The organism is Flavobacterium glucosi (assembly GCF_048286535.1).
Lineage (GTDB): Bacteria > Bacteroidota > Bacteroidia > Flavobacteriales > Flavobacteriaceae > Flavobacterium.
The window spans coordinates 1-57,671 of sequence record NZ_JBLVPK010000003.1; the positions used below are offsets into that span (position 1 = coordinate 1).

Sequence of the window (57,671 nt, forward strand, 5' to 3'; positions counted from 1 at the left end):
ACGCTTTTCCCCGGGGCAACCCGGGGAAGAAACTTTCTAATACTTTTTATTTCCTGAAATAAATTCAGGATAAATTCTTTATCTCAGTATGTTAAGATATTACTATAATTATGAATTTAAAATTATCAATTGTTAGTTATAGATAATTGCCCAAAGCAATTATAACCTCTTAAGGTGGTTATTGCGGCGGGGCTCACCTCTTCCCATCCCGAACAGAGTAGTTAAGCCCGCCTGCGCAGATGGTACTGCAGTTATGTGGGAGAGTATGTCGTCGCCTTTCTTTGAAAAGCCTATCTGAAAAGATAGGCTTTTTTATTCATACTTTTTATTTATAAGAAAAGTATATTGGTACCTTAGCTCAGATGGTAGAGCAATGGACTGAAAATCCATGTGTCCCTGGTTCGATCCCTGGAGGTACCACAAATATTGCTCGGATGGTGAAATTGGTAGACACGCTGGACTTAAAATCCAGTGGACAGCAATGTTCGTGCGGGTTCAAGTCCCGCTCTGAGTACAAGAAACTTCAGTTGGCTAACGCTAGCGGAAGTTTTTTTTATAATTAAAATTCGTATATTTATTTTTGTACTCTAAATCATTTTATAACAGTAATATTTTGTAATCATTAACTTACTTGTTTTCGCTTTTGAACAAGCAAAGGTTATTCTAAGAATACAAATTTTAATATTTGACTACCATATTTTAGTAAACCTTAAATACACATTGAAAATGTATTTCTTCTTATAAATTTATCTATTTAAGGAGATTTTACTAAAGACATTAAAATTTTTATACTGTATATTTTTACAGAAATGACATTGTTTATAATGATTTAAGTATATATTGTTTCATTCTTACTTTAATTGCGTCTGAATTTCTTGTTTAAGAAGATAGTTTTTTGACAGTTCTTACCATTTATCTGAAATTTTTAATTTTTTTACAATTTCTTTTAAAATCAAATTCCTTACCTTTTTTTATCTTAAAATTAAATTTTTTGAAATGTTTTTCCTTTATATTTAGCATTTTTGATATCACTTTTCTTTAGTCGAAATAAATTATTTTTCACTGCAGTTATTTAGATTTTAATATCGATGCACCTCACAAAAATGCCGTTACTAGAAATAATACAGTTTAATACATTTTGGAAGTAATGTCGCATTTTAGAGCTTTAAGAAGCTGTTTGATATATTATCAAACTTTAACGTTTGTTCTAATTAATAGATTGTTGTAATTGGTGAAAAAAAAGTACTTTAGAGAATTAATTTATGCTACTATTTATTCAAATCAATAATTTAATCTATGAAAAGAAGATCTTTTATAACTACTGCAACTTTAGCTTCTGCAGGGCTTACCACACTTTTAATTACAGGCTGTACGTCCGGCACCAAAAAGGATGATGATTCTATATCAGTTGAAGATTCTAATGAAGTCTTTGAACTGGATGAAGAAACCATCGGTGGTCTAAGAGAGAAATTAGCTTCTGGAAAATATACTTCAGAACAATTAGTACAACTGTATTTGAAACGCATTAATGCTATTGATAAAAACGGACCTCAATTAAATTCAGTTATCGAAATCAATCCTGATGCAGTAGCTATTGCTGTTGTTATGGATAAAGAAATGAAAGCAGGTAAGAGTAGAGGGCCTTTACATGGAATTCCCGTTTTAATAAAAGACAACATAGATACTGCCGATAAAATGCAAACTACTGCAGGATCTTTGGCAATGGTAGGTAATATTGCTTCAAAAGATGCTTTTGTAGTCAAAAAACTGCGTGAGGCTGGGGCAATAATCATTGGTAAAACGAATTTGAGTGAATGGGCAAATTTTCGTTCAACTCAATCATGTTCCGGATGGAGTAGCAGAGGCGGGCAGACTAAAAATCCATATATTTTAGATCACAATCCATGTGGCTCCAGTGCTGGTTCAGGAACTGCTGTGTCAGCCAATCTTTGTGTAGTTGCTGTGGGAACAGAAACTGATGGTTCTATTGTTTGTCCGGCTTCCGTAAACGGGATAGTAGGAATTAAACCAACTGTAGGCTTGGTTAGTCGATCTGGAATTATTCCAATTTCAAAAACACAAGATACAGCAGGTCCAATGGCGAGAACCGTAACTGATGCAGCAATACTATTAGGAGTAATGGCAGCTGTTGATCAAGATGATGCTGTAACGCTTGAAAGTAAAGGAAAAGCTCAAAAGGATTATACGACTTTTTTAGATGTAAATGCATTGAAAGGAAAACGTATTGGTGTTGAGAAAAAACCGCAAGGGAACAATAAATACATTAATACACTTTTGGACGATGCAGTCGACCTTCTAAAAAAACAAGGTGCTGTCATTATCGAAATTGACTATTTGGATAAAATTAATGCTTTGGGTCAAGCCGAATTTGAAGTTTTACAATATGAATTTAAAGACGGATTGAACAATTATTTGGCTACAGCCAATGCAAAAGTAAAAAATTTAAAAGAGGTAATTGATTTTAATCGTAGTAACGAAGATAAAGCAATGCCTTATTTTAGACAAGAAACACTGGAGAGTTCTAACCTTAAAAAAGGATTAGATGATAAAAAATATACAGAGGCATTAACCGTAAGTTTTGAAGGAAGTAAAGGTATTTTAGATCGTGTTTTTAAAGAAAATAAATTAGATGCCATTTGCGGAATTACCATGGGACCGGCATGTAGTATTGATGTAATTTATGGTGATCGCTGGGGAGGTTATTCTTTGACTTCTCCTGCTGCGGCAAGTGGCTATCCACATATTACGGTTCCTAACGGGATGGTTTATGATCTACCTGTTGGTTTGTCTTTTTTCGGAATTCCGTACACTGAAGGAGAATTAATAGGATTGGGTTATGCTTATGAACAAGCATCTAAAAAGCGCCTAAAACCCGGACTTAAACCTTCATTTTTATAATAAATTACATTTTTAAAAATAAAAGGGTAAAGAGTGAATCACTCTTTACCCTTTTATTTTTTTATAATACTCACAAATCGAGTTAATCGGACATTCCGAACATTTGGGTGTCGGACGGCAAATTTCTCTCCCCAGAAATGAAATCGCCATTCCAATTTCGCCCCAGATTTCTCTTGGTAGCACTTGCATCAATTGTTTTTCGGCTTTAATTCCATCTTTGGTTTCTGTTATTAGTCCAATTCTGGGCGCAACTCGAATTACGTGTAAATCAGCTATAATTCCTTCCGCAGAAACTTTTGCTTCACGCATGATTACATTTGCAGATTTTCGTCCGATGCCTTTTAGAGCAACTAAATCCTCCATGGTGATGGGAATTTTTTCGTCATTTTTGATGGTTTGAGCAATTTCCAGTAGCCATTTGGCTTTGTTTCCAAAATTCCTGACACTAGAGATATAAGGAATTAATGCATCCAGATTTGATACGGCTAAACTTTCCATATTAGGATACCTTTCAAATAAAACAGGAGCAATTTTATTGATGTGGGCATCAGAATCTTGTGCAGATAAAACAACCATCACCAATAATTGATATAAATTATGATAGTCCAAAGGATGTTTCTTTCCTTTATATTTTGTAAGAATTGGGTCTAATTTTTTAACCCAATCCGTTGCGTTTCCAAATAAATCCATAGCATTATTCTTTAAAATCAACTGATAGGGAGTTCACGCAATACCGTTGCCCTGTTTTGGTTGGTCCGTCATCAAATACATGTCCTAAATGACTGCCACAATTGGCGCAAAGGATTTCGGTTCGTTTCATACCAAGTGTCACATCTGAAATGTATTCCACTTTTCCGGGAATAGATTCATCAAATGACGGCCAACCACAATGTGCATCAAACTTAGAATTGCTTTCAAATAAAGCTTCTCCACAGGCACCACAGCAGTATGCTCCCTTTTCATAATGCAGGTTATAGGTTCCAGTGTGCGGATATTCAGTCCCTTTTTGTCTAAGGATTCTGTAGCGTTCCGCTCCTAATTGTTCTTTCCATTCTTGTTCGGTTTTTTCTATAGGATATTTCATGATTTAAATTTTTATTAATTAAAGTGTTGTATTTCAATTATTTATTTTGAATAAATTGAACTGTTTTTTCAATGACTTTAGGATTGCCTAGAATTTTTCTATGTCCTAATCCATCAGTTAATAATAACGTTCCATTTTTTAAGTATTTATGAATGTGAATCCCTGCCTTTACAGGAACTTCAGGATCATTGTTATCATGTATTACTAAGACTGGAATAGTAGTTTCTTTTGCGGCTAGAAAAGTAGAATAACTATTCATTTTTTCGCCATATTTTTTTTCGAAATGCAAACGCAAAAGAGTACTTATTGTTGGTCTCAATTCTAATTTACCTATAAAGTCATCCATAATATCTTCCACAATGTCGCCACTGCCTATGATTACGGCATGATTTACTTTTAATCCTTTTTTTATAGCATTCAAAACGGACATTCCACCTAATGAATGACCAATAGCCGCTTCAAATGGTCCAAATTGCTTATCTATTTCTAAAATTGCAGCGATAAAGTCGACCATAATAGTAGTTTTTCCGGGTGATTTTCCATGAGCTGGCGCATCAAAACTAATAGTCGAATATCCAGCTTTAAGCAATTCATCGGCGATTTTGAATAGTTGTGTTCCACGTCCTGACCAACCGTGAACTAATAAAATTTTCTTATTACTTCTTCCATAATGATACAAAACTACCTCTTTATCAATTGCAGGTACTGAGATTAATTTTTGAATACTATTTCGATCCATTTCTAATTCTCTTTTAGGAATTTTATGTTTTATGGGTGTTGTAAAGAGTTTAGCGGCAAATAATGTAATTAGTTTTGGCGAAATAAACGAGATTAATTTACTAGTTAATACTATAATCTTAGGAATTTTCAATGATTGGGTATGATTAGAAGTTTTTTTTGTCATTTCAATAAATTTTCGTGCGAGTTATAATGTTAATTTTTTTTTACTAAATTTAGAAAACAATAAAAGTAATATTTTTTATAAAATTTTTATTGGTATTAACATAAAAGACGGAAATTAAATAATTCGAACAGTATTAGAATTAACTAAAAACATCAAAATTTCATTAATGGAAATATTTCATATCAGTGCAGAATGTTACCCAGTAGCCAAAGTAGGAGGTTTAGCTGATGTTGTGGGAGCATTGCCAAAATATCAAAATAATGCAGGACATCAAGTAAGGGTTGTGATCCCTTGTTATGACACAAAATTCAAAAAAGAAAATGATTTTGAATGTGTCCATTGGGGGAATGTGAAGTTGGGAAATTTTAATTTTCCATTTAGTGTTCTCAAAGAAAAAACGGATAAGTTAGGATTTGAATTGTATTTGGTTGAAATACAGGAATTATTTGACAGAAAAGAGGTGTATGGATATAAAGACGATATTGAACGTTTTTTATCTTTTCAAATTGCTACTTTGGATTGGATTATGGGTAGAAATGAAGTTCCTGATGTAATTAATTGTCATGATCATCATACGGGTCTGATTCCATTTATGTTGCTATATTGTCACAAATACCAAAAATTACGAAATATTCCTTCCATGATCACCATTCACAATGGTTTGTACCAAGGACAGTTTGGTTTTGATAAATTGTATTACTTACCAGAATTTGATTTGGCTCATCTGAAAGTTTTAGAATGGGATAATTGCATCAATTCATTGGCAGTAGCCATAAAATGCGCTTGGGCTGTAACTACTGTTTCCCCTAATTATTTGAATGAAATTAATTATTCAGCTAATGGATTAGAATCCTTGTTTAATCTGGTACGATATAAGTCCAGAGGAATTTTGAACGGAATTGATATCGAAGTCTGGGATCCAGCTAAAGATGCGATGTTAGAAAAAAACTATTCGATTAAAAATTTCGAAAAAGGAAAGCAAGAAAACAAAGAAAAATTATGCAATCTGTTTAATTTAGATCCAACAAAACCACTTTTTAGTTTTATTGGAAGGTTATTAGAAGAAAAAGGAGGCGATTTATTGCCACATGCCGCAGCGCTCGCTTTATCTGAAAATCATCAACAAATTAATATTTTAATCTTGGGTTCAGGAAATACAGCTATTGAGAATCAATTGAACGGCTTATTATCGGATTATAAAGGGAATTATAATACATTTATTGGATACAATGAGGAATTAGCGCACTTGATTTATGCAGGTTCTGATTTTTTATTAATGCCTTCAAGAGTAGAACCGTGTGGCTTAAACCAAATGTATTCCCTACGATATGGAACAATTCCTATAGTGCGACGAACAGGCGGACTGAGAGATACCGTTATTGATTTTGGGGATGATGGAAATGGAATTTGTCATGATCAGGCAACTGTAGGCGATGTTTGTTATTCGATTCAAAGGGCAGTAAATTTATATGACGATAAAAAACATTTAAATAAAATTATAAAAAAAGGAATGAGTACTGATCATTCTTGGGGAAGCGTTTGTCTGGAATATATAGAAATGTATAATTTAATAATTAACAAAAAATGAAAGCTAAAAAGAAAAACGTTATTGCAATTATTTTAGGTGGAGGACAAGGATCCAGATTATATCCATTGACAGAGACAAGATCTAAACCTGCTGTGCCAATAGGAGGTAAGTATAGATTGGTCGATATTCCGATTTCAAATTGTATGAATTCGGATATTTACAGAATGTTTGTTTTGACGCAGTTCAACTCGGCTTCTTTAAATGCACATATTAAAAACACCTATAACTTTAGTATTTTTAGCCATGCTTTTGTTGACATTCTTGCTGCAGAGCAAACTCCTGATAATCCAACTTGGTTTCAAGGTACGGCAGATGCTGTAAGACAATGTATGCCTCATTTCTTGAACCATGATTTTGATTATGCTTTGATACTTTCCGGAGATCAATTGTATCAGATGGATTTTGATGCAATGTTAGAAGAACATATTAAAAGAGAAGCCGATATCACAATTGCTACTTTACCAGTAAATGCAAAAGATGCTCCTGAATTTGGAATATTAAAAACAAACTCTGAAAGCTGTATTGAATCTTTCATTGAAAAACCAGCAAAAGAATTGTTGCCAGACTGGGAATCGGATGTGAGTGAACAAATGAAGATCGAAGGCAAGCATTATTTAGCCTCGATGGGAATCTATATCTTCAACAAAAAACTATTGGTAGACATCATGTCAAATAAAGAAACCAAAGATTTTGGTAAAGAAATTATCCCGCAAGCTGTAGGGCATAAAAAAATATTAAGCTATCAATACGAAGGATATTGGACTGATATTGGTAATATTGATTCCTTTTTTGAAGCTAATATAGGATTAACAGAAGACTTGCCTAAATTTAATTTATTCGATAACGACAACAAAATTTATACAAGACCTAGATTATTGCCTCCTTCTAAATTCCAAAAAACAATGGTTGATAAATCATTAATTTCTGAAGGTTGTATATTGAATGCTAAAGAAATCAATCATTCCGTGATTGGTATTAGATCCAGAATAGGTGAGGGAACTATAATTCAAAATTGTTATGTAATGGGAAATGATTTCTATCAGAATATTTGTGATATGAATGAGGATCTCAAAAACAACAAACAGTTAATAGGTATTGGCGAAAGATGTTTTATAAACAATGCCCTTGTGGACAAAAATTGCAGAATTGGTAATGATGTTTACATCAATGGAGGCAGTCATTTAGAAGATTTTTCTAATGAATTGTACGCTATCAAAGATGGAATTGTTGTCATTAAAAAAGGAGCAGTTATACCAGATAATTACATCATAAAGTAAATTTACAAACTGTTTTTTCTTAAACTAATATTCTATTCTTTTTCTAAAAATAGAATTATACAATTGTTATATGAGCAAAGTTATCTCGCATTCCCTTTTTACCGATTTTGATATCGATTTATTTAAATCAGGGAAACATTTCCGTCTGTACGAAAAACTAGGCGCACATCTTATAACGGTTGACGGAGTAGATGGTGTTTATTTTGCCGTTTGGGCTCCTACGGCACATTCGGTATCTGTGGTTGGGGATTTCAATTTTTGGACACAAGGAGAGCATCTGTTGGAAGTTCGTTGGGATTCCTCCGGTATTTGGGAAGGATTTATTCCAAATGTAAAAAAAGGGACAACCTATAAATATAAAATACAATCCAAGAATGATGGTATCATAACAGAGAAAGCTGATCCGTTTGCTTTTTACTGTGAGAAACCACCACACACGGCATCAGTAGTTTGGGATTTAGAGTATAAATGGAAAGATAAAAACTGGATGGAAACCCGTCAAAATCATAATGGTTTAGACAAACCTTATTCAGTATATGAAGTACATTTAGGTTCATGGAAACGCCATACAGAAGAAAATCGTTTTTTGACCTATATAGAATTTGCCGAAGATTTAGTAAATTATGTAAAAGAAACGGGTTTTACTCACGTAGAATTTATGCCAATTATGGAATATCCTTACGATCCTTCTTGGGGATATCAATTGGTTGGATATTTTGCACCAACTTCCCGTTTTGGAAATCCGCAAGAATTCATGCATTTGGTAGATAAATTACATGAAGCCGGAATTGGAGTAATTCTGGATTGGGTTCCGTCTCATTTTCCGGATGATGCACATGGTTTAGGATTTTTTGACGGGTCGAATCTTTTTGAACACCCTGACCGAAGAAAAGGCTATCATCCAGATTGGAAAAGTTTAGTTTTTAATTATGGTCGAAATGAAGTTCGTTCGTTCTTAATCAGTAATGCGTTATTCTGGTTGCATCATTATCATGCGGATGCTTTGCGTGTTGATGCTGTTGCCTCGATGTTGTATTTGGATTATTCCAGAAATGATGGGGAATGGGAACCCAATATTTACGGAGGAAGAGAAAATCTGGACACGATTAGTTTCCTTAAAGAATTCAATGAAGCCGTTTATCTAAATTATGAAGGAGTACAAACCATTGCGGAGGAAAGTACTTCGTTCCCTATGGTTTCCAGACCTACATCCGTTGGTGGTTTAGGTTTTGGGATGAAATGGATGATGGGCTGGATGCACGATACTTTAGAGTATTTTCAAAAGGATACCGTGTATAGAAAATACCATCAAAACGATTTGACTTTTTCGATGACCTATACTTTTTCAGAAAATTTTATGTTGCCGCTTTCGCATGACGAAGTGGTATATGGAAAGAAATCTATAGCGGGGAGAATGCCAGGAGATGAATGGCAGAAATTTGCGAATTTAAGATTACTCTATGGCTATATGTTTATGCATCCTGGAACTAAATTGTTGTTTATGGGAAGTGAATTTGGACAAAGTAGTGAATGGAATTTTGAAGGAAGTTTAGATTGGCATTTACTGCAATATCCGTTTCATGCGGGTGTCAAAAAATTGATTACTGATTTGAATAAATTGTACAAAACAGAACCTGCTTTGCATGAAAAACAATTTAGTCCGGAAGGTTTTGAATGGATTAACTACTCTGATCATCAAAATGCTGTGATGTCTTTCATTCGAAAAGGAAATGACGCAAAGGACAATGTAATAGTAGTTTGTAATTTCACACAAGTGGTGCGCTCTAATTATAGAATTGGTTTACCTAAAAAAGGTAAATTGACAGAAATTTTTAATAGTGATGCTTCAAATTATGGCGGAAGCGGAGTTTCTAACGCTAAAAAAATAGCCATTGAGGCCATGCCTTATGATGGAAGAGATTATTCTACAGCGTTGCTTTTGCCTCCTTTGAGCGTTACTGTTTTTAAAATTTCATAGGTATAAAATAGTTAAATTTTGAATTATGTATAACTAATGGTTTTCATTTATAATGGAAACCATTAGTACATATAGTTGATTGTTATATTAAAATATACTATATCGTTTTCGAGAATAAAACCCATATATATAACTGTTTACAAAGTAATTTTGTAAGTTTGAGTTCTAGAAAAAGATTAAAATTAATACCATATAAAATGATTACAAATACAGAATTAGAATATAAAGGTGATTTATATCCCACAAAAATAACTTCTTTTGAGCATGAAGTAGATTCAATATTTTTTCATACTGATAATAGTGTCATCTTAAAAGTAACCGTATTAAGAGATAGTTTAATCCGGTTTCGATTTACGACAAAAGGGTATTTCAGCAACGATTTTTCTTATGCAGTTGATAAAAATCATTCACATGGATATAATTTTCTTGAGGTTTCAGAAGAGCAGGATTATTACCAGATACAAACCAGTAAAGTAAAATGTAGAATTCAAAAAACAGATATGAGATTGTCTATTTTTGATTTAGAAGATAATATTATTTTAGAGGATGAATTGGGTTTTCATTGGGAAGAAAGCTATGAATACGGTGGGAATATCGTAAAAATGAGCAAGGCATCAAAAGATGGGGAATGTTTTTACGGACTTGGCGATAAAGCAACTCAACTAAATTTGAAAGGAAAGAGACTGGAGAATTTTGCGACAGATCAATATGCTTTTCAAAAAGATCAGGAACCTTTATACAAAGTAGTTCCGTTTTATATTGGGTTACAAAACAAGCAATCATACGGTATTTTCTTTGATAATACTTTCAGAACCTATTTTGATTTTTGCCACGAAAGAAGAAATGTAACCAGTTATTGGGCAGAGGGTGGAGAAATGAATTACTATTTTATTTACGGGCCAGAAATGCAGGATGTTGTTACCACCTACACACATTTGACTGGAAAACCTGAATTACCGCCACTTTGGGCACTTGGATACCATCAATGTAAATGGAGTTATTATCCGGAAAGTAATTTAAAAGAAGTTGCTGCCAAATTTAGAGAGTTAAAGATTCCGTGCGATGCGTTGTATTTGGATATTGATTATATGGAAGGTTTTCGATGTTTTACTTGGAACAAAGAATATTTTCCAGATCCAAAAAGAATGGTGGCTGAATTAGCAGAAGATGGTTTTAAAACTGTTGTAATTATTGATCCAGGAATTAAAATTGACAAAGAATACGCCATTTATAAAGAAGCCTTAGAAAAAGATTATTTCTGTAAAAGAGCTGACGGTCCATACATGAAAGGAAAAGTTTGGCCAGGAGAATGTAACTTTCCAGATTATACAAATCCCGCAGTAAGAGAATGGTGGGCTGGATTATTTAAAGAACTAATTTCAGATATTGGAGTAAAAGGAGTGTGGAACGATATGAATGAACCCGCAGTAATGGAGGTTCCTAATAAAACGTTTCCTATGGATGTACGTCACGATTATGATGGAAATCCCTGCAGTCATAGAAAAGCACACAATATTTATGGTACACAAATGGCAAGAGCTACCTATCACGGTGTGAAACGATTTGCGTATCCAAAAAGACCTTTTGTAATAACAAGATCAGCATACGCAGGAGCACAACGCTACACTTCTTCTTGGACAGGAGATAATGTGGCCACTTGGGAACATTTATGGATTGCAAATATTCAAGTGCAACGTATGTCAATTTCCGGTATGGGTTTCACTGGCTCTGATATTGGTGGATTTGCAGAACAACCTTCGGGAGAATTATATGCACGTTGGATTCAATTGGGTGTTTTTCATCCTTTTTGCAGAACACACTCTTCTGGAGATCACGGAGATCAGGAACCATGGGCTTTCGATGAAGAAGTGATAGATATCACCAGAAAATTCGTCAATTTGAGATATCAATTATTACCGTATTTATATACTATGTTTTGGCAATATATTGAGGAAGGAATTCCTATGTTGAAACCATTAGTGTATTACGATCAAGAAGATATTCAAACGCATTACAGAAATGACGAATTTGTTTTTGGAAATCAAATATTAGTTTGCCCAATTTTAGAACCAAATGCTTTAGGCCGAAGAATGTATATTCCTCGTGGTCAATGGTATAATTATTGGACCAACGAAGAAGTTAAAGGAGGAAAAGAAATTTGGGTTGACACCAAATTTGATCAAATTCCAATTTTTGTAAAAGCAGGAGCAATTATTCCTAAATATCCTGTTCAACAATATGTTGGTGAGTTAGAATTTGATGAATTAACATTAGATATTTACTACAAAGAAGGGAAAGAAAAATCAGTAGTTTATGAAGATGCTCAAGACGGGTATGATTATAAAAAAGGGAGATACAGCTTCTTATCGTTTCAAACAACCGGTAAAGAGAAAGAATTGATTATCCAGCTACATAAAGAAGGAAAATACGATACGAATTATTCTAAATATAAGATAAATCTTATAGGTTTACCGTTTAAAGTTAAAATGATCGAAATTGATAATGTGGAAGTATCATTTGATAAAAACACTTTAGAGAATGAAGGCTACTTGATTGTTGATAAGGAATTTACAGCATTTCATGTTACTGGAGAATAACAAAAAAAGTTGATACTTTTACATTTAATTATGTAAATTTAAGTGTTTATAATAATTGTATTTTTGTTTAACATTTAAAATCTAAAATTATGAAAAAGCATTTATTAGTAGGGATTTTTGCAGTAGGATTGGTCTATTCCTGCGCTACTAATCCACTAACAGGAAAAAAAAGTCTAAATTTTGTTTCTAATAGCGAGTTGTTTCCGACGTCTTTTCAACAATATGGTACTTTTTTAAAGGAGAATAAAGTGATTACCGGAACTGCAGATGCTAGAAAAGTGGAAGCAGTTGGCATGCGAATTAAAGCAGCAGCAGAAAAATATTTAACTTATTTAGGACAAACACAGTATTTGAATGATTATCGTTGGGAATACAAATTAATTGATAATAAAGAGGTGAATGCTTGGTGTATGCCTGGTGGAAAAATTGTTGTCTATTCCGGAATTTTGCCAATCACTAAAGATGATGCTGGTTTAGCAACTGTAATGGGACATGAAGTTTCACACGCATTAGCTAATCATGGTGCGCAAAGGATGAGTGCAGCTCAGTTGCAACAATTAGGAGCTGTAGGAGTTGCTGTTGCTACAGGAGGTAAAAGTGAAGAGAATCAACAAATCTGGCAACAAGCTTATGGTGTAACAACTCAGTATGGTGCTATGCTACCTTTTAGCAGAGGACATGAAACCGAAGCAGATAAAATAGGACTTACTTTAATGGCAATTGCTGGATATAATCCGGATGAATCTATTGTGTTCTGGCAAAGAATGGCGGCACAATCTTCAGGACAGGCGCCACCAGAATTTTTAAGTACACACCCCTCTGATGCTACAAGAATTGCAAATTTAAGAGCATTAATCCCAGAAGCAAAAGCCTTAGCGGCTAAAGTTGGAGTTATTTATAGATAGTGACTTATTATTATTATTATTATTATTATAAAATATTTAAACAGGCTGTCCTTAAAAGGGATAGCCTATTTTTTTTGAATATAAGTTATAATGATTGTGGTTCCCAACATTCATTAATGATTTGTTAATGTATAAATTATTTACTTTTTATATTGTTCTTAACAAAAAATAAATAAATTCGTATCATAAAAAAATAAACATGGCAGATTTACAAAAAGGGAGTGAAAAATTATTAAACGCTTGGGCTTTTTATGATTGGGCAAATTCAGTTTATACGCTTACCATTGCATCTGCAGTATTTCCAATTTTTTATGAAGCTTTATTTTCGGAGCGAGATCATTACATTGATGTTTTTGGTTTACATCTCAAAAATTCAGCTTTAATAAGCTTTGTTACCGCTTTTGCATTTTTATTGATAGCTTTTATTTCGCCTTTATTATCTGGTATTGCTGATTATGTGGGGAATAAAAAATCATTTATGAAATTCTTTTGTTATCTGGGAGCACTTTCATGTATGGGATTATATTGGTTCAATCTTGAAAATATATACCTTGGATTGGCATTTTATTTTCTAGGTTTGATAGGATATTGGGGTAGTTTGGTCTTTTATAATTCCTATTTACCGGACATAGCTTATGTGGAGCAACAGGATAAAATTAGCGCCAAGGGGTATTCATTTGGCTATATCGGAAGTGTTATTTTATTGATTATCAATTTAGCGATGATCATGAAACCAAAATTTTTTGGAATCACCGGAACAGATGGAGAAGCTGCCATGAAAGCTATGCGATATTCATTTGTTATGGTAGGAGTTTGGTGGATATTATTCAGTCAGTACACGTATTATTATTTACCAAAAGGTAATAAAAATGCTGATCGTAAAGTATCTCAACATGTTGTCTTTAATGGGTTTAAAGAGTTAAAAAAAGTTTGGATTTTATTGAACGAGAATATTGCATTAAAACGATATTTAGCAAGTTTTTTTGTTTCAAGTATGGCCGTACAAACGGTGATGTTAGTCGCCACTTATTTTGGAGCACAAGAAATTGCTTGGTCATCTAAAGCTGAAAGTACAACAGGTTTAATTATTTGTATTTTGATAATACAATTAGTTGCGGTTGTGGGTGCAGTTCTAACTTCAAGAGCCTCAGAAAAATTTGGAAACATACTAACTTTAATTGTGATTAACTCTATTTGGGTAGTATTTTGTGCACTTGCATTTTTTATTACTTTACCCATACATTTTTATGTTATGGCTGGTATAGCTGGGCTAGTAATGGGCGGAATTCAAGCTTTATCACGCTCAACGTATTCTAAATTATTGCCGGAGACTCAAGACACAGCTTCTTTTTTTAGTTTTTATGATGTTGCTGAAAAAATCGGAATTGTTATTGGAATGATGGTATATGGAGTTATTGATCAAATCACCGGAAGTCCAAGATTAGCAATTGTTTTTCTCGGCGTATTCTTTGTTGTGGCGGTTCTATTATTAAAAAGAGTACCAAAAAAAGGTGTTTTAAATTAATAAAACACCATACTTATTTTTTCTAAAAATTAAGCTCTCGATATAGCTCCTGATCCATTCACTTTCGTGTCTTTTTTCTTTGGATCTCCAATGTATTCAATATCTCCTGAACCAGAAATTCTGGCATGAAGGCTTTCGCTGCAGAAAACTTTACTGTCTCCAGAACCAGAAACGGTGACCTTTACGTTTTTAGCTTTCAATTTAGCGGCATCAATATCACCGGAACCATTTAAATCACTATTGAAATTCTCCGTTTTCCCGGTTAGAACCATATTTCCAGAACCACTTAAATTAACATCAAAGTCATTTGTTTCAACATCTAATTGCATATCACCCGAACCGATTAATTTAGCTGAAAATGATTTCGTTTTAATGCTATTTTTAGTCATTACATCACCTGAACCTGTCAAAGAAACTTGATTAATGCTTTCGAAAGGGACAATTATGATAATTTGACTTCCTTTGCTGGTACTGATGTATTTGTTCTTTTCAGTAGAAATTTTTAATACTTGATCAACAACTTCAACTTTAATATAAGGCAATAAATTTTCTTCACCTTTTATAGTAATGTTTCCTTCTTTTCCCGAAACTAATTCGACATCCAAAAAACCTGTTATTGCAATTCCATCATAAGAAGCTGTTGTTCTTTTTTCAGAAATTACTTTGCCATTTCCTTTTATTTTTTGATTGGATGACCATTGAGCATAACTCATTGTCGTTAGTAATAGGGAACAACTAACAAATAATTTGATTAAATTTATCATAAATAAAGCTTTAAGATTATTCTTTTTTTACTAGTATTACATTTCCGTAATCTGAAATTATAGAGACATTGTTGATTCCTTTTTTCTTATAAAAACCACTGTATTTTTTCAAGTTTTGTGAGTCTTCTTTAGAATTTATTTCTAATTCATTGTCATATTTAAAATGGGCATATTTTACAGTTACATTAAAATCAAAAGCATAATTAGCATCAAATCCAATGTTTAATCCGGTGTAACCCGCCGCAATAGTTACAGTATTGGCTTTTGCATTTATAGTTCCAATAGTTACATTACTGTATTTTGTGGACAGTTTTAAATTATTGGATAATTCACCCACTTTGAGTGTTAGATAATTTCCGGTTGCATCTAATGATTTTATAGTCTGAATTTTAATATTTCCGTATTTACTGATGTATTTAACGATATCGCTTTCTTGAATATCTACATCAGTATAATCAGAAGTTAAATCGAGTTTTGTGACTTCTCCAATTTTTAAATTCGAATACTTTGCCGTAATGACTGCATTTTTTAAAAACGAAATACTCGAGTTAGAGCAATATTCTACTTGAATATCACTAGAGTTTCCGGATAATCTGCCCAATGCTATTTTGCCGTATTTACATTTAATTTCTGCTTCAGAGAACAAGTCTGATGTAGTAATATTTCCGTATTTATTATAAAGTTTTACACTTCCATTTTTTGGGATTTTGAGCGTGTAATTAATCTCAAAACTATTGTTTTTGCCATTACCCTTATAACTGGAGTTTCCCAAAATGGTTTTTGCAGTAATCATCCCTTTCAGTGCAATTATATCAACATCAATATCATTGATGCGCTGATTGACCCAATTTTCGTTGTCACCACTCACTTTTATGACAATATCCAATTCGGTTTTATCTTGGTCCCAAGTCGTTACTGAAATATTCCCGTATGAGTTATCGATATAAAGACCCGCATCAGAATTGACGAAATAAGCTTTTTTAATTTTTTTTTGTTTGGTATGGATATAATCAGGATCATTGGAAAATCCTAAAAGTGGAATTAAAACGAATAATAAGAGTAGTTTAAATTGTTTTTTCATCAGAAATATTTTTTAATTTTTCATTAGTTTCAAGGTGTAATAGTACATTTTGCAGAAAAGAAATTCGTGTTTGAAGATTGCTGATCATTGCATAAATAATTTGCTTACTTTCTCCATTTGTTTCTAATTCCTTAATTATTTTTTCATAATCACTATCTAATGTTCTCATTTGCTTGAGTGCATCGGAAATTATTTTTTCATTTTCAGGTGATTTTTTTTCTTTTATTTTTTCTAATTCATTTTCAATTAAAACAGTAAAAATGGAATCTGTTTGTTTGGTTTCTCTTGATGCAAATCGCAACTCTTCTGTTTTTTTAGGAGTATCGTTAAATATTGAAAGCCCTAACATAACTGCGATAGAAGCGGCGATTCCAATAGAAATGAAACGTTTCCAATTCGATTTTTTGGATTTTAATTTTTTTACAAATCGTTTCTTGTGATTGCTTTCAATAGTTTCGATGTCCCATTGATTTTCAAATTTGTCAAATAATTTGTTCAGGTTTTTATTTTCCTTTTTCATATTTTCTCTAGTTTTTTTCTTAAACAATCTTTGGCTCTGCTCAGTGTAGTTCTGCAATTGGCATAACTGATATTTAGGATTTCGCTGATTTCTTCTTGGTCATACCCTTCGATAAAAAAAAGAGTCAAAACCATTCTGTAATTGTATTTCAGGGAGTTGATGACCTCTAGAATTTGTTTTACTTTTAACTCATTGAAATCTGTAATTTCAGATAAAGCGGATTCCTTTTCTTCAATTTTATAAAGTGTAGCATCAAAGTCTTCTTGTTTGAATTGATTGTTTTTTTTGTAGAAATCGATACTACAGTTCACCACAATTCTTTTTAACCAAGCGCCAAAAGCAACTTCTTGTTTATAGTCGTTTATTTTAGTGAATGCTTTTAAAAAACCTTCCTGCATTACATCTTCAGCAAAATGGGCATCTTTTACAATCCGAAAGGACACATTATACATCGCTTTAACATAGCGATTGTAAACCTCACACTGTGCTTTTTGATTTTTTTGCTGGCAAAGCAAGATTAATTCTTCGATATTATAGTTGGTTAGACTCAAACAGCTGATTTTAGTTTGTTATAAGGACTCTGTGTTTTTACGTTTGTTACACTTTTATAAAATTAAACTATATTTTTTCTTTTGATCTGTTCGAAATTATTTTTTTTGGCTATGGTTTTTGGGGTCTAAAATGTCTCTTTCTAAAGAGAAATAGGATAAATATATTATATTTTGGCACAGAGATTGACTCTTTTACCGTTAATGAGATAATGAGGATTAAAGATAGATTTTATATAAAAAGACTACTTTGAAACCTTATATTTGCTTAAACAATGAAATTTTTAATGACAAAAAGACTTAAATAATATATGTCAAATCATAAAATACTTACTATTGACAATCTGTCACTTCAAGAATTTGATTCAGAAGCAGATTTAATTCCCCTTTTGACTCCCGAGGACGAGGAGGAAATGAACAATGAGGCTTTACCGGAATTATTGGCTATTTTACCTCTGCGAAATATGGTTTTATTTCCTGGAGTTGTGATACCAATTACTGCAGGTCGTGATAAATCAATAAAATTGATAAATGACGCGAATGCTGCTGGTAAAATTATAGGAGTTGTTGCTCAAGTAAATGAGGAAGATGAAGATCCAACTAAAGATGATATTCATAAAATAGGTACTGTAGCCCGTATTTTGCGTGTACTAAAAATGCCTGATGGCAATATCACAGTAATTCTTCAAGGAAAAAAACGATTCGAAATTGATTCAGTTGTTTCTGAAACGCCATATATTACCGCAAAAATTAAGGAAGTTCCTGAAAAAAGACCTAAGAAAAACGATACTGAATTTGTGGCAATTCTAGATTCAATCAAAGAATTAGCGATTCAGATTATTAAAGAGAGTCCAAATATTCCTAGCGAAGCAACCTTTGCTATTAAAAATATTGAGAGCCAATCGTTTCTTGTTAATTTTGTTACTTCAAACATGAATCTATCTGTTAAAGAAAAACAAGATTTACTTGCTATTAATGGTTTGAAAGAAAGAGCTTTAGAGACGCTTCGGTATATGAATGTGGAGTTGCAAAAACTCGAATTGAAAAATGATATTCAATCTAAAGTTCGTTTTGATTTAGACCAACAACAACGCGAATATTTTCTTCATCAACAAATGAAAACCATTCAAGAAGAGTTGGGTGGAGTTTCTCAGGAAGAGGAAATGGACGAAATGTTGCAGAAGTCTTTGACTAAAAAATGGGATGAAAAAACAAAAAAACATTTCGATAAAGAATTATCTAAAATGCGACGCATGAATCCGCAAGCGCCAGATTTTGGAATTCAAAGAAACTATTTAGAGTTGTTTTTAGAATTGCCTTGGAGTGAATACTCTAAAGATAATTTCGATTTAAAGAGAGCACAAAAAATTCTTGACAGAGACCATTTTGGTCTTGAAGACGTTAAAAAAAGAATGATAGAACATTTAGCGGTTTTAAAACTGCGAAATGATATGAAATCCCCAATTATTTGTTTGACAGGACCTCCAGGAGTTGGAAAAACCTCCATTGGACGTTCTATTGCAGAAGCTTTGGGTAGAAAATATGTTAGAATTTCTCTTGGTGGTTTACGTGATGAAGCGGAAATCCGCGGACACAGAAAAACGTATATTGGTGCCATGCCCGGAAGAATTATTCAAAGTTTGAAAAAGGCCGGAACTTCAAATCCTGTTTTTGTTTTGGATGAAATCGATAAATTGTCAAATAGTAATCAAGGAGATCCTTCATCAGCATTACTGGAAGTTTTAGATCCGGAACAGAACAATTCTTTTTATGATAATTTCCTTGAAATGGGATATGATTTGTCTAAAGTGATGTTTATTGCGACGTCAAATAATATGGCTGCCATTCAACCTGCCTTGAAAGACAGAATGGAAATCATCAAAATGTCAGGTTACACGATTGAGGAAAAAGTAGAAATTGCGCGTCAGCATTTGTTTCCAAGACAATTGAAAGAACATGGTTTGACTACCAAAGATTTGACTATTGGAAAAAAACAATTAGAGAAAATCGTCGAAGGATATACCCGTGAATCGGGAGTTCGTGGTTTAGAGGCTAAGATTGCTCAAGTGATTCGTAATGCGGCTAAATCTGTTGCGATGGAAGAAGAATACAACAAAAAAGTAACAGACGCAGACATCATAAAAACATTGGGTGTCCCAAGATTAGAGAGAGACAAATACGAGAACAATGATGTTGCCGGTGTGGTAACTGGCTTGGCTTGGACCTCTGTTGGTGGTGACATTTTGTTTATAGAATCATTGCTTTCTCCAGGAAAAGGGACCATGACTATTACCGGAAATTTAGGCACGGTAATGAAAGAATCGGCCACTATTGCTTTAGAATATATCAAGGCAAATGCGGAATTTTTAGGATTGGATTCAGAGGTGCTTTCTAAATATAATATTCACTTGCACGTTCCGGAAGGTGCTACTCCAAAAGACGGTCCAAGTGCCGGAATTGCGATGTTGACGTCATTAGTTTCGTTGTTTACACAAAAACGAGTGAAGAAAAACTTGGCCATGACAGGAGAAATTACCTTGCGTGGAAAGGTTTTGCCGGTAGGTGGAATCAAAGAAAAAATTCTGGCAGCCAAGAGAGCGAATATCAAAGAAATTATTCTGTGTCACGAAAACAAAAGTGATATTGATGAAATAAAACCAGAATACTTGGAAGGACTTTCTTTTCATTATGTGAAGGAAATGAGCGAAGTATTGAAATATGCTTTGACGGATCAGAAAGTGAAAAATGCCAAGGATTTAAAATAAAAAATTAATTCCAAATTTTAAAATTCCAAATTCTAAAACCTGATTTTTAGTGGGTAGAATTTGGAATTTTTATTTGTAATTATAAGTTTCAAAGTTGCAATTTATTTTATTTATAATTTTATCTTCGCCTTTGCGTTTTACCATTCGTAAACTGCACTATAAAGCATGCTCAAAAAACTTTTATTATATTCGTTTCTTTTAGTTTTTGCTGTGTCTTACAGTCAAATAGGAGGTAAATATACGTATCAGTTTTTGAATTTGGTCACTTCGCCAAGACAAGCCGCGTTAGGAGGAAAAGTAATTACGATTTATGATGATGATGTCAATCAGGCCCATTTTAATCCAGCAACTATAAATGCTGAAATGGACAACCATTTGGCTTTGAATTATGGAAGTTATTTCAAGGAAGTGACTTACGGAACGGCTTCGTACGCGTATACATACGACCGACATTTACAAACCTTTCAGGCTGGAGTAAATTATGTAAACTATGGTAATTTTGAAGGTTACGATGAAAATGGTCAGCCAACTTCAGAATTTACCGGAAGCGAAATTGCCCTTTCTTTTGGGTATGCCTATAACATTCCCTATACCAATATCCATATAGGTGCCAGTGCCAAATTAATTTCTTCTACCTTAGAAAGTTATAATTCTTTAGGTGGTGCAATTGATATTGGAGCACTTTTTATAGATGAAAAAAATGATGTAAATTGGGGTTTAGCTATTCGAAATATCGGGACTCAATTTTCTACCTATAATGGTACTAATGAAAAGCTACCACTCGAAATCATTGCGGGCGTTTCTCAAGAATTAGAAAATGTGCCTATTCGTTGGCATCTTACTTTGGAGAATATGCAGCAGTGGAATATTACTTTTTCAAATCCGGTCAGAGCAGAATCATCGTTTGACGGCACGGAAACCCAAGAAAAAGTATCATTTGTAAATAATGCGTTTCGACATGTAATAGTAGGAGTGGAGCTTTTTCCAAAAAAAGCATTTAATTTGCGTGTGGGATATAATTTTAGAAGAGCAGAGGAATTACGCCTTCAGGAACAACGTAATTTTTCGGGAGTTTCATTAGGTTTTGGACTTAAGTTGAATAAGCTGAAATTTAATTATTCGTATTCCAGATATACATTAGCAGGAAATACAAGCCTTTTTGGGTTAACCATTAACTTTCAAGAATGATTTTTTCATTTGAATCTAATGGCAGAACAATTTGATTAATTATTAAAATATTATACTTTGAAAAAAATTACTATAGCAATTGACGGGTTTTCATCTACAGGGAAAAGTACATTGGCCAAACAGCTCGCAAATCATTTAGGATATATTTATGTTGATACCGGAGCAATGTATCGTGCCGTAACTTTATTTGCTATGCAAAAGGGTTACATAAATGCTGATTTTTTTGATAAACAAACATTAATTAATAGTCTTCCAAATATAAAATTGCAATTTAAATTTAGTGCTGATTTGGGTTTTGCCGAAATGTACTTGAATGAAGTAAACGTTGAAACAGCAATCAGAACGATTGAAGTTTCCAATTTTGTTAGTAAAGTAGCTGAAGTTTCTGAAGTTCGTGCTAAATTAGTCGAGCAGCAAAAAGAAATGGGAAAAGACAAGGCAATAGTAATGGACGGAAGAGATATTGGTACCGTAGTTTTTCCGGATGCCGAACTTAAAATTTTCATGACTGCAAGCGCAACTACAAGAGCCCAAAGACGTTACGACGAATTGATTAAAAAAGGGGATGCTGTGACATTTGATGAAGTTTTAGCAAATGTAGAAGAGCGCGATTTTATTGATACACACCGTAAGGATTCCCCTTTGGTCATGGCTGAGGATGCTATAGAAATAGATAATTCGCATTTGGATCGTGAGGAGCAATTCGAGCTGGTATTGGAATTCGTTAATGTCATTACTAAAACGCTGTAATTATTTGCAAATCTCATTTTTAATAGTAGATTTACGCCTTGTTAATTTTTCAAAAAATAAAAAACAATTCATCTCATGGGAATTAAAAATAGATTGGTATTAATGAACTTCCTTCAATTTTTTATTTGGGGTTCTTGGTTACTTACTATTGGTGCGTATTGGTTTAATAACAAGCATTGGTCTGGAACCGAGTTTGGGATTATCTTTTCTACAATGGGGATTTCTTCGGTTTTTATGCCCGCTTTAACAGGAATTATTTCAGATCGATTTATAAATGCGGAAAAATTATATGGTTTACTTCATTTTTTTGGTGCTGTAGCTTTGTTTTATTTACCGCAAGTCGATAATCCTACCACTTTTTTCTGGGTAATGCTAGTGAATATGTTTTTCTACATGCCAACGATTTCCTTGTCAATAACGGTTGCATACAATGCATTAATTGCAAAAGATATGGATGTCGTAAAAGATTATCCGCCTATTAGAATCTGGGGAACGATCGGTTTTATTGCGGCACTTTGGGTGGTTAGTTTAACGCATAATGAAACTTCTGCAAATCAGTTTTATATTGCAGGTGTGGTTTCTTTACTATTAGGCGCCTATGCCTTTACACTTCCTAAATGTCCTCCAATGTGCAAGGGAGAGAAAAGTACTTCTTTTACACAAGCTTTGGGATTGAATGCTTTTGAATTGTTTAAACAACGAAAATTTGCTATTTTCTTTATCTTTTCTATGTTATTGGGTGCTGCTTTACAATTGACTAATGCGTATGGAGATACCTATATTCATGATTTTGGTACAGTTGATGCTTATAAAGATACTATTGCTGTTAGATATCCTGCAATAATCATGTCGATTTCACAAGTTTCAGAAACACTGTTTATATTGGCTATTCCTTTTTTCTTGAGAAAATTTGGTATTAAATACGTGATGTTGTTTAGTATGCTGGCTTGGGTTTTGCGTTTTGGATTGTTTGCTTTTGGAAATCCGTCAGATGGTCTTTGGATGATTATTATGTCTTGCATTGTTTATGGAATGGCGTTTGACTTTTTTAATATCTCGGGTTCTTTGTTTGTGGAAACACAAACGGATTCAAAAATTAGAGGAAGTGCGCAAGGTCTGTTTATGATGATGGTGAATGGTTTTGGCGCCTTGATTGGTAGTTTTGCGAGTGGTTATATTATTCAAAAATATTTTACTATGGCTGATGGAAGTAAAGACTGGTTTTATATCTGGATCACTTTTGCTTCCTATGCTTTAGTACTTGCCATCATTTTTCCTTTTGTTTTTAAAGATAAATTTGGACCAAAAGTATTAGGAGAAATTAAGCATTAAATCCTTTTCTTATAGATGTAACCCGATAGCTTTAAGAGTTATCGGGTTTTTTATTGCTTAAAACCCCCAAACGTCATAACTAGCCCCGATTGCAGTGGAAATCCTCCCGATTTTTTTCGGGAGATTGCAACGAAAAGCGGGAGTAGCAGTTCATAAAAACCAAAAAACGTCCTGCTCCTGATTATCAAACAATTATCGCAGCAGAATTATTTTGCAGTTTAAGATAAATGTGTTACTTTTGCAGTCCTTTTGGTGAATAAGAGTTTCCTTTAGGGTTCAACTAATTATACAAACAACTTCTGTTGTTTTCTAGCACATTAAGAAACTCGAGAGAATACAGAATACAAATTTTTAATCAGCATGTCTGAACAAGTAAAATCACAAGAAGAGTTTTTAGCAAATTTTAACTGGCACAATTTCGAAGAAGGTATTGATGCTGTTGATGAGAAAAACTTATTAGAATTCGAAGAACTAGTTTCAAAAACATTTATCGCTACTGATCAAGAAGAAGTGGTGGATGGTACAGTTGTTAGAATTACAGATAGAGACGTTATCGTTGATATCAACGCAAAATCGGAAGGTGTTATTTCATTGAACGAATTCCGTTACAACCCAGCATTAAAAGTAGGTGATACTGTTGAAGTATTAATTGACATCCGTGAGGACAAAACTGGTCAATTAGTATTATCTCACAGAAAAGCACGTACTATCAAATCATGGGATAGAGTTATTTCGGCTAACGAAACAGGAGAAATCGTTAATGGTTTTGTAAAATGCAGAACTAAAGGTGGTATGATCGTTGACGTTTTCGGAATTGAAGCTTTCTTACCAGGATCTCAAATTGATGTTAAACCAATTAGAGACTACGATGTATATGTAAACAAAATGATGGAATTCAAAGTGGTAAAAATTAACCACGAATTCAAAAATGTTGTTGTTTCTCATAAAGCGCTTATTGAAGCGGATATCGAAATCCAGAAAAAAGAAATCATCGGTCAATTACAAAAAGGACAAGTATTAGAAGGTGTTGTTAAAAACATTACTTCTTATGGTGTCTTTATTGACTTAGGTGGAGTTGATGGATTGATTCACATTACTGACCTTTCTTGGTCAAGAATCAACCACCCATCTGAAGTTCTTGAATTAGACCAAAAATTAAATGTTGTAATCCTTGATTTCGATGACGAAAAAACAAGAATTCAATTAGGATTGAAACAATTAAATGCTCACCCTTGGGATGCTCTTGATGCTAAATTGGCAATTGGAGACAAAGTAAAAGGTAAAGTAGTTGTAATCGCTGATTACGGTGCATTTATCGAAGTTGCTGAAGGTGTGGAAGGTTTAATCCACGTTTCTGAAATGTCTTGGTCTACTCATTTACGTTCTGCTCAAGATTTCGTAAAAGTAGGAGATATTGTTGAAGCTGTTATCTTAACATTAGACAGAGATGACCGTAAAATGTCATTAGGTATCAAGCAATTGTCTCAAGATCCTTGGACTGATATCACTTCTAAATATCCTGTAGGTTCTAAACATTCAGGAATCGTTAGAAACTTTACAAACTTTGGAATTTTCGTAGAATTAGAAGAAGGAATTGATGGATTAATTTACATCTCTGACTTATCTTGGACTAAGAAAATCAAACATCCATCTGAATTTGTAAACGTTGGTGAAAAACTTGACGTAGTAGTATTAGAATTAGATGTTGACGGACGTAAATTATCTTTAGGTCACAAACAAACTACTGCTAATCCTTGGGATCAATATGAAGATTCTTTCGCAGTTGGAACTATCCACACAGGTGAAATTTCTGAAATCGTTGACAAAGGAGCTACTGTAGAATTCGGAGATGATATCGTTGCTTTCATTCCTACTCGTCACCTTGAAAAAGAAGACGGTAAGAAATTGAAAAAAGGAGAATCAGCTGATTTCAAAGTAATCGAATTCAACAAAGAATTCAAAAGAGTAGTTGCATCTCACACTGCTATCTTCCGTGAAGAAGAAGAGAAAAATGTGAAAACAGCTACTGAAAACACTTCTACTTCAAACTCATCTACAAATGCACCAGCTGCAACTTTAGGGGATAACAATGATGTATTAGCAGCCTTGAAAGCTAAAATGGAAAAGTCAGAGAAAAAATAATTTCTTAAAACTTTTTGAATATAGAAAGCTCCGCAATTTGTGGAGTTTTTTTTGTGCTTTATTTTTTTAGGAGCAGAACATTTTAATTTACTATCCACAATCTTCCCGCTGTATGCAGTATCTTTTTATTGTGCAGAAGACCTATTCAAAAATTAACTTTTCGTAACACAATATAAAGGATACTTGCTGCCATCGGGGCTAATTAGAACTAAAGTCTATTTCATCTCATTCAAAAAAATTAAACTTTAAAAATAATTTCATTTTTTAAAACCAAACGCAATTAAACACCGTAAATGAAATTATATAACTTAAAAAATAGATTTTATGAAAACTAAAAAAATTTTATCGATTGCATTATTTGCATTAGTATTTGGAGCAACTTCTTTCGCGCAAAAAACTGTTATGGTTGGTGGAGCTGCGATGTATCCAACTAAAAATATTATTGAAAATGCCGTAAACTCTAAAGATCATACTACATTAGTTGCCGCTGTAAAAGCAGCAGGTTTAGTTGAAACTTTGCAAAGTAAAGGTCCATTCACCGTTTTTGCCCCAACAAATGCAGCGTTTGATAAATTACCAAAAGGTACAGTTGAAACATTATTGAAACCTGAAAATTTAAAAATGTTGCAAACAATTCTTACCTACCATGTAGTAGCAGGAAAAATGAATGCTTCTGATATAGCAAAAGCTATTAAAATGGGAAAAGGGAAAGCTACTTTAAAAACGGTTAGTGGTGGAACTTTGACAGCATGGATGAAAGGAAAAAATTTATACATTACAGATGAGAATATGAATAATGCTAAAGTAACAATTGCCGATGTGAACCAATCAAACGGTGTGATTCACGTGATTGATGCTGTTGTATTGCCTAAAAAATAATTTTAGATTAAAGGTTGATATTTTGTTAGTCTTAAGAGCTCTGCAACTTGCAGGGCTTTTTTGTATAAAAAAATCCCAATTCTAAAAATAGAATTGGGATTTTATATTTTGTTAAAAAAGCAATTATCGTAAGCTGGCTCCAAGTTCAGTTTCAAAATTATTTTGCAACTTGCTCATAATTTTATCAATTTGTGTATCGGTCAAGGTTTTAGAACTGTCTTGAATAGTAAAACTTAATGCGTATGATTTTTTGCCTTCAGGAAGATTTTTTCCTTCATACACATCAAATAAATTAATGTCTTTTAAAAGTGTTTTCTCTGTTTGGCGCGCAATATTGTAAATGCTGTCATACGTTATGTTTTGATCAATTAGCAACGCCAAATCCCTACGAACTTCCGGGTATTTAGGAATCTCACTGTATTTAATCTTGGTAGAAATCAATTTTAAAATTAAAGCCCAGTTAAAATCTGCAAAAAAGACTTCTTGTTTGATTCCAAAATGTTTTAATACTGATTTTTTAACTACTCCTAATTCTACTACTATTTCGGTTCCAACGCTAATAGCAATCCCCTCAGAAAACACATCCGAAGTTACTGGTACGTTTTGTGTTTTTTGAATGCCTAATCTAGAAAGAATTCCATTTACATATCCTTTAAACAAAAAGAAATCAGATGGTTTTTGTGTATTAGTCCAATTTTCTTGATTTCTATTTCCGGAAAGAAATAAAGTCAAATGCTTTTTCTCTTCGTAACCGGCAAGATAGTTATGGTATGTTTTTCCAAATTCAAATAATTTCAAATCAGCATTTTTACGATTGATATTGTAAGAGATTGCTTCTAGTCCTGAAAACAACAAAGATTGACGCATTGTGGCTAAATCAGCACTTAACGGATTCAACATTGTTACGTTGTTTGCCGGATTCAAAACTTCTGAAAGGTCAACATAAGATGCAGTTGTCAATGAATTTGCCATCATTTCATTAAATCCTTGAGAATTTAACTGCGTAGCAATTACATTTTGTATTTTGTAGTCTTCGTTTCTTGGAGAATTAGAAACCGTGGCATTTAGTTTTTTAGAAAAATTAATGTTGTTGTATCCATATACTCTCAATATTTCTTCAATAACATCTATTTCTCTCTGAACATCAACACGGTAGCATGGAATAGTTAATCCTAATCCTGCATCAGAAACGCTGTTTACCTTGATGTCTAATGAAACTAATATTTTCTTAATAGTGTCTTTCGGTAATTCCTGTCCAATAATTTTAGCCACTTTGCTGAAGTTTAAAAACACAGAAAAATCTTCAATTTTCTTTGGATAAACATTAATTACATCCGATGTTATTTCTCCGCCGGCTACTTCTTGAATCAATAAAGCAGCACGTTTCAAAGCATATTCTGTAATAGTTGGGTCAATTCCTCTTTCAAAACGGAAAGAAGCATCGGTATTCAATTGATGTCTTTTGGCAGTTTTACGAATGCTTACCGGATTGAAATAAGCACTTTCTAAAAATATAGAATTGGTGCTTTCCGAAACGCCGGATTTTTTTCCACCAAAAACTCCTGCAATACACAAAGGTCCTTTTTCGTCACAAATCATTAAATCTTCTTCGTGTAAGGTTCTTTCAATATCGTCAAGAGTAGTAAATTTTGTTCCCGCAGGAAGCGTTTGAACTACTATTTTACCGTTAATTTTTGAAGCATCAAAGGCGTGAAGCGGCTGACCTAATTCATGTAAAACGTAATTAGTGACATCGACAATATTGTTTTTTGGATTTAATCCAATCGCTTTCAATCTATTTTGCAACCAAGCTGGTGATGGTTTTACTTCGATACCAGAAATTGTCACTCCGCAATATCTGGGAGCAAGTTTAGGTTCTTTTACATCAATATCAATTTTCAAAGTTCTTTTATCCACTCTGAAATTACTCACTGAAGGTGTTATCAACTCAACATTAACGCCACTTTGTAACATTCCGGCTCTCAAATCACGTGCAGTCCCTAAATGGCTCATGGCATCGGCACGATTGGGTGTTAATCCAATTTCGAATACTTCGTCATTTTCAATTTTGAAAACAGTCGCTGCAGGAGTTCCCGGTACTAATGCATCATCTAATATCATAATTCCGTCATGGCTTTCACCAAGACCTAATTCATCTTCGGCACAAATCATTCCGTGACTTTCCTGTCCGCGTATTTTTCCTTTTTTGATCGAAAAAGCAACCCCTGCCGCATCGTATAATGTAGTTCCAATTGTGGCGACTGGCACTTTTTGTCCCGCAGCAACATTGCTGGCACCGCAAACAATCTGAACAGGAACGCCATCTCCTAAATCTACGGTCGTTATCTTTAATCTGTCGGCATCCGGATGTTGTATGCAGGTAAGAACATGCCCCACAACAATGCCTTCTAATCCACCTTTTACGGATTGGTATTTATCAACAATTTCTACTTCCAGACCTAAATCAGTTAGTAATGCTGCTGTTTCTTCGGATTTCCAGTCTATTTTAATGAATTGTTTTAACCAGTTGTAAGATATTTTCATCTGTCAATTTTAATGAGATTACTTCGTCAGTTCGACCTTGGGTCTCTGGTGCAAATATAAGGATTGCAGTTTGGAGTAAGAAACAATTTTTTTGGTTTTTTATAACTGATTTAGTGTATCATATAAGTATTTAAAATATGAATTCAATAGTATTAGTTATAAATAAACATGAATTAAATAATAAATTTAAGTTAAAAAAATAGATATGAAAATTTAATGCTATTAGTTGAATGAATTGTGCTATTCTAAGAATAAGGATGAAGGTATATTTGATAAAATATAAAAAGAGAACGACATGGATAACGTGGTAAAAAGACCTGATTTTAAGGCAACATATGACAATTATATAGGGGGTAAATTTGTTGCGCCAATTAGTGGGCAATATTTTGATGTTGTTTCGCCGATAGACGGAAAAGTATTTACAAAAGCCGCACATTCAACTAAAGCAGATTTAGATTTGGCAGTAGATGCTGCTCATGAAGCTTTCCAGACATGGGGGAAAACATCTGTTACGGAACGCAGTAACTTATTGAATAAAATTGCTCAGGTTATGGAAGATAACCTTGAATATCTTGCTACTGTTGAGACCATTGACAATGGAAAAGCCATTCGGGAGAGTTTAGCTGCCGATATGCCTTTGGCAATTGATCACTTCAGATATTTTGCAGGTGTAATTCGCGCTGAGGAAAGTTCCATAGCTGAACTGGATTCGCAAACTGTTTCTATAGCTTTAAGCGAACCTTTGGGAGTAATTGCCCAAATTATTCCTTGGAATTTCCCAATTTTAATGGCTGTTTGGAAATTAGCGCCTGCATTAGCAGCAGGAAATACAGTCGTTTTAAAACCCGCGGAAAGTACACCAATCTCCATTATGGTTTTGATGGAATTGATTGGCGATATTTTGCCTCCGGGAGTAATAAATATTGTTAATGGTTTTGGTGCTGAACTTGGAAGAGCTTTGGTAACCAATAAAAAAGTGTCGAAAGCAGCTTTTACAGGTTCTACAACAACTGGTCGTTTAGTAATGCAATACGCTACCGAAAATATTATTCCGGTTACTTTAGAGCTTGGAGGAAAATCTCCAAATATCTTCATGAAGTCCGTTGGGGATGCTGATGATGATTTCTTTGATAAAGCAATTGAAGGTGCCGTTATGTTTGCTTTAAATAACGGTGAAATTTGTACTTGTCCGTCCAGATTATTAGTGCATGAAGATATTTATGATAAATTCATAGCGCGAGTAATTGAAAGAACTGCAGCCATAAAACTAGGAAATCCTTTAGACAGAAGTACTATGATGGGAGCACAAGCTTCTTTAGTTCAAAAAGAAAAAATCCTGACTTATATCAAATTAGGGAAAGAAGAAGGGGCAGAACTTTTGATTGGTGGTGAAGAAAATAAATTAGACGGAGATCTTGAAGGAGGTTATTATATCAAACCAACACTTTTCAAAGGGCATAATAAAATGCGTATTTTTCAAGAAGAGATTTTTGGACCGGTTTTAGCAGTTACCACTTTCAAAACTACTGAAGAAGCTATTGCTATTGCAAATGATACAATGTATGGTTTGGGAGCTGGACTCTGGACACGTGATGCACACGAAATTTATCAGGTTCCAAGAGCGATTCAAGCAGGCCGTGTTTGGATTAATCAGTACCATTCTTATCCTGCGGGAGCTCCTTTCGGAGGTTATAAACAATCAGGTATTGGTCGTGAAAACCACAAAATGATGCTTGGACACTACCGTCAGACAAAAAATATGCTGATTTCTTATGATAAAAAGAAATTAGGTTTCTTTTAGTTAATTACTAATTATTGGTTAGTGATAAACCTGACAGATTGTATAATTTGTCAGGTTTTATTTTAAATAAATTATACCAACCGTTACTACGACTAATTAGATTTTTTTATTTAGAAATTTTTTTTTCTTTGAACCATTAAGAAATTAAGGTTCATTAAGGCTAAAAACTTAACTTTCTTAATTTCTTAATGGTTAAGAAGTATAATAAATTTTAGCCTCACTTAGCGGACAATCTATTAAATAAACATACAATGACAAGAAGAATCGATGCCACAGAAAAAGCAATAGAATTAATTCAAATATTGCAGGAAAAACACGGTGATTTGATGTTTTATCAAGCAGGAGGTTGTTGTGAAGGAACACAGCCACAATGTTTTGAAAAAGGCGGTTTTTACCAACGAATGGGAGATGTTTGTATCGGAATAATCGAAAACACGGAATTCTGGGTCGATAAGGATTTATTCGAATATTGGAAGCATGCACATTTTACTTTGGATGTAATTGATGCGTTTGGAGTAGGAGGATTTTCTTTAGAAACACCATTAAAGAAAACATTCCGAATTGAATACCGGATTTTCACATCAGAAGAAGAGCAATCGCTAGAGCCAGTAAAATATATTGAATAATCTAGTTTACTACATATAACAATTGATACTGCTTTGGCGTAATTCCTTCGTGTTTTTTAAACAACCGTATAAAGTAATTACAATTTTCAAATCCTGATAAATACCCAACCTCATTAATTTGTATCGAAGGATTTTTTAGTAATTGTTTGGCACACTTCATTTTTTCGCTAATCACAAATTCTATAGGGCTCATCCCTAATTCTCTTTTGAAAAAACGATATAAAGAAGTCGTACTCATGCATGCTTTTTCACTTAAATGTTTCATGCTTATATTTTCCTTCAAATTCAATCGGATGAATTCTACGACTTGTGTAATCGGATTTTTTGGATCGGCAAATAAACCATCGTCTATTGCTTTTGCAGTTTGTGTCTGAATAATTCGAATTAATAATTCCTGCAAAGTCAAATCGGCCAAAGCATCTTTAGTAATTGACGTGCTCATGCATTCTTTGATCAATTTATTAATTGTCGTTGCCAATTCCACATTGTTATAAAAGAAATAATTTTGGTAATTCAATTGCCAGAATTGGTCTTTTCCTTCTTTTGGGTAGCGTTCGTTTAAAAACTGTAAAGTATCGGTAATTTTAGTTTGGTCTATCGCCAAAGCCAAACACTGTGTCGGATTATTTTTTGAAGCTTCGGGAAAATCGATTTTCATTTCTACATTCGAGGGAATGACAACAGTTTCACCCGGTAAATAGACAAAACTTGGGTCGTCAAAAAGATGCATTATTTTTTTGCCACGCAACATACTAGTTACCAAAAAATCATTAAACTTCAAAGGAACTAATGCCGAAGATTCATAGGTTTCAAATAGGTTTAGTTCACAATGGTTTAAAGAGTAAACCGTTCTGTTTTCAACTAATGTTTTTAACGATTTCTCGTTTGATAAATGGGGTGGATTTATAAAAGCGCGGGTATTATTCATAGTTTTAAACTTTAAAAAGACAAAGCTTAAATTTAATAAAAATAACTAGAACCAGAACACTGTTTAACAAAATTTAAATTATTTCTTCCACATGTTTTTTGATGTTCTCCGCAATTTTATGTGTAGGTAAATCATTTTCATCGCTTCCAAAAGGATCTTCAATTTCCTCAGCAATTAATTCTAAACTCGCCAAAACATAAAAAATAAATACTACAACTGGAACTACATAATAACCCAAACTGAAAGAATATCCAAAAGGCAATGTCATCACATAAAAAAAGATGAATTTTTTAAGAAAGGCACTGTAGGAGTAGGGAATAGGAGTGTTTTTGATTCGTTCGCAAACACCACAAATATCAGTAAATGATTTTACTTCCTCGTTTAATATAATTAGTTGATCGCCAGTTATTTTTTTGGAGTCGTATAAATCATTAATCTTATGAAATAACATTTTAGCAACTTGATTGGGCTTGTGTTTGTGATGATCAATTTCTAAATCAACATCTTCAAACAATTGTTTGCTGGTATCCTCATCGTTCAAATGTTTATGCAAAATGGAAGCATAACCGGGAATCATTTTTCGAAAGTACTTCCTGTCTTTTTCATCATGCAAAATAGCCGATAATTTAATGGCTAAATTACGGCTGTTATTTACTAAAGCACCCCACATTTTACGACCTTCCCACCAACGATCATAAGCAGTATTGGTTCTAAAAACCAGCAATAATGAAATTACGAAACCAAGCATTCCGTGCATGATCGTAATATTTTTCACATAACTATCGTCCGCTAATTTCAAATATTCGACTTCTAAATAACCGATAATTCCGGAATACAATCCAATAGCGAACATTATTGGCATTAATGTTCTAAAAGTGTCCGCTTTGTGAAAACGAAAAATAAATGTGAACCAGTCTTTTGTATTATATGAAACCATTTAAGATACTTTTTTTAACAAAAGTAAATTAAAAATTAAGATTACCTGCTAATTCTCGAAGCGCAATTTCAGATAATTTTCCTTGAAATTGAGCATTTGTGTAACGTACTTTGGCATTCACATAATTCAATTGTGCGGTTCTGAATTCTAAAGTAGTGATAGTCCCAATTCTGAATTTGTCTAAAGTAATATTTAGATTTTGTTTGGCAATCGACTCGTTTTTTTCCTCTAAAGCAATCAATTCTAAATTAGTCAAATACGTTTGATAGGAAGTAGCCAATTGTGAGTTCAAAGCTAAATTTTGCTGATCTATATTTAACTTCGAATTTTCAATTTGAATCTTGGCTATTTTTTCATTTCGATTTTGTGAAAAACCATCAAATATGTTCAACGAAGCACTAAAACCATAATTAAAACCTCTGGATTGCGATTGTGTCACAAATCCAAGACTAGATTGGCTCTCAGAGAAATTATAGGCGGTATTCACTCGAACGGTAGGATAACGTGCTGCTTTAATTTGCTTTAATTCTAATTCGGCAACTCTTTTATTGATGATCTGGGCTTCTAATTGCGGATTTTGCTTTTCGGCTAAGGCTCTTAGTTCTGGAAGTAACAATAATGCATCCACTTCAAGCTGATCAATTACTTTGAAATCAGTGGTAACATCTCTGGCTAATAGTTGATTTAATAAAATTTTACTGTTGGCGTACAATTCTTTTTGTCTTAATGATGCAACCTGATCGGTATTTAAATCTACTTGGGCATTCAAAACCTCTAATTTTGATGCTTTTCCAATGGTAAATCTATTTTGTGCCAAAGTCAATCGCTGATTCGAAATAACAATGGTCGTATCCAAAGCAACTAATTGCTGTTGTTGCTGAACCAAATCATAATAGGCAGCATTCACGTCACTGATTCTGGTGATGACAGTTAACTTTAATTGTGCTTCACCTAATTTTTGTAATTCTTTCAATTGATCCAGTCTGGCAAACATTCGGAATCCGTCAAAAACAGTCCAATCTAATCCAACGCCATACGTTAAACTATTGTTTTTGGCATTGTCTAATTCGGTTTCTGTTCCGTCCTGACGTGTTTGGGAACTGTTTTGAATACTGTTATTATCCACAACACTAGCAGTTACGGTTGGCAACATTCCAGCATTTCCAATCGCTGTATTTGTTTGTTGTATCGTTAAATTATTGGTGGCAATTTTTATTTCGTAATTGTTTTCTAATGCTATTTTTACAGCACTTTCCAATGTTAAAACTTCTTGAGCATTGGTTTTTACAATACAAAGTAGGACTAGTATAAAGCTTTTAAATAGTATTTTAGTATGTGTCATAATTATATTTTTTAGCCACGAATCAACGAATTTTATATGAAATCCGCATGCATCAATTTAATCCGCGGCATCAGCGTTCCATTCAAATTATTTAACTTCTTTTTCATATTCTTCAATATGGTCAAATTCAGGATAGTGTTTTCGTGCTCTAGACCACATTAAATACATGGCTGGAATAACAAATAACGTTAAAATCAAAGAGAAAATAGTTCCCCCTACAATCACAACTCCCATCCCAATTCTACTGGTGGATGCTTCACCCAAAGACAAAGCAATAGGCAAGGCTCCTAATGAAATGGCTAAACTCGTCATTAAAATAGGGCGAAGTCTTGCTTCGGAAGCTTCTAATATGGCTTCCAGTTTTGGTATCCCTTCTTCTCTCAGTTTATTGGCAAACTCCACGATCAAAATTCCATTCTTGGTCACTAATCCAATGAGCATTACAGTTCCAATTTGGCTAAAAATATTCCAAGTCTGATCAAACAACCAAAGAGAAAACAAAGCTCCTGCTACGGCCATTGGTACAGTCAAAATAATAATTAACGGATCGATAAAACTCTCAAATTGTGCGGCTAGAATCAAAAATATTAACAATAATGCCAATCCAAAAGCGAAAGAAGTATTAGAACTACTCTCGACAAAATCTCTGGATTCTCCTCCTAAATCAGTTGTGAAAGAATCATCAAGTACTTTCGCTTTGATTTCATTCATAGCATCAATACCATCACTAATACTTTTGCCTGGAGCTAGTCCGGCAGTTACTGTAGCTGACATATATCGGTTGTTATGGTATAATTGAGGCGGATTACTTTTTTCTTCAATTCGGACTACATTGTCCATTTGAATTAATTCGCCAGTACTGTTTTTAACATACATAGAAGTTAAATCCAGAGGTTTAGATCGGTCTTTTTGTTCAAATTGCCCAATGACTTCATATTGTTTTCCGTTGCGCATAAAGTAACCAAAGCGTTGGCCACTTAGAGAGAGTTGTAAGGTTTGAGCGATGTCCATAACAGAAATCCCTAAACTTTTTGCTTTTTCCCGATCAATTGTAACGTTGATTTCAGGTTTGTTAAATTTTAGATTTACATCGGTAACCGAAAACGTAGGGTTTTTAGCTGCCTCATCCATAAATTGCGGAATTTTCTCTTGCAATTTTTCAAAATTTGGTGCCTGAATTATGTATTCAATGGGCAAACCTCCTCGTCTGTTTACTGCAATAGTAGGTTCTTCAATAACGGAAGTTCTAATTTCGGGGTATTTTTTTGTTAATCGGTTTAATTTTTCGGCAATTTCTTTTTGAGAACTTTCTCTTTCACTAGTTTCTGAGAGGGCCATTCGAATCATGCCACTATTTACGGAAGAGGACCCAAAACCAGGAGATGTGATTACTAAAGCAACCTCTTTTTCCGGAATAGAATCATCTACTAATTGTGATAATTCCTGCATAAAGCGATCCGTATATTCATAAGAGGAACCTTCAGGAGTTGTCATTCGCATGACAAGAGCACTTCGGTCATCATAAGGTGCAGTTTCTTTTTGTAATAAATTAAAAAAGATATAAATTAATCCGAAACAACCGATAAGAATTGGAAAACTAAGCCATTTTTTTTTCATAAATGTACTTAAGGCATCGGCGTAGCCGCTATTTAATCGTTGGTAAAAAGGTTCTGAATAGATGTAAAACTTTGATTTTTTTTGTGCTCCGCCTTTCATCAAATAGGCGTTTAGCATTGGAGTCAGCGTCAAGGAAACAAAAGCTGAAATTAATACTGCAGCACCTATGACGACGCCAAATTCTCGGAAAAGACGTCCTACAAATCCTTCGAGAAAAATCACCGGCAAAAATACGGCTGCCAAAGTAATTGAAATCGAGATTACGGCAAAAAATATTTCATTGGAACCTTTTATAGCTGCCTCAATTGGCGACATTCCTTCTTCGACCTTCTTAAAAATATTTTCAGTGACAACAATTCCATCATCTACGACCAATCCTGTAGCAAGAACAATAGCGAGTAAAGTCAATACATTTATGGAGAACCCAAAAAGATACATGATAAAGAAAGTCGCAATCAGCGAAACGGGAATATCAATTAAGGGTCTAAAGGCAATTGCCCAGTCTCTAAAGAATAAATAAATGATTAGAATTACCAGAATAATAGAAATCAGCAAGGTTTCGGCTACTTCGGTTACTGATTTTTTGACAAAAACGGTACTGTCAATAACAATGTTTAGTTTGATATCTTTGGGTAAATCCTTTTTTAGATTATCATATTCTTTGTAAAATTCTTTCGAAATATCTAAATAGTTGGCCCCGGGAAGCGGGACAATTGCTACACCCACTAAAGGCAAACCAGACTGAGTCATCTTTGTTTCTAAATTTTCCGGACCTAAAACAGCTGTACCGATATCTTTAAAAAGCACGGTTTTTCCTCCTTCGGATCGAATAATGATATTATTAAATTCTTCGGGAGTAGAAAGATTTCCAACCGTTTTTACCGTCAGTTCAGTATTGTCTCCCGTTATTTTACCGGACGGCAATTCAACATTTTGTTGATTTAAAGCATCTCTCACTTCAGCTACAGAGCATCCATAAGAGGCTAACTTGACAGGGTCAATCCACAATCGCATTGCAAATCTTTTTTGTCCCCAAATCTGGACTCCGCTGACACCGGGAATGGTCTCTAATCTTTGTGCGATAACATTCTCGGCGTAGTCACTTAATTCTAAAGAATTTCTGGAATCACTTTGAACTGTCATCGAAATAATTGCACGACTATCCGCATCGGCCTTAGAAACAACCGGAGGCGAATCAATATCCTGCGGCAAACTGCGTACGGCTTGGGAAACTTTATCCCGAACATCATTGGCTGCAGCTTCGAGATCTTTATCTAAATTAAATTCAACAGTAATATTACTGCTTCCTTGCACGCTCGAAGAAGTAATATTTCGAATTCCTTCAATCGAGTTAAGTGCTTTTTCTATAGGTTCCGTAATTTGAGATTCTATAATATCGGCATTTGCACCGGCATAATTGGTACGGATCGAAACTTGTGCAGGATCAATCGAAGGAAATTCGCGAACACCCAGAAAAGTATAGCCTATTATTCCAAACAATACGATTGCTAGGTTGAGAACAATTGTCAGTACGGGTCTTTTAATACTTGTGGTTGATAAACTCATTTTTTTTTGGGAATTATGAGTTATGAGTTATGAATTATAAGTTTCATTTAAAAACGTATGATTCATAATTCATAATTAAAATTATTTTATAATTACTTTGACAGGAGTTTCATTTTTTAATGACATTATACCGCTGGTAATAACGGTATCGCCTGCTTTTAAGCCGGAAAGCACTAAAATTGACGCATCAGTTCTGGTAGCAGTTTCTATCATTACTTCTTTGGCTTGACCATTACTGGAAATAAAAACTTTTTTTCCATTTTGTATTGGAATGATAGCTTCTGTAGGAAGGATAATAGCATCTTTTATAATATCCAAAGGTAATTCGACATCCGCAAATGTTCCCGGTAATAACTTGCCGTCCTTATTATTTGCAATGGCACGTACTTGTAATGTTCGGGTACTCACTGCAATTTCGGGATCAATAGCATATACAGTAGCTGTATATTTTTTATCAGACCCTGCAATTTTAAATGTTATAGTTGTATTTTTTTTAACTTGATTGGCATACTTTTCTGGAATTGAAAAGGTAATTTTTAGTTTCCCAACGTTCACCAACTTAGCAACTAATACTGTTGGCGTAATATAAGTTCCTGGTGAAATGGAGCGTAAGCCTATTTTTCCGGAGAAAGGCGCTCGTACTGATGTTTTTGCAATTTGGACTTTAATCAACTGACTTTGGGCTTGTGCCGATTTTAAATCAGCACGTGCCAAATCATATTCTTCCTGACTAATAGCTTCTTTTTGAAGTAATAATTTGGCTCTTCTTTCATTTTCTGAAGCCAATCCTTCTGCTGTAGAAGTTTGTCTCAATTGGGCTCTTAACTCTAAATCGTTGACCTTAAAAAGTACTTGCCCTTTGCTCACATTACTTCCTTCCTGAAAATAAATTCCTTCAACGATACCAGAAACTTCACTACGAATCTCCACTTGTTCATTTGCTTCAATTGAACCGGAAAGTGATAAATTATTATCAAATGTTTGGTATTTTACAACTATACCGCTTACGTTTATTTGTTTCCCTTTTCCTTTTAAATCATTTAAATCTCCGTTTTTACTTTTGTTCTCTGAAATTCGATAAACAATAAATCCGATTATTCCGATAGTTAACAAGGCGTAGACAAGGTGTTTTATTTTCATAGTTGTTTTATAATGTAAGATTAGGTATCAATAATTTTAGTTAAATACAAATCTAATATTTACGAATGGGAATGGGCGAGTAGTTAATTTTTATTTAACTTTTGCACAAACAAAATTAAATGGTGCAAAATTTAACAATAACAAATAAATGTGGTAACGCTCGTTTTCCAATTCTTTATGACTGTAAAAAAGTGAAATGGTTTAATCAATATTATGAAAAATTGTATTTTGTTTAAAATAAATTCAAGAGAGTAGAACTAAAATTAATTAAAATGTCGCTTCTTGATTTAACTAATATAATTCCAAATATTTTTCTTTTTGGTCATTTCAATAAAAACGGTTCTCAAAGCTGCATGCTCCGGTTTTTGCATGCCCGCATCTTCTTTAAGTAATTGTAAAGCGTAATTTCTGGCTAATGCCAAGGTATCTCTGTCCCGAACCAAATCAGCAATTTGAAGATTAAGCACCCCGCTTTGTTGGGTTCCCATTAAATCCCCCGGCCCACGTAATTTTAAATCCACTTCGGCAATTTCAAAACCATCATTGGTTTGCACCATTGTTTCCATACGGGTTTTACTGTCCGAACTCAATTTATGACTGGTCATCAGGATGCAATAACTTTGTTCCGCACCACGACCCACGCGACCGCGAAGCTGATGCAGCTGTGACAATCCAAAACGTTCCGCACTTTCTATAATCATTACACTGGCGTTAGGAACATTCACGCCGACTTCAATCACGGTGGTGGCGACCATAATATTGGTTTTTCCTTCCGAGAAGCGTTTCATTTCGGCATCTTTATCCGCCGGTTTCATTTTTCCGTGAAGGATTGAAATTGAATATTGTGGCAACGGAAAATCTCTGGAAACACTTTCGTAACCGTCCATTAAATCCTTGAAATCCATTTTTTCCGATTCCTGAATCAGCGGATACACAATATAGATTTGGCGACCCAAAGCAATTTCGTCCCGCAGAAATTTCCAAACCTTCAATCGGTTGCTGTCAAAACGATGTACGGTCTGAATGGGTTTTCGTCCCGGAGGCAATTCATCAATTACGGAAATGTCTAAATCGCCATACAAACTCATCGCCAAAGTTCGGGGAATAGGCGTGGCGGTCATCACCAAAACGTGTGGCGGAATCACATTTTTCTTCCACAATTTAGAGCGCTGTTCTACACCAAAACGGTGTTGTTCATCAATCACAGCCAGTCCTAAATTCTTGAATTTTACTTTATCTTCCAGTAAAGCATGGGTTCCGATAAGAATGTGTAACGTACCGTTTTCCAGTTCTTCATGGATAATTCTGCGTTGCGCTATTTTAGTGGAACCCGTTAGGATTCTGATATTTATGTTTAACGTTTCGGCCAATTCGGATAAACCAATAAAATGCTGATTTGCCAAGATTTCAGTGGGAGCCATCAAGCACGCTTGGAAGCCATTATCAAGTGCCAAAAGCATGCTCATAAAAGCCACAATGGTTTTTCCGGAACCTACATCACCTTGCAGCAAACGGTTCATTTGGGCGTTGCTGCCCATGTCGGTTCGGATTTCCTTAATCACTCTTTTTTGGGCATTTGTCAATTGAAAAGGCAAATGATGCTGATAAAAATCATTGAAATTTTCGCCAACTGTGGTAAACGGATGTCCTTTTATCTTATGTTTCCGAATGAGATTTTTCGTAATTAATTGCAACTGAATAAAGAATAATTCTTCGAAGATTAATCGGAATTTGGCTTTTGCCAAAACGTCAGCGCTTTTTGGAAAATGAATGTTGAATAAAGCTGCTTTTTTAGGAATCAGTTTCAATTCGTTGATTAAATAATCTGGTAAAGTTTCCGTGAATAACGCTTGCGTTTCCAGAAACAATTGTTGCATCAGTTTATTAATCACTCGGTTTGAAATCCCACGATTCGTCAAGGTTTCTGTCGAAGGATACACAGGCTGCATCGCCGAACGGAGACTTTGTTCGTGTTCGCTCATCAGTTCGATTTCTGGATGGGCCATATTGAACGCATTCCCAAAAGACGTGCATTTACCGAATATCACGCAAATTTCATTAAGCTTTAAACTCTCCCGAATCCATTTGTGACCTTGAAACCAAACGAGTTCCATTTGGCCCGTATCATCCACAAAAGTAGCGACTAAACGTTTTTGGTTTCTGCCAAATTCTACGGTTTTGATGTTGATGATTTTACCGATTATTTGAACTTCGGCACTATTGTTTTGCAGTTCGTTGATCTTGTAATACCGCGTTCTGTCAATGTATCTGTTTGGAAAAAAATTAATCAAATCCACGTACTTATAAATCCCCAATTCCTTACGCAGCAATTCGCCCCGATTGGGACCAACACCTTTGAGGTATTCGATGGGAGTAAGTAGGAGGTTTTGCATTTAGATTTTTTTGGACACCGATAAAACGGATTTGCTTCTCTCGACTTCGCTCGAGATCACAAAAACACAGATTAAAACGGATTTTTAATTTGATGGAGCGAAGATAGTTTTTTGTTTGGAAATTTGGAAATGGGTTTAATTGGAATTGCTGTAAGAAAATTGATATATTTGAGAAAAAAAAATGATATGAGTGGATCAATTTTTGAATTATCATCTAATGTAAATTTCAAATTTGAAAAGAAAACTTTTTCTGAAATGATTAATGAACGAAGTTTTGAAACCAAACAAGATATTTCTTTTTCTAACTGCATTTTTAATGAAGCTGTAATTCTAGAAAATATTATTGCTAGAGAAATATTATTTTTTGAATGTCATTTTAAAAATCAATTTTATTTAGGAAAATCAGTTTTTCATTATATATCATTTTATGGATGTACGACAGAAAGTGATATTGACATTATTTCCAATACAGCTGACGCACTATCCTTTAGAAGTTTAAAAGTAAGAGAACTCGAAATTAATGGAAATTATCAATCAATTCAGTTCGTGTCATCAAAAGCTGAAAAAGTTTTAGTCAATGATGTGAATAATAATCATTCTCATCGTGAATCTAAAATTGAGTTTTTAGTAGAAAATGAATTTCAAGAATTGAAATTAGAGTGTTCAACTTCTTTTTCTCAAATAATATTTAAAGGGGGATTTTATAAATCTTTATTTTTTGAGGGTGAATTTAAAAAGAAAATTCTATTTAGTGGAGTTATTAAAATTGATAATCTTTATTTTGAGTCTTCTGTGTTTCATAACAGAATTGATTTTGAAGAAGGTGATTTTGAATATGTTAGCTTTTATAGAAGTTCTTTCTATGGTTTAGTTTATTTAAATGATATGTATTATGTTAATACTAAACCAAGAAGTCTTAAAATAAAAGATTTATCGTTTCATTCATCAAATTTTGAAAAAGATGTTACAATTCATATCTCAAAAATAGAAAGCTTTAACTGCTCTAATTGTAATTTTAAAGAAGTATTCAATCTAAATAATTTTAGTAAAGAAAAATTAGTATCTGAGATGGTTTCCATAGGTTTCAATGGAATTAATCAAGGTAGTATTATTATTGAACAAATTTATGCTCATATTGCTTTAGCGGGTATTAACCTTGGCAATATCTATTTTAAAGACCTAGATATTTATATTATATCTATACTCGATTATCAAAATAATGGATCTCTTACATTTTCAAATATAAAATCTGGGGATTATTTTATAATTCAGAATACAATATCTGGTAAAATGAATTTTTTAAATTCTGACATTAATCTTTTTAATGAAATTATAATTGCGAATAGCGACATAGATGGCGCAAATTTTAATAAATATCCAATAAAAATTTTATCTCAAAGTAAAAGCCCAATATTAGGTTATGGAATAGATAAAAGATTTTTGAGAATTTCAAATTTAAAAAATGTTTATAATCAATTAAAAAAGATAGCAAAAACAAAAGGTGATATTGATACTGCAAATAGGTATGAATCTTTAGAACATAAACAATTATTATTAAGTAAAAAAATTGGGTTTGATAGTGTTCTATTATTTTTAAATTACGTTTCCAATGATAATGGAAGAAGTTGGTTTAGAGGAGTTTTTTTTACACTGACTATAGGACTTATATTTTTTATTATATACCTCAAGACAATTGGCATTGAATTTTATTTTAATCAATATTATCAAGATTATGTAATTTTTATAACCTCTTTTCCTAAATTAGAATTAAAAGAGTATTCTAATTTAAATGAAGGATGGAAAACACAACTTGTAGTTTGGCTATCCCGCATCTTCATAAGTTATGGGATTTACCAAACAATATCTGCATTTCGAAAATATGGTAAAACTTAAAGTATTTTGTTACTAATTAATAATGTGAATTTCGACTTAAACACAATATCTTCGCAAAAATAAAAAGCTTAAAAAATGACAACTCATCTCGCATTGCTTCGCGGCATCAATGTTTCCGGTCACAGTATGATAAAAATGGAGGCGCTCAAAACAACTTTGGAAGCCATTGGTTTTCAAAATGTGCTAACCTACATTCAATCGGGAAATGTTTTTGTGGACACGGAAGAAGAAAGTCCTGCGAAAGTTGGTTTTCTAATCAAGCAGGAAATTTTCAAGGTTTTTGGTCATGAAGTGCCTGTTGTGGTTATTGCCAAAGAAGACTTGGAAGCGTGTTTCAAGAACAATCCTTTCTTGAAGGAAAAAGATAGTGACAGCAAGAAGTTATACGTAGCGTTTATTTCGACCACCTTGCAAAGTACCAGTATGAATGATTTGAAAATTAGCCAATTTAAACCGGATGAAGCCAGTATTGATGCCAGCAGAATTTTTATTAAATACGCTGTTGGAGCCGGAAAAACCCGATTCGACCAAAAATACATCGAGAAAAAATTGAATGTTACCGCAACAATCCGCAATTGGAATACGGTGACGCAGTTGTTGAAAATCTACGAGGAAAGATAAGCAAAGTACTTTACGGGTAAAAAAAAAGCCGCAGATTCGCAGATTTTTTAAAATCAGTGAATCTGCTGCCATTGATTTATAAGCAACTGTAAACCGTTTAACAGGGTTAATTTTAGCGGCTTTTTCACTTGAGAAAAAAATAATTATAATTTGACGCAACCTTTTGCAAGAAGTAGCATCTATGTTATAAGTTTAAAAACTATAGCATATAACATTTTACTATTCTAGTTAAAAAGTAAATTATAAGTGCGTATTAAAAACATTTTTCATAAAGTTTAGTTTTGGTTAATTTTAGAATGATGAAGCACTTTTGCTAAAGAGTACTCAGAAGTTGAAAAACTTTTGGTGCTCTTTTTCTATTTTTAAACGAATAAAAGAAGGGTCTTTCAATAAAAATAATAGGTGGTACGAACAAAAAAATTATATTTACGTACTGATTAATTCATTCAAAACCTCGTCTTTATTTTGCAAAATCTAATATTTAACGCTATGAATTTAAAACTTTCTTTTGTTTTTACAGTTCTTTTTGTTTGTGTTTCAATGGCACAAAACGGAAATCCAAACGATTATTTGTCGGCTCAATTCCATAAAGAGCGCAGAGAAGCCTTGCGTGCCAAAATGCCTGAGAATAGTGTAGCGGTATTTTTTGGAAATCCCATTCGGAACAGAGCTAATGATGTGGATTTTATTTACCATCAAGATCCGGATTTTTATTATTTGACAGGATACAAAGAACCCAATTCAGTTCTGATTATTTTTTCGAACGTTCAAACTAATAAAGATGGAAAGTCATTCCATGAATTACTGTACGTTCAGGAAAAAAATCCAAGAGCGGAACAATGGACTGGAGTGCGTTTAGGAACGGAAGGTGCCAAAAAAGAGTTGGGTTTTGAAAATGCTTTTAATGGAGCTGCGTTTTTAAATTCGGGGATTGATTATGCCAGTTTTGATACTGTTTTCTTTAAGGAATTTGAAGAAGATACCCGAAATTCGAAAAATGAGAAAGCTGATTTATACAAATTAATTGGAGCCTTTAAATCCCAAATTGGCTACAACGATAAAGTGAAATCCCAAATGGATTCGAATGTGCAAAACGAAATTAATACTAAAAAAAGCATCACTTCAAAAAAAGCTACAATTAATACCAAATCTATTTTGACGTATATGGCGAGTTTACGGGAGAAAAAATCCAAAGAAGAGTTGGTTTTGCTGACAAAAGCGGTTCGGATTTCGGCAATGGGACAACGTGAAATCATGAAAGCGATGCATCCCGGAATGTCCGAAACGGAAATACAGGGAATTCACGAATTTGTCTATAAAAAGTACGGCAGTGAGTTTGAGGGTTATCCATCAATCGTGGGCGCAGGGAACAACGGTTGCGTGTTGCACTATATTGAAAACAGCAAAATGAAAGTCGAAAATGATTTGGTTCTAATGGATTTAGGAGCGGAATATCATGGTTATACTGCTGATGTAACCCGAACGATTCCTGCTAACGGAAAATTTTCTACGGAGCAAAAACTAATTTATGATTTGGTGTATGAAGCCCAAGAAGCGGGAATTGCTGCGGCAAAAGTGGGGAATAATTTTAATGCTCCGGATGTTGCAGCTCGTAATATAATCAGTGCTGGTTTAGTAAACTTAGGAATTTTTAAAACGGAACAAGAATCCCGTAAATATTTCCCGCACGGAACTTCACATCACATTGGGCTGGATGTTCATGATCCGGGTTTGTATAATGCTTTTGAAGCCGATATGGTTGTTACTGTAGAGCCAGGAATTTACATTCCTATCGGTAGTGATTGTGATAAAAAATGGTGGGGAATTGCGGTGCGGATTGAAGATGATATTTTGATTACCACAAATGGACCCGTAAATTTATCTGCGGAAGCACCAAGAAAATCAAATGAAATTGAAGCACTTATGACGGAAAAAAGTATTCTGGATACATTTAAAGTACCAAGTTTAGATTAGTAATTTTGTTTTAAAGGTTATGATTAATTTTGGGTTTGTCTATATTTCGGTGCTTTATTAAATAACCACAGCCTTTATTAATTAAGGAGTCCTTCCGTGGTGGTACGTTCAGTTTTTTAGAACAGTTCTTTATTTTTTGTATTAAAATTTATATAAAAAAAATGCTTATCGAAAGTAAAGATTAAGAAAATAAATACTTTTGTAAAAGTATTTTACTATTTACATATTGATAATGAGCGAAAAAGTGCTGTTAAAAATATTTGGGAAGGTATGATACAAAATATTTCAAAAAATAAAGCATTAAAAAAATACCACAAAAATGATTGCACCAAAAAAGTATATCCTAGAAGAGGAACGCATTAAATTATTGGAATCCTATTCTATTTTAGATACTTTACCCGAAGCAGAATATGATAATTTGACATTGATAGCGTCACAAATATGTGGAACACCAATTGCGCTAATTACTTTTCTGGATGAAGAACGCCAATGGTTTAAATCACATACAGGGTTAGATATTTCAGAAACGCCAAGAGATTATTCTTTTTGTGCGTATGCCATAAACGACCCCGAAAATATTTTTATAATTCCAGATGCGAGAAATGATGTTCGTTTTCATGATAATCCAATTGTTGTTGGTCAAGAAAATGTGATTTTTTACGCCGGTGTCCCTCTGACAAATGAGGACGGAATGCCACTTGGCACCATCTGTGTTATCGATCATAAGCCAAAAGTTTTGACGCCAGATCAAATCCGTTCGTTAAAAGCGCTTTCTGTTCAGACGATGAAATTATTGGAATTAAGATTAAAAAAATTACAATTAGAAAAAACGTTAGAAGCGCTAGAAAAAAAGAATCAGGAGTTGGATCGATTTGCTTATATCGCTGCGCATGATTTAAAATCTCCTTTGGCAAATATATCCGGGTTGAGTGATGTTTTTATTGATAACTACAATGAAATAATTGACGAGGAGGGAAGAGAAATTATTCATTTAATTAAAACTTCTTCTTTTAAGTTGAGAGAGATGATTGACAGTTTGTTAGCGTATAGTAAATCGAATATATTACAGAAAGAAAACAATAGTGAGGTAAGTATTTCTGTTTTAGAAAAAGAATTTTCGAACCTTTTTATTTTTAAAAATAATTGTTCTATTACGTTCAAATCCAATGTCAGTTTTCTACTTATCAATAAAAGTGCGATTGAACAAATATTGATTAATCTCGTTACCAATGCAATAAAGTATAATGATAAAGAAAATATTGAGATTGAAATCGAAATAATTGAAGAAATTGATTGTTATAAAATTGCCGTTAGCGACAACGGACCAGGGATTTCAGAAGAATTTCACAACGTTATTTTTGACATATTTGAAGTAGTTTCAACAGTAGATCGATATGGAGTAAAAGGAAACGGAATCGGTTTAGCTACAGTAAAAAAAATAGTGGAAGCCTTCGACGGAACCATAAATGTTGAGTCGGAAATGGGAAAAGGATCAAAATTTATGTTTACTTTAAGTCGCGTACCGGAATTAATTCTATAATTTTCTATTTTCTTATTTCCTGTTAGTTGCAAAAATTAGTTTGGTATCAAATCGCAATACCAAAATCCAAAATCAAAGGCATCAGAAGCACTCGTATCACAAGCGGTATCAGAGGAATCTTCATTTTCTGGTTTTTCATATTTTCGGTACACGATTTCTCCAATTTCAAAATCTATGGGTTTTGTGAAAATGGGACCGTCAAATGTGAAGGTGTGGAATTCACCATTTTCGCCACAAACATCTACATTTTCAGGTAAATCATTTATGAAATCTTGATCGATAACGCGCCCAACAAAGCTTTTATCCAAGAATCGTTCGTTGACACAAACCACAATGGTTTTAAAACCTAAAGTTATGAATTCTTGAATGAGATCGTGAGTTGGGATTTTCCAAAGCGGGAAAACGCCTTCAAAACCCATCTCAGCTAATTTATCCTCCCGATATTTACGCAAATCTTCCAGAAAGATATCGCCAAAAATAGAGAGGGTGACGCCTTGGTTTTTTTGTGTGGCCAATGTTTCGCGCATCACATTTTCATAGACTTCCATCGTTGGCATTTCGGGAATTTGCATGATTTTAAGCGGCAATCCGATGCTTTCGGCTTGTTGTTGCAATAATTCAACCCGAACACCGTGCATGGAAATACGTTGGTATTGTTGGTTTACGCTGGTTAACAAGCAGGCAATTTCAATTTCGGGATTTTGTAGTGTTTTATATAAGGCGAGTGCAGAATCTTTTCCGCTACTCCAATTAAATAGGGCTTTCGTTTTCAAAGTAATTTTATTCTGATTATCTGGAAGTAAACTTACAAAATTAGTCGGATTAGTTTGGGAAACCTTTGTAACTTTGGAAATCATACCTAATCATTTTAAATGTCCTTATTTAAAAATAGATATCAAACCGAATCAAATCGATTGAAAAACTGGGATTATTCCAATGAAGCAATCTACTTCATCACGTTAGTTGCCCAAAATAGGGAATGTATTTTGGTGCCATTGATGATGATAAAATGCTATTAAACGATAACGGAAAAATCATTGAAACGGAATTATTGAAATCAATTACAATTAGGGAACGTTGGTTTTTTCATAATTGGGTTATTATGCCTAACCATATTCATTTGTTGGTTGAAATTATTTCATCATCCGACGTAGAGACGCACTGCAGTGCGTCTCTACCTAGTGCGTCTCTACAATTGGAATCGGAATCCCATTCGGAATCAAAACCACAAAAATTATCTCGAAAGCCCAATTCCATTTCGTCGTTTGTTGCGATTTTTAAATCGGTTACCACCAAACAAATTAATGTAATGATGAATCACGATGCCAACATCATTTGGCAATCAAATTATCACGATCATATTGTCCGAAATTATAATTCATTCGATACCATATACCATTACATAAAAAATAATCCAAAAAATTGGAATACAGATTCCATAAATTCAAGTACAGAATGAAATACCTATTCTTTTTTATTTCTACGTTCACATTTGCCCAACAAACCCAATTTGTTGATTTTAAATCGGTTTTAGGGAAAATTGCCATAAATCCGATTGAAAAAACGGTTTCAGGTGATGTCGATTATAATTTTGACGTTTTGAAATCTATTGATACCATTAAAATTGATGCTCAAAATATGGAATTCTCAGATTTGAAACTAAACGGAAAATCCATTAAATTTCTCAATACACAGAAACAATTGCAAATCATTTTTCCGTTTAAAAAAGGAAAAAACAATGTGACCTTTCATTTTTCGGCAAAGCCAAAACAAACGATGTATTTCCTGGGATCACTCGCCAATGATAATATGCAAATTTGGACGCAGGGACAAGGAAAATATACCAGCCACTGGTTTCCGAGTTTTGATGATGTGAATGAAAAAGTAGTTTTTAATTTGAAAATTGTATTTCATAAAGACTATCAGGTAATTTCAAATGGAACGCTAAAATTTAAGTCCGGACTTGATGGACTTTCGGTTTGGCAATACCAAATGCAAAAACCGATGAGTTCTTATTTATTGATGCTTGCCATCGGAAAATTTGAAAAAAACATTCAAAAATCAAAGTCTGGAATTCCTTTAGAAATGTATTTGGAACCAAAAGACGGTGCTAAATTTGAACCAACGTATCGTGATTCAAAAAGAATGTTTGATTTTTTAGAAAAGGAAATAGGAGTAAAGTTTCCTTGGGGAATTTACAAACAAGCGCCAGTTCGGGATTTCTTGTATGCCGGAATGGAGAATACATCAGCAACGCTTTTCAACACGCGTTATGTGGTTGATTCGATAGGCTTTGAGGACAGAAGTTACACGAATGTCAATGCGCATGAATTAGCCCATCAGTGGTTTGGGAATTTAGTTACTGCCGAAAGCGGAAAACACCATTGGCTTCAGGAAGGTTTTGCAACGTATTATGCGCTGTTAATCGAAAAGGAAATCTATGGGGAAGATTATTTTTATTCCAAATTATATGAGTCGGCGCAACAACTGAAATTTGCTTCCCGAACGGATACCATTCCTGTTTTGAATCCCAAAGCCAGTTCGTTGACTTTCTATCAAAAAGGCGCTTGGGCACTTTTTATTTTGCAGGAAGAAATAGGGGATAAGGCGTTTCAAAAAGCGGTGAAAAACTATTTGAAAAAACATGCGTTTCAGAGTGTAAATACTTCAGATTTCTTTGCTGAAATCAAAAAAGTATCGGATTATGATTTGGATAATTTTAGTAAAGTATGGCTTGAATCAAGTGTTTTTAATACACAACAAGCCAATGATTTATTGCTTAAAAATAAATCCATTCAATCGCTGTTTGAAGTGGAGAAATTAAAGAATCAACCGTTGTCAGAGAAAAAGGAGTTTCTTGAAAAAATACTCCAGTCAGAGGTGCATGTTACGGTAAAAGAAGCAATTGTAAATCAATTGAAAGAGGATCTTTTTCAAGAGAAAGAATCGCTCTTGATTTTGGCTTTAGAAACTAAAAATATACAAGTTCGTCAAGCGGTTGCAGCATCATTAAATGAAATTCCAGAAAATTTCAGAGCACAATATGAAACTTTATTAGAGGACAAATCCTATCAAACACAAGAAATGGCGCTGTATAATTTATGGAATAATTTTCCGGAGCAACGCATTCAATATTTAGAGAAATCAAATGTTTGGGTGGGTTTCAATGATTATAATTTAAGAACGTTGTGGCTTACTCTTGCGTTATCAACGCCAGATTATACGGCAGATAGAGTAGCATTGGCAGACGAACTAATACAGTATTCATCCATAAATTACGAGGCGAATACCAGACAAAATGCTTTGGAGAAATTGCTTTCTTTCAAAATAATAAATAATGTTGTTTTGGAGAATTTGGTCAATGCAACCACACATCACATGTGGCAATTCTCGAAATTTGGAAGGGATAACATTAGAAAATTATTGAAAAATCCGGCAATGAGAGCTTCTTTAGAAAGAATAGTTCCGAATTTAAATGAAGCCGAGCAATTTCAATTGAACCGATTGTTGAAGGAATAATTTGTAACTAATAATTAAAATATCTACCACAATTGTCCTACCTCGTTTTTGATATAAGCCAAAGCAGCATTACTTGGTGATTGCTTTTCCATCAAATCGCTTAAAACTACTTCACGCAATGTATCGGCATTGTCCACACGACCACTTATACTCGCTTTTCGAATCATTTGGATTGTAGCATTTTTTGCTGTGACAATAATGGTCCAACATTCATCTGACATATAGATTTGTTGGGTTAAATTGTGTTCAAATTCTTGTTCGATTTGTGTAATTATCAGATTTTCATAATCGTTTTTATCGTTAGAAATTGGAGCAATCCGAATTAATAATTTAGTTGGATTGATGCGCTCCATATACAATGACATGCGTTCATAAGCTTGCAAGCGCAAAGGCAAAGCATTTTTTTGTGCTTCCTTGTTCAATAAATAACGACGTCTTCCTTCTTCGTTTTTGGTATGGAGATCAAAAAAATAATAGGCAACAAGACCCGTGACAATTGCCGGTAACGTATAACTTAGTAATTCTATAATTTTGGTAGTATCCATGCTTTGATAAAATTTATAAAAGCAAAAATATACTTTTTTGACTATAAATCAATTCCATTTTTATAGCAATACATCAATACGAATAGTATTTTTGCCAATTACCACGGGAATTATAAAAATAATAGTTAAATGGAAACCTACATATTAGTTTTACTTTGTTTGGCTGCTTTTGCTGCAGGATTTATAGATGCCATTGTTGGCGGCGGCGGTTTGATACAAACTCCTATGGGTTTGATTTTATTGCCAAATCTACCTGTTTCAACAGTAATTGGTACGCTAAAAGTTCCTGCTTTTAGTGGGACTTCGTTTGCAGCTTATCAGTATCTTAAAAAAGTGGATATGAACTGGAAATTGCTAGCTATCATGATGCTTTTGGCGTTTCCTTCGGCATTTTTAGGTTCTACTTTGTTGACGTATGTGAGCAATGATTTCATGAAACCATTATTGCTGGTTGTTCTTTCTTTTTTAGTGATTTATACGTATGCCAAGAAAAATTTTGGACAACATATCGAAAAAAATCATTCTTCGAGAACCCAAATATGGAATGCGATTGTAATCAGTTTTGTAGTTGGTTTGTACGATGGATTTATTGGCCCGGGAACCGGAAGTTTTTTGGTAGTCGCTTTTATCGCTATTATGGGTTTCGATTTTTTACATGCTTCCGCAAATGCCAAAATGGTGAATCTTTCAACTAACTTTGGTTCCATTTGTCTTTTTATTTTAAAAGGTAAAATAATTTGGGCAGTTGCTTTGCCAATGGCTGCCAGTAATGCTCTTGGTGGTTGGATTGGTGCTAAACTGGCCATCAATAAAGGAAATAGTTTTATTCGGATTTTCTTTTTAGTTGTGGTTGTCGGCACTCTAATTCGTTTTGCGTACGATGTGTTTTTTAAATAAAACAGTTTAAAGTTTAATGTTTAATGTTGAGATTTAAACCTTTTGGAGAATAAATAGTTGTATTTTAAATTTTTCTGGAATCTGAGTACTGAATACTGATCACCGACCACTGAATACTACTAAGAAATTCTTATTTTTGCATAAACAGAAAAATCTCCATGCATAAATATATCGATCAACTCAACGAAGCCCAACGTGAACCTGTCCTTCAAAAAGACGGGCCAATGATTATCATTGCTGGTGCGGGCTCTGGGAAAACGCGTGTGTTGACTATTAGAATTGCTTATTTGATGAATCAGGGTGTTGATCCCTTCAATATTTTATCGCTTACGTTTACCAATAAAGCGGCACGGGAAATGAAAACCCGAATTTCTCAGATTGTAGGAGCAAGTGAGGCCAAAAACCTTTGGATGGGAACATTTCACTCGGTTTTTGCCAGAATTTTACGTTCTGAAGCCGATCATTTAGGATATCCTTCGAATTTTACGATTTATGATTCCCAAGATTCATTGCGTTGTATTTCCGGGATTATCAAAGAAATGCAATTGGACAGGGATGTGTATAAACCAAAACAGGTTTTAAGCAGAATCTCCAGTTATAAAAATAGCTTGATTACGGTAAAAGCCTATTTCAACAATCCTGAATTACAAGAAGCGGATGCGATGGCCAAAAAGCCAAGATTGGGGGAGATTTATCAAAATTATGTTGATAAATGTTTTAAATCCGGAGCGATGGATTTTGATGATTTGTTATTGAAAACCAATGAATTATTGACTCGTTTTCCGGAAGTCTTGGCCAAGTATCAAAACCGTTTCCGTTATATATTGGTGGATGAGTACCAAGATACAAACCACTCTCAATATTTAATTGTACGTGCTTTATCGGATAAATTCCAGAATATTTGTGTGGTAGGAGATGATGCACAAAGTATTTATGCGTTTCGTGGTGCGAATATCAACAATATCTTAAATTTTCAGAAAGATTATGAAGGTGTAAAAACCTTTAGACTGGAACAAAATTACCGTTCAACAAAAAATATAGTAGAAGCAGCAAATACTATTATTGATAAGAATAAAATAAAGTTGGATAAAATAGTTTGGACTGCGAATGATTTTGGTCCAAAAATAAAAGTGCACCGCAGCATGACCGATGCCGAAGAAGGGCGTTTTGTAGCCAGCACGATTTTCGAACAAAAGATGCAAAACCAGCTTTGCAACGGCTCTTTTGCAATTTTGTATCGTACCAATGCGCAATCCCGTGCGATGGAAGATGCACTTAGAAAAAGAGATATTCCGTATCGAATTTATGGTGGTTTGTCTTTTTATCAAAGGAAAGAAATCAAGGATGTATTGTGTTACTTGCGATTGGTTATCAATCCAAAAGATGAAGAAGCTTTGGTTCGTGTAATCAATTATCCGGCTCGTGGAATTGGAGATACAACAGTCGAAAAACTTACGATTGCAGCCAATCACTACAAACGTTCCATCTGGGAAGTGATGCAGAATATTGATAAAATTGACTTGAAACTGAATTCGGGTACCAAACAAAAACTGCAAGATTTTGTAACGATGATTCAGAGTTTTCAGGTTATTGATCAAAATCAAGATGCATTTTATATCACCGATCACGTTGCAAAAAAAACAGGATTAGTACAAGAATTGAAGAAAGATGCTACTCCGGAAGGAATGGCAAAAATCCAGAATATTGAGGAATTATTGAACGGTATCAAGGATTTTACCGAAGGACAAAAAGAAATTGATGGTGCTCGTGGTGCCTTGTCTGAGTTTATGGAAGATGTGGCTTTGGCAACAGATTTAGACAAAGATACCAGTGATGAGGATCGTGTGGCTTTGATGACAATTCACTTGGCAAAAGGATTGGAATTCCCTCATGTTTTCGTAGTAGGAATGGAAGAAGATTTGTTTCCGAGTGCGATGAGTATGAGTACAAGAAGTGAACTCGAAGAAGAACGTCGTTTGTTCTATGTGGCTTTGACTCGTGCGGAGCATCAAGCGTATTTGACGTATGCACAATCACGCTATCGTTGGGGAAAATTGACAGATAGCGAACCTTCCCGATTTATTGAGGAAATTGACGCGCAGTATTTAGAATATCTAACGCCGGCCGAATCAAATTACAGGTACAAACCAATGATTGACAGTGATATTTTTGGAGATGTGGATAAATCCAGATTGCGTCTGGCAAAACCAGCCAATGGAACTCCGCCAGTCAAATATAATAATGATAATGAACCCAAATCGGATATAAATATTCGTAAGTTGAAACCTGTATCGAATACTGCAACTTCAAGCGGAAGTGCGAATTTGTTTGATAATAAATTAGTTGCCGGAAATATTGTAATGCACGAACGTTTTGGTAAAGGAGAAGTTTTAAACCTTGAAGGAGTGGGAGCGGATAAAAAAGCCGAAATCAAATTTGAAGTTGGTGGAATAAAGAAATTATTGTTACGCTTTGCTAAACTGGATATTATTGGATAGTACCAAGAGGTCAGTTTTTAAGTGTTCAGTGACAGTTTGAGTAAATCTAAAATCAGATGACTGAAGTTTTAAATCAGGAAACCAAAAATCGTTAATCAAAAATCTTAAATCCAATGGCTCAATTTATAAAAATATACGAAGATAAACCTAATGAAGCGGCAATTGCTAAAGTAGTTAAGGTTTTAAAAGACGGTGGTTTGGTGATTTACCCAACAGATACTGTCTATGGTTTAGGTTGTGATATTACCAATACCAAGGCTTTGGAACGCATCGCAAAGATAAAAGGGATAAAGCTGGAAAAAGCTAATTTTTCTTTTATTTGTCATGATTTGAGTAACTTATCGGATTATGTAAGACAGATTGATACGTCCACTTTTAAATTATTAAAAAGAGCTTTGCCAGGTCCTTACACGTTTATTCTACCCGGAAATAATAACTTACCGAAGGAATTCAAAAAGAAAACTACTGTAGGAATCAGAGTTCCCGATAACTCGATAGCATTAGAAATTGTGAAGCAGTTAGGGAATCCAATTGTTTCCACTTCCATTCACGATGAGGATGATGTGATTGAATATACGACGGATCCGGAACTTATTTTTGAGAAATGGCAAAACCTTGTAGATATAGTTGTTGATGGTGGTTATGGCGATAATATTGGATCAACAATTATTGATTTATCAGGGGATGAGCCTATTGTAGTCAGAGAAGGTAAAGGAAGTTTGGATATTCTTTAATACGTATTCAGTATTCAGTCCCCGAAGAGTAGGGATTAGTGTTCCGTAAAAACCATAAAAAAACGTCCCGATATTCGGGACGTTTTTGTTTATGCAATCTAAAAACTGATCACTTTTTATGGCCTTTGTTTTTTCATTTCTTTTTCAATCATTTCGTAAAACTGATCGATTTTAGGTAAAACAACAATACGAGTTCTTCTGTTACGAGCTCTGTTTTCAGCTGAATCATTTGCTACTAAAGGAATGTATGAACTTCTTCCTGCTGCAATCAATTGTTCTGGTTTAACACCTAATTGATTTGTTAATACACGAATGATAGAAGTAGAACGTTTCACACTTAAATCCCAGTTGTCCAATAATATCCCTGAACCATTATAAGGAACGCTATCCGTATGTCCTTCAACCATACATTCAAAATCTGGTTTGTCATTTATCACTTTAGCTACTTTAGCTAAAACACCTTTTGCTTTATCAGTTACATCGTAACTTCCTGTTTTAAACAGTAATTTGTCAGCAATAGAGATGAATACAACTCCTTTTTCAACATTTATTTCGATATCTGGATCAGAGATTCCTACAGCGCTTTTCAAACTAGTAACTACAGCAAGTGTTACACTGTCTTTCTTAGTTAAAGCATCTTGCATTCTGCTGATTTTTAAATCTTTCTCTTTGATAGATTCTAATGCTTTTTCAATGTTTTCGGCTCCTTTTGTAGACAAGATAGTCATGTCTTTAGAAGTGCTTATTAATCCTTGGTTTTGCTCTTTTAAAAGAGACGCAGTAGCCGTAAGCGCTGCTTTTTCTTCTAAACAAGAATTTAATTTTACTGTTGCAGTATTTAACAAGTCTTGAGTTTCTTTGTTTCTAGCTTCTAAATCAGTGTATTTCTTCTTTGATACACATGAAGATAGTACCGCTAATACAGATAAGGCAATTACTATTTTTTTCATAGATTATATTAATTTAATGTTAAAGACAAAGTTACTTTTTTATATTTGTTTTGTTCTAAATAAATCGTTAAAAACAACGATTTTCTTAATAAAATAGATGTAAACGATACTTTTTGTGTTGTAGTATTTTTGTTCTTGAAATTTTGTTCTTTTCTTATAATGGTCTAAAAATAGTCTGTAAAAAGAAAAATGTGCTTTTAATATGGCAACAAAATGATTGAATTTTCCTTTCATAAGAAATTGTATTCCAGCAATTCCATCCAGAACCATTCGACCTAAAAGTATTGAATATAATTTATTTTTAGGAAGGTTTTTAGTAAGCATTAATAAGGAGTTTCTGAAATTCAAAAACGTTTTTTTTGGGTTTCCTTGTTGCAAAGTTGCTCCACCCACATGATATACAACTGATTCTGAAATGTATTTTATTTTATATCCTTTATTATAGGCACGCCAGCACAAATCAATTTCTTCCTGATGTGCAAAAAATACAGCATCAAAACCATTTAATTCTTTGTAAACGACATTTCTAATAAAAAAACACGCTCCGGTTGCCCAGAATATTTCACAGTTGTCATCGTATTGCCCGTTATCTTTTTCTAAAGTGTCAAAAATTCGACCGCGACAATACGGATATCCATATTGATCTATAAAACCACCGGCAGCACCAGCATATTCAAAATATTCTTTATTTTTAAAGTCGAGAATTTTAGGTTGGATAATGGCCGTTTCCGGTTCATTTTCGAAAGTTTTAAGGATTGGTTGCAACCAATTTTCGGTCACTTCAATATCGGAGTTTATCAAAGCATACACATCAGCTTCAATATGCTTTAAAGCTTGATTGTATCCATCTGCAAATCCTA

Annotated in this window: 42 protein-coding genes, 2 tRNA genes and 1 rRNA gene (1 of these 45 running past the window's edge); 27 read left to right on the plus strand and 18 right to left on the minus strand. The window is 33.8% G+C overall.

The window, feature by feature from the left end; translation table 11 throughout:
* Positions 1-170 precede the first annotated feature (170 nt).
* The 4 genes from rrf to ACNQGD_RS05880 all read left to right on the plus strand — a co-directional run bounded on the left by rrf (position 171) and on the right by ACNQGD_RS05880 (position 2,919).
* Positions 171-280 (plus strand): 5S ribosomal RNA (gene rrf / locus ACNQGD_RS05865).
* A gap of 67 nt (positions 281-347) precedes the next feature.
* Positions 348-420: transfer RNA gene (locus ACNQGD_RS05870), tRNA-Phe, on the plus strand.
* Between the two features lie 8 nt (positions 421-428).
* Positions 429-514, plus strand: a tRNA-Leu gene (locus ACNQGD_RS05875).
* A 782-nt stretch (positions 515-1,296) separates the two neighbouring features.
* Positions 1,297-2,919: an amidase gene (locus ACNQGD_RS05880; RefSeq protein ID WP_417998642.1), complete on the plus strand. Its 1,623-nt coding sequence runs from the start codon at positions 1,297-1,299 to the stop codon at positions 2,917-2,919.
* Between the two features lie 45 nt (positions 2,920-2,964).
* Here the strand turns inward: ACNQGD_RS05880 and ACNQGD_RS05885 are convergent, their stop codons facing one another.
* The 3 genes from ACNQGD_RS05885 to ACNQGD_RS05895 are packed head-to-tail and all read right to left on the minus strand — an operon-like array spanning position 2,965 to position 4,907.
* On the minus strand, positions 2,965-3,609 hold the full coding sequence (locus tag ACNQGD_RS05885) for an endonuclease III domain-containing protein (protein WP_417998643.1): 645 nt from the start codon (positions 3,607-3,609) through the stop codon (positions 2,965-2,967).
* A 4-nt stretch (positions 3,610-3,613) separates the two neighbouring features.
* Positions 3,614-4,003 (minus strand): peptide-methionine (R)-S-oxide reductase MsrB, encoded by a 390-nt coding sequence (gene msrB / locus ACNQGD_RS05890; RefSeq protein ID WP_417993538.1) that lies wholly within the window; start codon positions 4,001-4,003, stop codon positions 3,614-3,616.
* Between the two features lie 37 nt (positions 4,004-4,040).
* Complete coding sequence (locus ACNQGD_RS05895) at positions 4,041-4,907, minus strand: alpha/beta fold hydrolase (protein WP_417998644.1); 867 nt, start codon at positions 4,905-4,907, stop codon at positions 4,041-4,043.
* Between the two features lie 166 nt (positions 4,908-5,073).
* Here ACNQGD_RS05895 and ACNQGD_RS05900 point away from each other — a divergent pair, with 166 nt between their 5' ends.
* The 6 genes from ACNQGD_RS05900 to ACNQGD_RS05925 all read left to right on the plus strand — a co-directional run bounded on the left by ACNQGD_RS05900 (position 5,074) and on the right by ACNQGD_RS05925 (position 14,777).
* Positions 5,074-6,495 carry a glycogen synthase gene (locus ACNQGD_RS05900; RefSeq protein WP_417998645.1) on the plus strand — a complete coding sequence of 474 codons (1,422 nt, stop codon included), beginning with the start codon at positions 5,074-5,076 and terminating at the stop codon, positions 6,493-6,495.
* On the plus strand, positions 6,492-7,772 hold the full coding sequence (locus ACNQGD_RS05905) for a glucose-1-phosphate adenylyltransferase (RefSeq protein WP_417998646.1): 1,281 nt from the start codon (positions 6,492-6,494) through the stop codon (positions 7,770-7,772). Before ACNQGD_RS05900 ends, ACNQGD_RS05905 begins: the two co-directional genes overlap by 4 nt.
* A 70-nt stretch (positions 7,773-7,842) precedes the next feature.
* Positions 7,843-9,750, plus strand: a complete 1,908-nt coding sequence (gene glgB, locus ACNQGD_RS05910) for a 1,4-alpha-glucan branching protein GlgB (protein ID WP_417998647.1) — start codon at positions 7,843-7,845, stop codon at positions 9,748-9,750.
* Between the two features lie 197 nt (positions 9,751-9,947).
* The gene (locus tag ACNQGD_RS05915) at positions 9,948-12,347 is read left to right on the plus strand and encodes a glycoside hydrolase family 31 protein (RefSeq protein ID WP_417993533.1); all 2,400 of its coding nucleotides are present in this window, start codon (positions 9,948-9,950) and stop codon (positions 12,345-12,347) included.
* Between the two features lie 89 nt (positions 12,348-12,436).
* Complete coding sequence (locus ACNQGD_RS05920; RefSeq protein ID WP_417998648.1) at positions 12,437-13,252, plus strand: M48 family metallopeptidase; 816 nt, start codon at positions 12,437-12,439, stop codon at positions 13,250-13,252.
* A gap of 199 nt (positions 13,253-13,451) precedes the next feature.
* Positions 13,452-14,777, plus strand: a complete 1,326-nt coding sequence (locus ACNQGD_RS05925) for an MFS transporter (RefSeq protein WP_417998649.1) — start codon at positions 13,452-13,454, stop codon at positions 14,775-14,777.
* 29 nt (positions 14,778-14,806) lie between these two features.
* Here the strand turns inward: ACNQGD_RS05925 and ACNQGD_RS05930 are convergent, their stop codons facing one another.
* The 4 genes from ACNQGD_RS05930 to ACNQGD_RS05945 are packed head-to-tail and all read right to left on the minus strand — an operon-like array spanning position 14,807 to position 17,693.
* Entirely contained in the window at positions 14,807-15,541 is a 735-nt protein-coding gene (locus tag ACNQGD_RS05930; protein ID WP_417998650.1) for a head GIN domain-containing protein, read from the minus strand.
* A 16-nt stretch (positions 15,542-15,557) separates the two neighbouring features.
* Positions 15,558-16,622, minus strand: coding sequence for a hypothetical protein (locus ACNQGD_RS05935; RefSeq protein ID WP_417998651.1), 1,065 nt, complete (start codon positions 16,620-16,622; stop codon positions 15,558-15,560).
* Positions 16,606-17,142, minus strand: coding sequence for an anti-sigma factor (locus ACNQGD_RS05940; protein WP_417998652.1), 537 nt, complete (start codon positions 17,140-17,142; stop codon positions 16,606-16,608). Before ACNQGD_RS05940 ends, ACNQGD_RS05935 begins: the two co-directional genes overlap by 17 nt.
* On the minus strand, positions 17,139-17,693 hold the full coding sequence (locus ACNQGD_RS05945; RefSeq protein WP_417998653.1) for an RNA polymerase sigma factor: 555 nt from the start codon (positions 17,691-17,693) through the stop codon (positions 17,139-17,141). The genes ACNQGD_RS05940 and ACNQGD_RS05945 overlap by 4 nt, the downstream gene beginning before the upstream one ends.
* A gap of 308 nt (positions 17,694-18,001) precedes the next feature.
* Between ACNQGD_RS05945 and lon the strand changes: the two genes are divergently transcribed.
* The 6 genes from lon to ACNQGD_RS05975 all read left to right on the plus strand — a co-directional run bounded on the left by lon (position 18,002) and on the right by ACNQGD_RS05975 (position 26,746).
* Positions 18,002-20,455, plus strand: coding sequence for an endopeptidase La (lon, locus tag ACNQGD_RS05950; RefSeq protein WP_417998654.1), 2,454 nt, complete (start codon positions 18,002-18,004; stop codon positions 20,453-20,455).
* 165 nt (positions 20,456-20,620) lie between these two features.
* The gene (gene porQ, locus ACNQGD_RS05955; protein ID WP_417998655.1) at positions 20,621-21,643 is read left to right on the plus strand and encodes a type IX secretion system protein PorQ; all 1,023 of its coding nucleotides are present in this window, start codon (positions 20,621-20,623) and stop codon (positions 21,641-21,643) included.
* 57 nt (positions 21,644-21,700) lie between these two features.
* Positions 21,701-22,393 carry a (d)CMP kinase gene (cmk, locus tag ACNQGD_RS05960; RefSeq protein ID WP_417998656.1) on the plus strand — a complete coding sequence of 231 codons (693 nt, stop codon included), beginning with the start codon at positions 21,701-21,703 and terminating at the stop codon, positions 22,391-22,393.
* A 75-nt stretch (positions 22,394-22,468) separates the two neighbouring features.
* A complete protein-coding gene (locus tag ACNQGD_RS05965; protein WP_417993523.1) occupies positions 22,469-23,725 on the plus strand; it encodes a nucleoside permease in 1,257 nt (418 codons plus the stop codon).
* 360 nt (positions 23,726-24,085) lie between these two features.
* Complete coding sequence (rpsA, locus tag ACNQGD_RS05970) at positions 24,086-25,867, plus strand: 30S ribosomal protein S1 (protein ID WP_417993520.1); 1,782 nt, start codon at positions 24,086-24,088, stop codon at positions 25,865-25,867.
* A 324-nt stretch (positions 25,868-26,191) separates the two neighbouring features.
* The gene (locus tag ACNQGD_RS05975; protein ID WP_417996378.1) at positions 26,192-26,746 is read left to right on the plus strand and encodes a fasciclin domain-containing protein; all 555 of its coding nucleotides are present in this window, start codon (positions 26,192-26,194) and stop codon (positions 26,744-26,746) included.
* A gap of 123 nt (positions 26,747-26,869) precedes the next feature.
* Here ACNQGD_RS05975 and pheT read toward each other — a convergent pair whose 3' ends face one another.
* Positions 26,870-29,290 (minus strand): phenylalanine--tRNA ligase subunit beta, encoded by a 2,421-nt coding sequence (gene pheT / locus ACNQGD_RS05980; RefSeq protein WP_417998657.1) that lies wholly within the window; start codon positions 29,288-29,290, stop codon positions 26,870-26,872.
* Between the two features lie 295 nt (positions 29,291-29,585).
* Between pheT and ACNQGD_RS05985 the strand changes: the two genes are divergently transcribed.
* Together ACNQGD_RS05985 and ACNQGD_RS05990 are read left to right on the plus strand one after the other, a co-directional pair.
* A complete protein-coding gene (locus ACNQGD_RS05985) occupies positions 29,586-31,091 on the plus strand; it encodes an aldehyde dehydrogenase family protein (protein WP_417998658.1) in 1,506 nt (501 codons plus the stop codon).
* A 251-nt stretch (positions 31,092-31,342) separates the two neighbouring features.
* On the plus strand, positions 31,343-31,717 hold the full coding sequence (locus ACNQGD_RS05990; RefSeq protein WP_417998659.1) for a DUF779 domain-containing protein: 375 nt from the start codon (positions 31,343-31,345) through the stop codon (positions 31,715-31,717).
* A gap of 1 nt (position 31,718) precedes the next feature.
* Here the strand turns inward: ACNQGD_RS05990 and ACNQGD_RS05995 are convergent, their stop codons facing one another.
* From ACNQGD_RS05995 to recG, 6 genes are all read right to left on the minus strand, one after another.
* Positions 31,719-32,645 (minus strand): AraC family transcriptional regulator, encoded by a 927-nt coding sequence (locus ACNQGD_RS05995; protein ID WP_417993515.1) that lies wholly within the window; start codon positions 32,643-32,645, stop codon positions 31,719-31,721.
* Positions 32,646-32,718: 73 nt separating this feature from the next.
* Positions 32,719-33,582, minus strand: coding sequence for a bestrophin family protein (locus ACNQGD_RS06000; protein WP_417993514.1), 864 nt, complete (start codon positions 33,580-33,582; stop codon positions 32,719-32,721).
* Positions 33,583-33,610: 28 nt separating this feature from the next.
* Complete coding sequence (locus ACNQGD_RS06005) at positions 33,611-34,924, minus strand: TolC family protein (RefSeq protein ID WP_417998660.1); 1,314 nt, start codon at positions 34,922-34,924, stop codon at positions 33,611-33,613.
* An 87-nt stretch (positions 34,925-35,011) separates the two neighbouring features.
* Positions 35,012-38,107: an efflux RND transporter permease subunit gene (locus ACNQGD_RS06010; RefSeq protein WP_417998661.1), complete on the minus strand. Its 3,096-nt coding sequence runs from the start codon at positions 38,105-38,107 to the stop codon at positions 35,012-35,014.
* A gap of 81 nt (positions 38,108-38,188) precedes the next feature.
* Positions 38,189-39,247: an efflux RND transporter periplasmic adaptor subunit gene (locus ACNQGD_RS06015; protein WP_417998662.1), complete on the minus strand. Its 1,059-nt coding sequence runs from the start codon at positions 39,245-39,247 to the stop codon at positions 38,189-38,191.
* Between the two features lie 287 nt (positions 39,248-39,534).
* Positions 39,535-41,640, minus strand: coding sequence for an ATP-dependent DNA helicase RecG (recG, locus tag ACNQGD_RS06020; protein ID WP_417998663.1), 2,106 nt, complete (start codon positions 41,638-41,640; stop codon positions 39,535-39,537).
* Between the two features lie 129 nt (positions 41,641-41,769).
* On the opposite strand from recG, the gene ACNQGD_RS06025 reads away from it, so the two are divergent.
* The 4 genes from ACNQGD_RS06025 to ACNQGD_RS06040 all read left to right on the plus strand — a co-directional run bounded on the left by ACNQGD_RS06025 (position 41,770) and on the right by ACNQGD_RS06040 (position 47,668).
* On the plus strand, positions 41,770-43,533 hold the full coding sequence (locus ACNQGD_RS06025; RefSeq protein ID WP_417998664.1) for a hypothetical protein: 1,764 nt from the start codon (positions 41,770-41,772) through the stop codon (positions 43,531-43,533).
* Between the two features lie 75 nt (positions 43,534-43,608).
* Positions 43,609-44,154, plus strand: coding sequence for a DUF1697 domain-containing protein (locus tag ACNQGD_RS06030; protein ID WP_417998665.1), 546 nt, complete (start codon positions 43,609-43,611; stop codon positions 44,152-44,154).
* A gap of 489 nt (positions 44,155-44,643) precedes the next feature.
* Positions 44,644-46,128: an aminopeptidase P N-terminal domain-containing protein gene (locus tag ACNQGD_RS06035; RefSeq protein WP_417998666.1), complete on the plus strand. Its 1,485-nt coding sequence runs from the start codon at positions 44,644-44,646 to the stop codon at positions 46,126-46,128.
* A 319-nt stretch (positions 46,129-46,447) separates the two neighbouring features.
* Positions 46,448-47,668 carry a sensor histidine kinase gene (locus tag ACNQGD_RS06040; protein ID WP_417998667.1) on the plus strand — a complete coding sequence of 407 codons (1,221 nt, stop codon included), beginning with the start codon at positions 46,448-46,450 and terminating at the stop codon, positions 47,666-47,668.
* Between the two features lie 35 nt (positions 47,669-47,703).
* Here ACNQGD_RS06040 and ACNQGD_RS06045 read toward each other — a convergent pair whose 3' ends face one another.
* Positions 47,704-48,441, minus strand: coding sequence for a Dph6-related ATP pyrophosphatase (locus ACNQGD_RS06045; protein WP_417998935.1), 738 nt, complete (start codon positions 48,439-48,441; stop codon positions 47,704-47,706).
* 206 nt (positions 48,442-48,647) lie between these two features.
* On the opposite strand from ACNQGD_RS06045, the gene ACNQGD_RS06050 reads away from it, so the two are divergent.
* Positions 48,648-49,127 (plus strand): transposase, encoded by a 480-nt coding sequence (locus ACNQGD_RS06050; protein ID WP_417998668.1) that lies wholly within the window; start codon positions 48,648-48,650, stop codon positions 49,125-49,127.
* Positions 49,124-51,187: a M1 family metallopeptidase gene (locus ACNQGD_RS06055; protein WP_417998669.1), complete on the plus strand. Its 2,064-nt coding sequence runs from the start codon at positions 49,124-49,126 to the stop codon at positions 51,185-51,187. The genes ACNQGD_RS06050 and ACNQGD_RS06055 overlap by 4 nt, the downstream gene beginning before the upstream one ends.
* Positions 51,188-51,210: 23 nt before the next feature.
* Here ACNQGD_RS06055 and ACNQGD_RS06060 read toward each other — a convergent pair whose 3' ends face one another.
* Positions 51,211-51,732: a DUF7935 family protein gene (locus ACNQGD_RS06060; protein ID WP_417998670.1), complete on the minus strand. Its 522-nt coding sequence runs from the start codon at positions 51,730-51,732 to the stop codon at positions 51,211-51,213.
* Between the two features lie 129 nt (positions 51,733-51,861).
* Between ACNQGD_RS06060 and ACNQGD_RS06065 the strand changes: the two genes are divergently transcribed.
* The 3 genes from ACNQGD_RS06065 to ACNQGD_RS06075 all read left to right on the plus strand — a co-directional run bounded on the left by ACNQGD_RS06065 (position 51,862) and on the right by ACNQGD_RS06075 (position 55,861).
* Positions 51,862-52,629, plus strand: a complete 768-nt coding sequence (locus ACNQGD_RS06065; protein WP_417998671.1) for a sulfite exporter TauE/SafE family protein — start codon at positions 51,862-51,864, stop codon at positions 52,627-52,629.
* Positions 52,630-52,787: 158 nt separating this feature from the next.
* Positions 52,788-55,127 carry an ATP-dependent helicase gene (locus ACNQGD_RS06070; protein ID WP_417998672.1) on the plus strand — a complete coding sequence of 780 codons (2,340 nt, stop codon included), beginning with the start codon at positions 52,788-52,790 and terminating at the stop codon, positions 55,125-55,127.
* 113 nt (positions 55,128-55,240) lie between these two features.
* A complete protein-coding gene (locus ACNQGD_RS06075; RefSeq protein WP_417996362.1) occupies positions 55,241-55,861 on the plus strand; it encodes an L-threonylcarbamoyladenylate synthase in 621 nt (206 codons plus the stop codon).
* A 116-nt stretch (positions 55,862-55,977) separates the two neighbouring features.
* Here ACNQGD_RS06075 and ACNQGD_RS06080 read toward each other — a convergent pair whose 3' ends face one another.
* Both ACNQGD_RS06080 and ACNQGD_RS06085 read right to left on the minus strand, forming a co-directional pair.
* Positions 55,978-56,811, minus strand: a complete 834-nt coding sequence (locus ACNQGD_RS06080; protein WP_417998673.1) for an OmpA/MotB family protein — start codon at positions 56,809-56,811, stop codon at positions 55,978-55,980.
* A 39-nt stretch (positions 56,812-56,850) separates the two neighbouring features.
* Positions 56,851-57,671 carry the 3' portion of a glycosyltransferase family 2 protein gene (locus ACNQGD_RS06085; RefSeq protein ID WP_417998674.1) on the minus strand. The gene runs 187 nt beyond the window's last position, so the window shows 821 of its 1,008 coding nt (coding positions 188-1,008); its start codon lies beyond the right edge, outside the window — the gene reads right to left on this strand; the stop codon is at positions 56,851-56,853.

Excerpts from the sequence above, each read along its gene's own strand:
- ACNQGD_RS05880 (WP_417998642.1), top strand. The coding sequence starts at position 1,297 with ATGAAAAGAAGATCTTTTATAACTACTGCAACTTTAGCTTCTGCAGGG.
- ACNQGD_RS05885 (WP_417998643.1), bottom strand. The coding sequence starts at position 3,609 with ATGGATTTATTTGGAAACGCAACGGATTGGGTTAAAAAATTAGACCCA.
- msrB (WP_417993538.1), bottom strand. The coding sequence starts at position 4,003 with ATGAAATATCCTATAGAAAAAACCGAACAAGAATGGAAAGAACAATTA.
- ACNQGD_RS05895 (WP_417998644.1), bottom strand. The coding sequence starts at position 4,907 with ATGACAAAAAAAACTTCTAATCATACCCAATCATTGAAAATTCCTAAG.
- ACNQGD_RS05900 (WP_417998645.1), top strand. The coding sequence starts at position 5,074 with ATGGAAATATTTCATATCAGTGCAGAATGTTACCCAGTAGCCAAAGTA.
- ACNQGD_RS05905 (WP_417998646.1), top strand. The coding sequence starts at position 6,492 with ATGAAAGCTAAAAAGAAAAACGTTATTGCAATTATTTTAGGTGGAGGA.
- glgB (WP_417998647.1), top strand. The coding sequence starts at position 7,843 with ATGAGCAAAGTTATCTCGCATTCCCTTTTTACCGATTTTGATATCGAT.
- ACNQGD_RS05915 (WP_417993533.1), top strand. The coding sequence starts at position 9,948 with ATGATTACAAATACAGAATTAGAATATAAAGGTGATTTATATCCCACA.
- ACNQGD_RS05920 (WP_417998648.1), top strand. The coding sequence starts at position 12,437 with ATGAAAAAGCATTTATTAGTAGGGATTTTTGCAGTAGGATTGGTCTAT.
- ACNQGD_RS05925 (WP_417998649.1), top strand. The coding sequence starts at position 13,452 with ATGGCAGATTTACAAAAAGGGAGTGAAAAATTATTAAACGCTTGGGCT.
- ACNQGD_RS05930 (WP_417998650.1), bottom strand. The coding sequence starts at position 15,541 with ATGATAAATTTAATCAAATTATTTGTTAGTTGTTCCCTATTACTAACG.
- ACNQGD_RS05935 (WP_417998651.1), bottom strand. The coding sequence starts at position 16,622 with ATGAAAAAACAATTTAAACTACTCTTATTATTCGTTTTAATTCCACTT.
- ACNQGD_RS05940 (WP_417998652.1), bottom strand. The coding sequence starts at position 17,142 with ATGAAAAAGGAAAATAAAAACCTGAACAAATTATTTGACAAATTTGAA.
- lon (WP_417998654.1), top strand. The coding sequence starts at position 18,002 with ATGTCAAATCATAAAATACTTACTATTGACAATCTGTCACTTCAAGAA.
- porQ (WP_417998655.1), top strand. The coding sequence starts at position 20,621 with ATGCTCAAAAAACTTTTATTATATTCGTTTCTTTTAGTTTTTGCTGTG.
- ACNQGD_RS05965 (WP_417993523.1), top strand. The coding sequence starts at position 22,469 with ATGGGAATTAAAAATAGATTGGTATTAATGAACTTCCTTCAATTTTTT.
- rpsA (WP_417993520.1), top strand. The coding sequence starts at position 24,086 with ATGTCTGAACAAGTAAAATCACAAGAAGAGTTTTTAGCAAATTTTAAC.
- ACNQGD_RS05975 (WP_417996378.1), top strand. The coding sequence starts at position 26,192 with ATGAAAACTAAAAAAATTTTATCGATTGCATTATTTGCATTAGTATTT.
- pheT (WP_417998657.1), bottom strand. The coding sequence starts at position 29,290 with ATGAAAATATCTTACAACTGGTTAAAACAATTCATTAAAATAGACTGG.
- ACNQGD_RS05985 (WP_417998658.1), top strand. The coding sequence starts at position 29,586 with ATGGATAACGTGGTAAAAAGACCTGATTTTAAGGCAACATATGACAAT.
- ACNQGD_RS05990 (WP_417998659.1), top strand. The coding sequence starts at position 31,343 with ATGACAAGAAGAATCGATGCCACAGAAAAAGCAATAGAATTAATTCAA.
- ACNQGD_RS05995 (WP_417993515.1), bottom strand. The coding sequence starts at position 32,645 with ATGAATAATACCCGCGCTTTTATAAATCCACCCCATTTATCAAACGAG.
- ACNQGD_RS06000 (WP_417993514.1), bottom strand. The coding sequence starts at position 33,582 with ATGGTTTCATATAATACAAAAGACTGGTTCACATTTATTTTTCGTTTT.
- ACNQGD_RS06005 (WP_417998660.1), bottom strand. The coding sequence starts at position 34,924 with ATGACACATACTAAAATACTATTTAAAAGCTTTATACTAGTCCTACTT.
- ACNQGD_RS06010 (WP_417998661.1), bottom strand. The coding sequence starts at position 38,107 with ATGAGTTTATCAACCACAAGTATTAAAAGACCCGTACTGACAATTGTT.
- ACNQGD_RS06015 (WP_417998662.1), bottom strand. The coding sequence starts at position 39,247 with ATGAAAATAAAACACCTTGTCTACGCCTTGTTAACTATCGGAATAATC.
- recG (WP_417998663.1), bottom strand. The coding sequence starts at position 41,640 with ATGCAAAACCTCCTACTTACTCCCATCGAATACCTCAAAGGTGTTGGT.
- ACNQGD_RS06025 (WP_417998664.1), top strand. The coding sequence starts at position 41,770 with ATGGGTTTAATTGGAATTGCTGTAAGAAAATTGATATATTTGAGAAAA.
- ACNQGD_RS06030 (WP_417998665.1), top strand. The coding sequence starts at position 43,609 with ATGACAACTCATCTCGCATTGCTTCGCGGCATCAATGTTTCCGGTCAC.
- ACNQGD_RS06035 (WP_417998666.1), top strand. The coding sequence starts at position 44,644 with ATGAATTTAAAACTTTCTTTTGTTTTTACAGTTCTTTTTGTTTGTGTT.
- ACNQGD_RS06040 (WP_417998667.1), top strand. The coding sequence starts at position 46,448 with ATGATTGCACCAAAAAAGTATATCCTAGAAGAGGAACGCATTAAATTA.
- ACNQGD_RS06050 (WP_417998668.1), top strand. The coding sequence starts at position 48,648 with ATGTATTTTGGTGCCATTGATGATGATAAAATGCTATTAAACGATAAC.
- ACNQGD_RS06055 (WP_417998669.1), top strand. The coding sequence starts at position 49,124 with ATGAAATACCTATTCTTTTTTATTTCTACGTTCACATTTGCCCAACAA.
- ACNQGD_RS06060 (WP_417998670.1), bottom strand. The coding sequence starts at position 51,732 with ATGGATACTACCAAAATTATAGAATTACTAAGTTATACGTTACCGGCA.
- ACNQGD_RS06065 (WP_417998671.1), top strand. The coding sequence starts at position 51,862 with ATGGAAACCTACATATTAGTTTTACTTTGTTTGGCTGCTTTTGCTGCA.
- ACNQGD_RS06070 (WP_417998672.1), top strand. The coding sequence starts at position 52,788 with ATGCATAAATATATCGATCAACTCAACGAAGCCCAACGTGAACCTGTC.
- ACNQGD_RS06075 (WP_417996362.1), top strand. The coding sequence starts at position 55,241 with ATGGCTCAATTTATAAAAATATACGAAGATAAACCTAATGAAGCGGCA.
- ACNQGD_RS06080 (WP_417998673.1), bottom strand. The coding sequence starts at position 56,811 with ATGAAAAAAATAGTAATTGCCTTATCTGTATTAGCGGTACTATCTTCA.